Consider the following 57,671-nt stretch of genomic DNA (forward strand, 5'->3'; position numbering starts at 1 on the left):
CTTCATAATAAGATTCAGAACGGGAAGACAGGAACATATTTATTTCCTTTAAAAAGTGCCTGAATTTAGAAATATCAAAATAAAAATTTTTAAAACCTGTATAGGTTTATTAAAGTACGCCAATTTGGGGCACATCCCATTCATTTTAATAAATAGTAACTTAAAAATCGTATTTTTATAGGAAAAAGAGGCTGGTACCTTAACGATTTTCAATCGTTAAAGCGACAGCCCCTTTTGTTATCTAAGAGAGCGCGAGACGGGGATCGAACCCGCGACCCCCTCCTTGGCAAGGAGGTGCTCCACCACTGAGCCACTCGCGCATATTATATTGTGTTGTTCGTTTGGTTTCTCGCGAACACAAGTGATATAATACACGCAAAAGTTAAAAGTGTCAAGCACTTTTTTGAAAAAATTTCAAAAAAATTAAAATAATTACTTTGTTGAGAAGAAAGCGACAGTAATTCCACCAGGTCCAATATGTGTTCCGATTGTAGCTCCTACTTTTATTCTGGCCGGAACAGGAATCTTATTTTCCCATAAAGAGCTGCTGTCCTTAATGTATTTGTCGATAAGTTCTGTTGAACAGCCGGTGTAGCCAAGAAGGACAGGCATAGAATAATCAATTCCACCGTAGGTGTTGACCTGTTCAATTAAGAAGTTGTTGCCCTGCTTTGAGCCGCGGGCTTTACCTAATATGGCAACTTCACCATTATCAATTGCGATTACAGGTTTTATTTTTAATACATTTCCTAAGAAAGCGGCACTGCTTGATATTCTGCCACCTTTTTTAAGATATTCCAGAGTATCAAGAAGTGCTACAAGACGTATGCGTTTTTTGGCGGAGTTTAACTCATCAGCGATTGCTGTGGCTGACAATCCATCATTAATAAGTTTTAAAGCATATTCAATTAGAATCTGTTCGCCTACAGTTACATTTTCGCTGTCTATAATATATATTTTCCCCTGGCTGCCGGCGTGTTCGCTTTCATAATCCTCGGCGGCTATGCAGGCACTCTGGTAAGTTCCCGATAATTTAGAAGAAAGAGTTATCACTATAACGGCATCAGAATGGGTGAGTGCAGTTTCATAGGCAGAGGTAAATGCGAAAGGACTTACCTGGCTTGTCTTAGGGAGAGTGTCGCTTTCGATGAGTTTCATATAGAACTCATCTGCTGAGAGTGTGACACCATCTTCGAATTGTTCATCTCCAAATGATATAGTCATAGGAAGAACTGTGACCTGATTGTGTAAATTTCCTGGCATATCCGATGCTGAATCTGTTATAATTGTTATCTTAGAAGCTGAATTCATAAATAATCCTCATTTCTGCGTACCATTGCTGACAGGCAGGTGCTGGTACGCAAAGCCACAAGCCTGAAAATAGTATTGCAATACAGGAAGTGTGTAAAACCCCAAAATTGAACGTGAAAATAGTATTGCAATATGGTCTGTAAATATACAGCTTAGATACAATTTTCAATTAAATTATGATAATAGTATCAAATATTTTTGTAATCAAAATATAACAAACGGGATTATATAATATATTACTTTGTATGTCAAACTATAATTGATTTTCTGGTTGAATTACTGTATATTAATATTGTTGTTTATGCGGCATATAAGTGTATTGAAATAACTGGAATATTCTGGTTAAGATATGGTATATGCTTACGGAAAGATGAGGAATATTAATGGACATAAGGAAGAAATTTGCTAAATATGTGTCACAGAACATATTCGGTATGCTTGGAATATCGTGTTATGTTGTTGCAGACACATTTTTTATATCTAAATTCGCAGGGGCAGACGGAATTACAGTTCTTAATCTTGTACTTCCTGTATTTAATGTTATATTTGCTGTTGGCTCAATGATAGGTGTTGGTTCGGCGATAAGATTTAAGATATTAAGAGCCAAGAATGATGAGAGGGCAGATGATTATTTTTCAAATGCAATAATGTGTGCGTGCCTGTTAAGCATAGTATTTATACTTGTGGGCCTGTTTGCACCAGATAGGCTTTTAAGGCTTATGGGTGCAGATGATACAATTACGGCACTTGGAACCTGCTATACAAGGACATTTCTTATGTTTACTCCATTTTTTATGTGTAATTACATTGTAAGTGCATATGTAAGAAATGATAATGATCCCTCAAGGGCGATGATTGCGACACTTTGTGGAAGTCTTTTTAATATAGTGTTTGATTATATATTTATGTTTCCAATGAAGCTTGGGCTGTTAGGTGCTGCGATGGCTACTGCAGCTTCACCTGTATGCAGTATATTGGTGTGCCTGACACATTTTCTTGGTAAGAATAATACGGTTGTGTTTAAATGGCACTTTCCGTCTTTAAAAATGCTCTGGGAGTCGTGTATGCTTGGAACAGCCGCATTTATTGGTGAGATAGCATCGGCGGTTACTACAACTGTATTTAATATGCTGTTACTGTCAATCACAGGAAATATCGGTATTGCAGCATATGGAGTTGTTGCTAATTATGCTTATATTGGAACAGCTATATTTAATGGTATTGCCCAGGGAACACAGCCGCTTATTAGTGAATGTTACGGCAGGGGTGACAGAAAAGATGCTGAAAGGCTGTACAGAATGAGTGCTGCTACAGCGGTTGCACTTTTTGCAGTAATATATATAATTGTATTTAGATTTACAGACCAGCTTGTTGCACTGTTTAACAGTGAGGGTGTTGAGACACTTGCTGTATATGCACATAGCGGAATGATAATATATTTTGCAGGATTTTTATTTGCAGGATTTAATATAGTATCTGCCGGATATTTTAGTGCAGTGGAGTGTGCTAAAGAATCATTTGTGGTATCATTATTAAGAGGAATTGTGCTTATGCTTATTATGTCAATCAGCCTTTCAAAGCTGTTTGGAATGACAGGAGTATGGAGCAGTTTTCCAGCAACAGAATTAATAACGGCAGTTGTATGCGTAGTATTTCTTATACTAAAGAATAACAGAATGCGAAATCATAATAATATATAGTCGGAGGATATGATATGGTTAATCCAGCATCAATTATGAAAATAATGAACTTAAAGAATAAATTTGCCGCAAACCATCCAAAGTTTGTGTCATTTATTAATTACTGCCTCAATGGTGGAATTCAGGAGGGAACAGTTATAGAGATAACTGTGACAAAGCCAGGAGAACAGCCGGTAACTTCTAATATGAAGGTTATGCAGTCTGATATAGATATTGTTAATGAACTTAAGACTTTATCCAAATAAGGTTTATTAAGCATTTGCTGGGGGTGTATATATGGGAAATATAATGGATTATCTTGACTGGCGTGGGGATATAACATTTGAACAGTCACCTTTTAATGAGGTTGATAATGTTATTCTTGCACAGCTTGCATACGTTAATTTCAGGGATATTATACCATCACCTGAGGAGAAGAGAAGCATTACATTAAAAGAAGCATCGCAGATGTTTTTTGATATGTATACAGAAAATGAACTAAAGCAGGATAAATCATTTATTAGTGAAGCTCCATTTCTTATGAAAAAAGCGGCAGCTTCCAAAAGATTTGGAAATCTGATTTTATCTAATTATGTAGATACAGTAGATGAAACCTTGGAAAAGCAGTTCGGGGCATTTCACATAAGAATAAGCCCTAAGCATGCTTATGTTGTATTCAGGGGTACAGATGATACACTTGTCGGCTGGAAAGAGGATTTTAATATGAGCTTTATTATGCCTGTTCCGTCACAGGAGGCGGCGGTAGAGTATATTAATAGTACATGCCAGTACATAAGAGGAAGGCTTTATATAGGCGGACATTCCAAGGGTGGCAATCTTGCTATATATTCGGCTGTAAAATGCAGTGAGAGAGTAAGAAAAAAGATAGATTGTGTATACAATAATGATGGCCCTGGATTTGATGTGAATATGATAAAAAGTGCGAAATATCAGGCGATGTTACCGCTTATCAAAAGCATAGTCCCAGAGAATTCGATAGTAGGAATGTTACTTGAACACGATGAGGATTATATTATTGTTAAGAGTTCACAGAGCGGGCTTATGCAGCATGATGCAATGTCGTGGCAGGTGCTTGGTGCTTTTCTTGTAAAGGCTAAGAAATTAAGTGCACAGAGCAGAAGGCTTAATAAGGCATTAAGCAGCTGGATTAACAGCGTTGATAATGAACGCAGGGAGGAGTTCGTTGAAACTTTATTCGGACTTTTATATGCCAGCGGTGCTAAGAATTTGTCAGATGTGTCAGCAGACAGATTAAGAAGCACAAGGGAGGTTATACGTCAGTATGCCGGACTTGATAAGGACAGCAGAACACTTATTAAGAATATGCTTTTGTCGCTTACTGATAAGATAAGCAAGGCAAGATTTGAGAAATGATATTATAGAAATATTATAGAAGAAATGGAGATTAGATATGTCAGGAATTATTAATATTATACTTGGTGCAGTTGTACTATTTGTTGTAGTTGTATTGTTCCTGTGGGTTTCATCTAAGCACAAAGAGAGCGGACTTGGAGATACCTGTAGCGGCAATTGTTCTTCGTGCAGTGCCCATTGTTCAACTGGTTCTAAAGATAAGAAGTAAGAAAGAGAATAAATATGACTAATGAATTCAGGAAAAAGGCTGTCGAACTTGGAAAGCTAATGAATAGCAAGTCTAAATTATCTGTACCGCTTGTAAAATGTATTATTGAGTGTTTTGAGATAGTATTCAGTGAGCAGGATATAGATTATATGCTTCTTATGAAGGACGGATATTACAGCAGGGATGAGCTTAAAGAATTGTGGCAGCTTGACGGTGAGGCATTTGAGAAAGTATTTACAAGCATAAGGGACAAAGGCGGAATATGGGAGAGCAGGCAGGAAGGTGTCTATGATATAACGCCGATATTTCCGGGCTGGGTTGAGCTGTATGCCTCTGGACCGCTTAATGATAAGAGAAGACGGCTTCTTATTAAGTTTGCAGAATTTGAGGAACTTCTTATAAAGCTTAATATAGCACCTGTAAGAATGTATATGAACCGTGTCAATGAGCGCAATATGCAAAGAGAGCAGGGAAGAATGTCAACGCTTATACCTGACCCTGCCAATAATCTGAGTGCTAAAAAGAGAATTATTAAGATTAATAAAAATGTAGATGCTGTGCAGGCTGTGTATACAGAGGGTGAGGTTATGGATATTCTTAACAGGAATAAAGAACATATTGCTGTTATGAACTGTTTCTGCCGCACCAAAAAGATGCTTGAGAATGGAAAATGTGACTATGATATGCCGATTGAGTCGTGTATGGCGGTTGGAAGAATGGCTGTACAGCTTGAAAAAGCTGGCGTTGCAAGACACATTTCCATAGATGAATCCAGAAAGCTTATAGATACGCTTGAGAAAAAAGGCTGTATACATACATTATATCACTATGGCACATACTCAGGTAATGAAGAGATTGTGCTGTGCAACTGTTGTATAGACTGCTGTTTCTTATATGGAAGCTTCAGGGAGGGTGCTTTATCGCAGCTTATGATTAAGGCATTTTACAGACCACAGATAGTTGATAACGCGAAATGTACAGGCTGTAACAGGTGCGCCTGTTTCTGTCCGACCAATGCAACGTGGTATGATAAAGAGCGCGCAGAGCTTGTATATGATATAGACAGGTGCATAGGCTGTGGACAGTGTGTAACGCAGTGTCCGTCAGGTTACAGAAGTATGGTTAAAGATGAGAGAAACATTTTCGTAAAGACCAGAAAGAAGGTGGATTATGGTAGAAATCTATAAGACAGATAATAAGGTACTGCAAAAGCTTGATAATATAGAAGAAGGCTGCTGGGTTAATATGATTGACCCGACAAGCAGTGAATTATCCCTTGTATCAGGCTATTTTGAGATAGACTTAGCTGACCTTGCGACAGCACTTGATGAGGAAGAAAGTTCACGAATAAGTCTTGAAGACGGTTATACACTTATTCTTGTGGATATACCAACACCTGAGGTACGACACGAGAAAAAGATGTATACAACAATACCATTAGGTATCATATTAAAGAATGATGCAATAATAACGATATGCAGGGAAGATACACCCGTGCTTAACTATTTTGTGCGCAATAAGTTAAAAGAGTTCAGTACTAAGAAGAAAATGCGTTTTATATATGAAATGATGTTCCGCTCGGCTATGCTTTATCAGGCTTACTTACGTGGGATTGATAAGAAAAGAACTGAGATAGAAGAAAGAGTTGGCGATGATACACACGATACAGATATTATCGAGCTTCACGAATTAGAATCGACGCTTGTATACTTTGCTACATCTTTAAGGGCGAACAGCATTGTGCTTGAAAGATTGAGACGATACAAAAGACTTGAACAGTATCCGGAGGATATGGAACTGCTTGAAGATGTAACAGTCGAATACCAGCAGGCTATCGAGATGACGTCTATATACAGGGATATTATAGATGGTACAAGAGAGCTGTTGTCATCGGTTATTAATAACAGGCTTAATAATGTAATGAAAATTCTTACATCAATCACTATAGTTATGGCTATACCTACAATAATATCGGGAATATATGGAATGAATGTTGCCGGTGAGTGGATGCCTTTATCAGCAACCAGGTATGGATTTTATATAATTGTTGTAATAATATTTATTATATGTGTGTTTGTATTGTGGTTCCTTAAGAAGAAGAAAATGCTTTAAGGTGTTTAAGAAGATTTATTATATATAAAAAATATAATATACAATGGCAAAATTATATAATTTGTTTAATAAAAGCTGTGGAACAGTAATTATCTTTAAAAGTAGTCTTTATCCCGAAGTAGTCTTTATCCAAGAGTAATCTTTGCTTAAAAATAATCTTTTAAAGATAATGCTTGTCCACAGCTTTATAATTGCTAGTAATATTTGTTATTATACTTATATGCTTACTTGTAAACTTCCTGCCAGCGTGACACCATCTCCTCAGCTTCTGTCTTAGATGATACTTTTGTTACAATGACCCCGTCAAGATAAATCTCATATACCGGAAACTTCTTAGGACTGTCTCCGTGATACACCTCTACTCTGCTGAATTTCACACGCTCCATAATAAAAAACCTCCACATATTAAATTAATAATATATAATTGTTAAAACAAATTAACAATATGTTGTATTGTATCACATACATATTTAAAATAAAATACAAGATTTGCCATTGGTACTAAAGTACCAAAAAACAAATAAAATTGTTGCATATTTGTGCATTATAAATTATAATAATCGCAGGGTTATTTCGACAATTGAATTAAGGAGAAGGTTTAGATATGTATTCACAACAGAATGTTGGAATCGGGGATGACTATGTGACAGCACATAGACTGGACCGCCGGCTTGCGGTCATAGACAGATTTTATCTTACTAATGTAACGAACCGTGCCTTTAATGACTATTTTGGAAATACGTCATATGGCTGTCTTACGGAGTTCGTACATCCAGATGATAAAGAAAAGTTAATAGAGCTTATTGATTCGTTTGATGGAAGTCCTGTGGGTAAATGCTTTTTATTCAGGGACTATAAGGGGGAGTACAGACAGAATCTTATTAAGCTTTTGTCATTTGAGAATAATGATGCTCTGCGTAATATTGATATAGAGATGATCGATATAGATAGTGTTGTAGAGACTAATCGCAGGATATGTGACGATATCGCAATGGAAAGAGTAGTTATGGGACTCACAGGCGAGTATGTATTTGCGTATTCTGAGAAGACTGGGGATATTAAGATTGTAAGATATGAAGGCATTTCAAGAGAAGTAATAACTAGAATGCCTATTGATGAATGGGAAGCATATATGCTTGATGGCAGAATTCTTGAAGAGGACGTTGTTGAACTGAATAATCTGATAAGGTATATAAAGCTGTATACATCAGAGTTCAGTGTCAAGCTTACAACTAATATGAGAACATTTGGCAAAGCTATGGAAAAGGTTAAGTTCGTAGGAGCTGTATATACTAAGTATACAGGTGAGAATATGGTTATTGGAAGGATTATTCTTGCTGACGGAACTAACAGTATGGGTAATATTGTTGAGATTGCCGATGAACTTACTATGGATTCGCTTACCAAGGTGTATAATAAGAAGACTATAACAGAGTATGCACAGAAGCTTGTTAAGAAAGAGAAGATTAACAGGGTAAGCATAGTTATACTTGATGTTGATTATTTCAAGCAGGTTAATGACAGATATGGACATCTCTATGGAGATAAAGTACTTACAAGAGTAGCCAAGAAGCTTAAAGAGGTTGTTGGTGAAGATGGTGTTGTCGGACGTATAGGCGGAGATGAATTTATGATCGTCTTAAATGGAATTAATGACGATTATTCATTAAGAGGAATATTAAGAGCTATACGAACACAGGTTAAGTGGGAATTCAAGAATGATTATGAAAATTTTCAGGTCACGACATCAATAGGTGTTGCATTCAGTCCTAATAATGGACACGAATATGAAGAATTGTTTAAAAAGGCTGATTTCTGTCTTTATGTAGCAAAGGAAAAGGGCAGGGACAGGTATGTATTTTTCAGGGATGAGATACATAAAGAGTCTTATGAGAATTCTCTTAACCAGAAGGATAAGATATTTAATGACGGCAGGGAGATGCGCGAATTAAGATATCTTACAGACATTATGTTACAGTTTAACACAGACAGAAAGGGTGCTGTAAGCAATATGTTTGAACATATGATTCAGACTTACAAGGTGGACAGCATAAGCATTTATAAAGGTAAGGCTTTAAAGAGGTATTTGACATTTGGACAGCAGCTTGAGGATGCAGAGTATCTGCCATATGTTAATACAGATGGCTTTAATAAGCTTATGGGAGATAAGAATTATATATCAGCCGATTTTGTCAATAGAAATCTGGATGTAGCTCCTGAATTCGTTGAGGAGATGAAAAAGCGGCATATATGTTCAACAATTCAGTGTTTTATTGGTGGCAGGGATGATATAAAAGGTGTTCTTACAATAGATAAGACCAAAGAAGCTTCACAGTGGGCAGAATATGAGATAGAGTGTGCTGTGATAACATCAACTTTATTGTATACGATAATAAGTGATGAAGAGCAGAATTATGTTGCAGCAATGAATATTACTGATTAAAAACAGCCCCTAATTACTATTGGCATAAGTAATTAGGGGAATTTTATATATTGCAGTATATTGTATTTATATTGTATTAAATCCACAACATATTGTGTTTGTATTGACTTGAAGATATATGTGATGTAAAATTTAAACTGCGCTATACAAGAGAACTCTTGTGTAGCGCATTATATACGATTAGGGTAGATAAAGCCCCAATATGATATATTTTATTATTAATAAATATTACGCGTAATTTTATTTGTATACTAAATGTGAATAGAAATTTATTGTCAGGTAAAAAGGGAGGGTTTACTAATTATGAAGATAATCAAACGTAGTGGATCAGAAGTTACATTTGATATTAGTAAAATAATGGCAGCAGTTGCAAAGGCAAATAAGGAGGTTGTACATAGCGAAAGACTTTCTGATGAGCAGATTGAAACAATATCTGATAATGTCGAGAGCATCTGCCAGGAGATGAACAGATCACTTAATGTTGAAGAAATTCAGGATCTTGTTGAGAACCAGATTATGAATATGAGGGCATTTGCAGTAGCCAGAAAGTATATTACATACAGATATAAGAGAGCTCTTGTAAGAAAGTCTAACTCAACAGATGAGCAGATATTAAGTCTTTTAGAGTGCAATAATGAGGAAGTAAAGCAGGAGAATTCCAATAAGAATCCTACTGTTAATAGTGTACAGAGAGATTATATGGCAGGAGAGGTCAGCAAGGATATTACTAAAAGATTTCTTCTTCCAGCAGATATTGTAGATGCACACGAGCAGGGACTTATACATTTTCATGATGCAGATTATTTCGCACAGCATATGCACAACTGCTGTCTTGTAAACCTTGAAGATATGCTCCAGAACGGAACGGTTATAAGTGAAACAATGATTGAGAAGCCACACAGCTTTTCTACAGCCTGTAATATAGCTACACAGGCTATTGCACAGATTGCCAGCTCACAGTATGGCGGACAGAGCATTTCATTAGCACACCTTGCTCCATTTGTGCAGATAAGCAGGGAAAAGTTCATTAAGCAGGTTGCAGAGGAATTCAAGGCAACTGGAATTGATGCAGGAGAAGATAAGATTAAGGAAGTCGCAGAATTAAGAGTAAGAGATGAAATTAAACGTGGTGTACAGATGATTCAGTATCAGGTCATAACACTTATGACAACTAATGGACAGGCTCCATTTGTTACTGTATTTATGTATCTTGATGAGGTTCCGGAAGGACAGACAAGAGAAGACCTTGCCCTTGTAATAGAGGAAGTTCTTAAGCAGAGAATACAGGGTGTTAAGAACGAAAAGGGTGTATGGATTACACCAGCGTTTCCTAAGCTTATATATGTGCTAGAGGAAGATAATATAAGAGAAGATTCAAAGTATTGGAACCTTACACAGCTTGCCGCTAAATGTACAGCTAAGAGAATGGTTCCAGATTATATATCAGAAAAGATTATGAAGAAGCTTAAGGTTGATAAGTTTGGAGAAGGACATTGCTTCCCTTGTATGGGCTGTCGTTCTTTCCTGACACCTTATAATGACCCAGAGAATGATAATAAGCCTAAATATTATGGACGTTTTAATCAGGGTGTAGTTACACTTAATCTTGTAGATGTAGCATGTTCATCAGGTAAGGATATGGATAAATTCTGGAAAATCCTTGATGAAAGACTTGAGCTTTGTAAGAGAGCACTTATGTGCAGACATTATAGATTAAAAGGTACTCCATCAGATGTTGCACCAATTCTCTGGCAGAATGGTGCACTTGCAAGACTTAAGAAGGGCGAAACCATTGATAAGCTTCTTTACGGCGGATATTCTACTATTTCTTTAGGGTATGCTGGTCTGTGTGAATGTACTTACTATATGAAGGGTGTTACACATACGGATCCTAATGGTACAGAATTTGCATTAAAGCTTATGACATATTTAAGAGATACCTGCAACCGCTGGGCCAAGGAGACTAATATAGATTTCAGTCTTTACGGAACACCGCTTGAATCAACAACTTATAAGTTTGCTAAGAATCTTCAGAAAAGATTTGGCAAGATAAAAGGTGTTACGGATAAGAATTATATAACTAATAGTTACCATGTTCATGTAACAGAGAATATCAACGCATTTGACAAGCTGAAGTTCGAGGCTCAGTTCCAGGAGCTTTCACCAGGTGGTGCAATAAGTTATGTAGAAGTTCCGGATATGAATGACAATATACCAGCAGTTCTTTCTGTTATGCAGTTTATATATGACAATATTATGTATGCAGAGCTTAATACAAAGAGCGATTATTGTCAGGTATGCGGCTATACAGGACAGATACAGATTATAACTGATGATGATGGAAAGCTTATATGGGAATGTCCTAATTGTGGCAACCGTAATCAGGATAAGATGAATGTTGCAAGAAGAACATGCGGTTATATTGGAACACAGTTCTGGAATCAGGGACGTACACAGGAGATTAAGGAAAGAGTGCTTCATCTTTAATATTTAACAGTATATTAAAAGCCAGCCGGAATAATATCCGGCTGGCTTTTTGGTGTATTATTCATCAAATATACTAACGATTTCACCGTCCATAATTTTATTCATATTCTTAACGGCACAGAAATTACCGCACATAGAGCAGGTATCTTCTTTTTCTGGCTTGGCTTCCTGTCTGTAGCGTCTTGCTTTTTCTGGGTCTATGGCAGCATCAAATTGTGCATCCCAGTCAAGTACACGTCTTGCTTTATCCATCTTTAAATCCCAGTCGATTGCACCGGGAACACCTTTTGCAATATCAGCAGCGTGAGCTGCAATTCTTGCTGCAATAATTCCTTCTTTAACATCATTTAAGTCAGGAAGACGAAGATGTTCAGCAGGAGTTACATAGCAGAGGAAAGAAGCACCATATGTAGCAGCGATAGCACCACCGATAGCAGAAGTTATATGGTCATAGCCAGGTGCAATATCTGTAACAAGAGGTCCAAGTACATAGAAAGGAGCACCCTTGCATATGGTTTTTTGGATTTCCATATTAGCCTGAATCTGGTTGATTGGCATATGTCCAGGTCCTTCAATCATAACCTGAACGTCCTTTTCCCACGCACGTCTTGTAAGTTCACCTAGAGTAACAAGCTCCTCAATCTGTGATATATCAGAGGCATCCATAATACAGCCAGGCCTGCAGGCATCACCAAGACTCATAGTAACGTCATATTCACGGCATATATCAAGTACTTCGTCATAGTATTCAAAAAATGGATTTTCATTGCCTGTCATTTCCATCCACGCATAGATGATTGAACCGCCTCTTGATACAATGTTCATAAGACGTTTGTCGGCTCTGAATTTCTTAGCTGTAGCTTTGTTAATTCCACAATGGATAGTCATAAAGTCGACACCATCTTCAGCGTGCATTCTTACAATATCAAGCCATTCCTTAGCAGTAATTTCCTTAAGAGCCTTGTGATAATATACAACGGCATCATATATTGGAACAGTACCGATGATTGCTGGACATTCAGTAGTGAGCTTTCTTCTGAACTTCTGTGTGTCCCCAAATGAACTTAAATCCATTATGGCCTCAGCACCCATTTTTACTGCATTATTTACCTTATCAAGTTCCATATCAAGGTCAACACAGTCTCTTGAAGTACCAAGATTGACATTAATTTTAGTACGAAGCATAGAGCCTATTCCGTTAGGGTCAAGGCATTTGTGATTTTTGTTAGCTGGTATAATAACCTGTCCACAGGCTACGAGTTTTACAAGTTCATTAATATCCATGTGTTCTTTAGCTGCAACACATTCCATTTCTTTAGTGATAATGCCTTTTCTGGCGGCATCCATCTGTGTTGTGTATTCCATAAGTATCCTCCATTTCCACACATAATACAAAATAAAAATTCATAATAAGTATTGGTGCTTTCGTGTAATGTATTAATTAGGGAACTGACTGGAAGAATTAGGAAGATGAATATTTATACAGATTAAAAAATAGAACGTAACATAAAATTATAATATCTGCATTTAATTTAACATCATATATTTGATTAAAATGACTAGAGAATAATAATCTTCCTACGGTGGCATTATCCACATCAGGTATATGGGTCGGAACCGGATTCCCTCTCAGCCAGGCAAAAGCCTTCTGCTCCCCAGTTAATATCTTATGATTGATAGTATAACATCTGCCCGATAAAAGTCAATCTTATGTAAAGACTTTTATCGGGCAGGTTATAATAATATTATTGTTAGTCTGTTATAGACTGCTGCTGGCTTTCAGCTTCGCACTTTGCTTCTGTATTTCTTTCTGGCAGAATGTAAAGCATAAAATACATAAATGCCATAAGAACGATACCTCCGATAACATCATATACAGAGTGTTGTTTTAAGAATATTGTTGACAGGCATATAAGTATACATAATATAAGTGAAGCATTGACAATATATTTGTGCTCTTTAAGTGCCTTACACTTTGAAAGGGCAGTGTGGACGGCAATTGAATTATATACATGTATGCTTGGAAATACGTTGGTTGTCGTATCGGTAGCATAGAGTACAGCAACAAGCTTTCCAAATATATTATCAGGGATGTTATCAGGTCTTAATGTTAGACCATTAGGGTATATCATACATATAAACATAGATACCGACATACCGATAATAAGTGAAAGAGCAAATCTTATAAATTCTTTATTGTCTGCTTTCAGAACCATATATATGCATGAAGCAGCTATATAGACAAACCATAAAAGATAAGGGATTATAAATATCTCAAGGAAAGGTATATAGCTGTCGATTGTTCCGTTTAATATGTGAATTCCGGGATAATCCATAGTTATTTTATGCTCAAGATAAAAGAACCAGGGAAGATATATAAAAGCGTAAAGTGCAAAAAGCAGACGCCACCATATTTTTTTAAATGTTTTCATCATAACCTTCATTTCCAGCAGATAACCGCTATAATAAATAATATTAAAATGTTAGCATTGTTTCTAATCAAAAGCAATAGCAATTTGATTATGTGTTTACAAAGTTATAGATTTTTAATATAATATTTTGTTGTGATTTAATATTTAATAAAAAATTATTATAATAGTTAGAAAATGTTTGTAAAGTAAGTGATGGATTGGTATACAATTATGTTGTAGATGTCCGGATATATTAACGGCTGTCACTTAATTATATGATATGAATTGGAGAAAAATATGCTTAAATTAAGCCATATAAAAAAGAGCTATAAGAAGAATGAAGTTCTTACAGATATATCCTTTACATTTGAGGAGGGACAGATATATCCTATACTTGGTGGACCGGGAGCTGGAAGAACAACATTATTTGAGTGTATATGTGGAGATATATCTGTTGATGACGGAAGCATAGTTACAATTGATAAGTGTAAATATTTTTATGCGGCAAAGCAGAGTGTTCTTCCTGTATACATAACAGGTTATGAGTTTATAAGTATGCTTTGTGATATGGAGAGAGACGACCCTGAGCCAGAGGATATATTTGATAGAATTGGGTTCAGTGTTGCCAAGAGAGATGAGCTTATAGCGGATTATACATTTGAGGAGAAGAAGCTTTTACAGCTTGCCTGTATTCTTGTAATAAGACCTTATGTTGTGCTTTTTGATGAGCCACTTGATTATTGCAGTGAAGAATACATTAATAAGTTTATCGAAGTTATTAATACAATAAAAGAAGGCAGGATAATACTTATCTCAACAGGACTTCTAGAGATTTCCAAGAGGATAAGTGAGGATACGCTAGTCTTAAATAACGGAGAATTTAATCACATAGATAAAAAGACTATGGAAATTCCAGAGATAAGGAAGGCAGTTTTAGATATATTAGGGGAGACAGACAATGAGATTATTTAGGAAGCTGTTTGCTGAGAAGATTTTAAGGTTTTATGAGGGTACTAATGCAGGTATAAGATATATAAGTAATGCACCACTTATAGGCAGATGTGTTAAAGAGAATACATTTGCAGAGAATTCCAAGGCGAGATTATTTGTTGGAATTATGGCACAGTTATTTATGGTTTTATGGGAATTTATAAAGAAGTTTGCATATGTATTTATTCTTATATATATACCATATGTGCTTATAGGTCTTGAGTGTCCATTGATTAAGGCCAATCAGGAGCTTACAATTATATATATGTTTGTTATGCTTTCGGTTATATGCGGAAGTCTTTCTAACAACATATTATTTACTATAGGTGACAGGGATTACCTTATGATAAGAGTTATGTCAATAAGTCCATATATGAATTTTTTAGGAAAGCTTCTTTATAAGATGGTTACTGAATTCATATTTTATTTTATTATTCTTAATATATTCGGCGTTTCGTGGTTTCATTCGCTTATGCTCTGTATGCTTACGATATGCGTAAGACCTATAGGTGAGATGTTTGCGATTATGTCTTTTGATCATTTTATATGGGTATATGAGAATAGAAGTGTGTTTAATGGAACTGTTATGGCGGTATGTGTTTTACTTGCGTATGGTGTGCCATTTTTTGTAAGACGACTTTCCCATAACTGGCTCTATGCAGTACATCCTTTTGTGGTGCTGGTATTTTTCCTTGCAGGAGCTGGTGCAATGTATTTCTTATGGTGGTATAAGTATTACAGAAAGATTGTCAGAGAGGCTATGCATTTAAAACACGAGAGCTGATTAGGATGATGGAGAACGAATATGAAGAAAAAGAACAGAGAAAAGTTAAGATTGATTACATTAAGGGTATGTATAGGGATTCTTTGTGCTTTTGTTATAGCTGTATTCATACGTTCGTATTATTACAGAAGCAAGGAAAGTAATCTTGATATTAAGTCAAGGTATACTTTCACGGTGGATATAGATGCTTACGGGGATGTTATTGATGAGCAGTATCAGACAAGGGCAGCTACATATGATGATTCTAATGTCATAAATACGATGCCTGATGTATCACAGGTTAAGACAGAAACAGTGGCCAGGACGTGGCTTAATGAGTATGTTAATCAGTATATGAATGAGTATCTTCCGTATAATAAGTCAGTTAAGAGGATGACAATAGATGATATTAATGTATTGAATGAAGATGAACATACAGCGTTAATAAGTTTTTCGGTAATTCTTAAAAATGCTGCTTCTGATTATTTTCTTTCGTGGGACGGAGTTACTGATGATGACAGATTGAAATGTGAGTGGGTTGTATCTTACTATATTGATGCACATACTGACAACACTGCTACGGTGTATGTTACATCAGCATTAAGTCCGGAAGAATACGGAATAGCACAGTACAATGAGAAGGCAGCCCTGGCAGCAGATAGCGAGAACAAGACCAATGCTTCTACAGACCTGCTTGCAAGATATGTTATAAGAGATGATATATTGAGTGTAACTTATGATGATGGTGAGCATTATGCAACTGTTCCAGTAGATGTTGAAAATCTTATGTATGAAAGCGGAAGTACAAGCACGTTGAAGGATGGAAGTTATCTTATAACTACATCAAAGACTGCATTTTTATTTGGCGGCAGGATGGGAAGTTCTAAGAAAGTACCGGTAACTCTTATATATTCTGATGATAAAGGTGTTAACTGGACCAGCTGTGAACTTGATAATATATATAACGCAGAAGATTACTATGTTGATTTCTTTGATGAGAATAAGGGTGTTATTGTATGTGGTTATGCCAGGACTGATAATGAAAAGGAGTCTTACAGGATATACCAGACAGCTAATGGTGGCGAGACGTGGACAACAGTTGGAAGCGGTCCTGCTAATTATATATTAAAAGGTGTTATGTATGTGGACGAAAATGTTGGATTTTTCTGCTACAATTATGCAGAAGGAATGGACGGCAATCTTTATATGACTAAAGATGGCGGCAAGACATTTTCTAAAGTGACACTTCCAGAACAGGAGCTTGACAGTACAGCTAAGTCATCAACGGCTTCAAGCACGGTAGCAGATGATGAGTTAAAATGGAATGATGTATACAAGGAAGCGTTAGTTCCTACAGTTGATGATAAAGGTATTATAACTGTATATCTTACACAGGGTTCTGATGGAACTTATAATGATGGAAAGACGGCGGCTAAGTATCAGTCATCTGATAAAGGTGATACATGGGTGTTCGTAAGGCAGCTTGAGATTACGCAGAATAATAATAAGCATAATTGACTTTTTGCTTGAATTATTATTCATTATATGATAATATTTATAGAGTTTAAGAAAAAAAGACATTTTTGTGTCTTTTTTTTTGCGCAAAAGTCAATTGAAACTATATAAAGACTATTAACAGTTGTGGTTTGCGCACTATAATCAATTTAATATACGAAAGGGAATAGGTGGCATTCATGAAAGCATTTTTAATACTTGAAGATGGAACAGTATTTAAGGGAACAAGTATTGGTTCCACTCGCGAAGTCATTAGCGAAATAGTTTTTAATACTTCGATGACAGGATATCTGGAGGTGTTAACTGATCCTTCATATGCAGGACAGGCAGTTACAATGACATATCCTCTGATTGGCAACTATGGCATATGCTATAAAGATATGGAGTCTGAAAAAGCATGGCCAGATGGATTTATTGTGAGAGAATTATCAAGGATGCCAAGTAACTTCAGAAATGAAGCTCCTATACAGAAGTTCCTTTTAGATAATGATATACCAGGTATCTGTGGAATAGATACAAGAGCCCTTACTAAGATATTAAGAGAAAAGGGTACTATGAACGGAATGATTACAACTAACGAAAACTATAATCTTGATGAAGTACTTCCTAAGATTAAGGAATACAAGGTTGCGGGAGTTGTAAGAAAGGTTACATGCAAGGAAAAGTATGTACTTAACGGAGATGGACCAAGAGTTGCACTTATGGACTTTGGTGCTAAGAAGAATATTGCTAAGTCTCTTAATGACAGAGGCTGTGAGGTTACAGTATATCCAGCGTATACTAAGGCAGAGGAAATCTTAGCTTCTAATCCAGATGGTATTATGTTATCAAATGGTCCTGGAGATCCTAAGGAATGTGTAGAGATAATAGAAGAGATAAAGAAGCTTTATGCAAGCAATGTGCCTATATTTGCCATATGTCTTGGACATCAGCTTATGTCTCTTGCGACAGGTGCTGATACACACAGATTAAAGTATGGACACAGAGGTGCTAACCACCCAGTTAAGGATCTTGCTACTGGAAAGGTATATATATCAACACAGAATCATGGTTATGTTGTAGATGAAGCAACACTTAATCCAGAGGTTGCAGAACCAGCATTTGAAAATGTTAATGATAAGACTAATGAAGGTCTATCTTATAAGGGTAAGAATATATTTACTGTACAGTTCCATCCGGAAGCTTGTGCAGGACCACAGGATACAGCGTATCTTTTTGACAGATTTATGGATATGATGAAGAAGGAGGACTAAGACAATGCCAAAGAATCCTAATATAAAGAAGGTTTTAGTAATCGGTTCAGGTCCAATCGTAATCGGACAGGCAGCAGAATTTGACTATGCAGGTACACAGGCTTGCCGTTCTCTTAAGGAAGAGGGAATAGAAGTATGCCTCGTTAACTCTAACCCAGCGACTATCATGACAGATAAGGATATTGCTGATGAAGTATATATTGAACCTCTTACTGTAGAAGCATTAAAGCAGATTATATTAAAGGAAAAGCCAGACAGCATCTTACCTACACTTGGTGGACAGGCTGGTCTTAACCTTGCTATGGAGATAGCAGAGACAGGTTTCCTTGAAGAGAATAATGTACAGCTTATAGGTACAACTGCACTTACAATTAAGAAGGCAGAAGACAGACTTATGTTCAAGGAAACTATGGAAAAGATAGGTGAACCTTGTGCACCTTCATTAGTTGTTAATGATGTTCCATCTGGTGAAGCATTTGCAGCTAAGATTGGTTATCCGGTTGTTCTTCGTCCTGCTTACACACTTGGTGGAAGCGGCGGTGGTATCGCCCATAACGTAGAAGAATTAAGAGAGATTCTTGAGAATGGTTTAAGACTTTCAAGAGTTGGTGAAGTTCTTGTTGAAAGATGTATATCTGGCTGGAAGGAAATCGAATACGAAGTAATGCGTGACAGCAACGGAACATGCATAACTATATGTAATATGGAGAATATCGATCCTGTTGGTGTACATACGGGTGATAGTATCGTAGTTGCTCCTTCACAGACACTTTCAGATAAGGAATATCAGATGCTTAGAACATCTGCCCTTAACATTATAGATGAGCTTGGTATCACAGGTGGATGTAATGTACAGTATGCACTTCATCCAGACAGCTTTGAGTATTGCGTTATCGAGGTTAACCCTCGTGTAAGCCGTTCTTCAGCACTTGCTTCTAAGGCTACAGGTTATCCTATTGCCAAGGTTGCAGCTAAGATTGCACTTGGTTATACACTTGATGAGATTAAGAATGCAGTTACAGGAAAGACATATGCAAGCTTTGAGCCAGCACTTGACTACTGTGTAGTTAAGATACCTAGACTTCCATTTGATAAGTTTATCTCTGCAAAGAGAACACTTACAACACAGATGAAGGCTACTGGTGAGGTTATGAGTATATCTGATAACTTCGAGGGTGGTCTTATGAAGGCTATACGTTCACTTGAACAGCATGTTGACAGCCTTATGTCATACGATTTTACAGGACTTACAGATGAGGAACTTTTAGAAGATCTTGCTGTAGTTGATGACAGAAGAATCTGGAAGATAGCAGAAGGCTTAAGAAGAGGCATAGAGCCAGCAGTTATGCATGACATAACAAAGATTGACAGATGGTTTATAGATAAGCTTCAGATTATCGTTGAGATGGAGAATTCTTTAAAGAAAGGTCCTCTTACAGAAGAATTATTAAGAGAGGCTAAGAGAATTGAGTTCCCTGATAATGTTATTGGAGAACTTACAGGACATACAGAAAGAGAAATAAAAGAACTTCGTGATAAGTATGATATTCACGCAGCATTTAAGATGGTTGATACTTGTGCCGCTGAGTTCGCAGCCACAACTCCGTATTACTATTCAGTATATGGCAGTGAGAATGAAGCTGCAGAGACTAAGGATAAGAAGAAAGTTCTTGTACTTGGTTCAGGTCCAATAAGAATTGGACAGGGTATTGAATTCGATTTCTGTTCAGTACATTGTACATGGGCATTTAAGAAAGAGGGTTATGAGACAATTATTATCAATAATAACCCAGAAACAGTATCAACAGACTTTGATATTGCTGATAAGCTTTACTTTGAGCCACTTACAGAAGAAGATGTTGAAAGTATTGTAGAATTCGAGAAGCCGGATGGAGCTGTAGTTCAGTTTGGTGGACAGACAGCTATCAAGCTTACAGAAGCTCTTATGAAGATGGGTGTGCCAATTCTTGGAACTAAGGCAGAAGATGTAGATGCTGCTGAGGATAGAGAGTTATTTGATGAGATTCTTGAAAAGACACAGATTCCTAGAGCAAAAGGACAGACAGTATTCACTGTTGAGGAAGCCCTTAAAGCTGCTAATGAACTTGGTTATCCTGTTCTTGTACGTCCTTCATATGTACTTGGTGGACAAGGTATGCAGATTGCTGTATCTGATGAAGATGTAGTGGAATTTATGGGAATTATCAACAGAATTAAGCAGGATCACCCAATCCTTGTAGATAAGTACCTTATGGGTAAGGAAATTGAAGTGGATGCCGTATGCGATGGCGAAGATATTCTTATTCCTGGTATTATGGAACACATTGAAAGAGCTGGTATTCATTCTGGAGATAGTATTTCAGTATATCCAGCTAAGTCAATCTCTCCAAAGATAACTGAAATGATTGCTGATTACACAGGAAGACTTGCGAGAGCACTTCATGTAAAGGGTATGATTAATATCCAGTTTATTGTATACAACGATCAGGTATATGTAATTGAAGTAAATCCACGTTCAAGCCGTACAGTACCATATATCAGCAAGGTTACTGGTATTCCTATTGTTAAGCTTGCAACTAAGGTTATTACAGGAGCTAAGATAAGAGATTTAGGTTATGAGCCAGGTCTTCAGAAGGCTGCTGATTACTATGCAATCAAGATGCCAGTATTCTCGTTCGAGAAGATCAGAGGTGCTGATATAAGCCTTGGACCAGAAATGAAGTCTACAGGTGAGTGCCTTGGTATATCTAAGAGCTTTGATGAAGCACTTTACAAGGCATTTGAGGGAGCTGGAATAAGACTTCCAAAGCATAAGCAGATTATTATGACTCTTGCAGATAAGGATAAGCAGGACGGTATTGATATAGCACAGAGATTTGAAGCACTTGGATACAAGATATATGCTTCAAGAGGTACAGCTAAGGTTCTTAAAGAAAATGGCGTACACGCTATTCAGGTTAATAAGATTGGACAGGAAGCTCCAACACTCCTTGACCTTATATTAGAGCATAAGATTGATCTTGTTATTGATACACCAGAAAATGGTATTGAGAGAGCAAAGGATGGTTTCCTTATAAGAAGATATGCTATCGAGACAGGCGTTCACTGCCTTACAAGTCTTGATACAGCTCACGCACTTATCTCAAGTCTTGAGCATGCATTTAATAATCAGGAACTTTCAATAGTAGATATTGCTACAATTGATAACAGAGGTTAATTGAATTAATGCAAATAGTATAATTATGCAGAGTGATATAATGTTTATATAATACATTTTATAAGTAATATTATAGTCCTCCAGAAGCTAAGTAAGGCGAATGTGCCTTAAAAGCTTTTGGGGGACTTTTATAATCAGGGGGATTATGTTAAAATGCTTAATATGTCCTGAATAATATATTTGATAATCAGGGCAAAAAGGAGAATATATGAGATTATTGAATATAGGTGATAAGCTTATTAATCTAAAGAATAAATTGAAGTTAAAAAATGCAGTGTCAATAGCGGCAGCTGTTATGCTTGGTGTAACTTCACTTGCAGGCTGTGGCTTTGTGTCTAACCCGGTTGAATATATGAGCCAGGCAGATAATGAGAATGGTACGGTTAGCGATAACACTGATAAGATAACAGATAATAGTGGAAATAATGCGGGCGGTATGAAAGATAACAGCTCTGATGCCGGAAGTATTGTTAATGGCAGCGACAATAGTAATGGTAATAACCAGACCAGTGGTAAGCGAAAGGTTTGTATTGTTGGGACATATGGAAGTGTGAGCGAGCTTGTTAATACAGCAGATTATGAGGATAAAATAGATATTGAATTAATTCAGGAAAATAAAGATTTTGATGAAACAAAGGATTTAATATCATTGGCTTCTAAAGTCCAGGAAATATGTAGTGGTGATGCGGATATAGTTATCGTATCGGCGAGGAAAAGATTTGCAGACCAGATCAGATATTTTCTTACTTATACAATAGATACAGATAAGAGTATATATGTTGTTGAGGAAGATAATAACAATTATAAGACAGAAATAGCTGATATTGTTGATAATAAAGCGAATAAGGTTAATGATAGTGCAAAACATCATTTTGACGTGACAGGGATTAAGGATATGGGCTATGTCGGTATGGTTAATGATTATATAGGCAATGATGTGTATACAGCACAGAAAATAATGGCTTCATATGAGTCTGTAGTAGTAGTCAGCGATACTGCTGACGGAAGTCTGTCGCCAGCAATGACACAGCTTGTAAAAGATGTATCAGGTTATATTAAGGTAATTGTTGTTAATAATTCTGGCAGTGAATATGACTATGCGGCTGATGGTTTAAATGTCATCACAGCACAGACAATGACAAGCTGGCAGGCAAGAATAATGGCAATGTTATGTCTTACAGATAAGAATATAACTGACTGGCAGGAGTTCTTTAATTAATGGCAGTTGTGAAGCTGTAATGTGGCAGTGCAATTTGCAGATGCGGTATATTACATAATTCGTGCAGTTATATCAGGGCAGCTGAATTAAATAAAACAGAGTAAAGATTTTGTGAGTTGAATCATTAAATAAAGTTGAATTGATAATTGTACACAAATATGTTACTATTATACATATGATGCAATTCGGAAAGGGTATATATATTATGAATCAGACAAAAATACAGGACGTAATAAGACATATCAGCAAAGATGAAGACTACGGCGTAGATATGATGGAGAAGCTTTCTTTAGCTGATGCAGTAGAGGTTATGGCTGTTGTACTGCCATCTTTAAAGAAAAGAGCCAAGGAGATGGGCAATACTAACGATTTAGCATATTTTGGAAGAATTGAAGAGATATATGCAAAGGTTATAGCTGATAAATTAAGAAAAGAGGAACATTTATGGGTTGTATATTCAAGTACAACATCGTACCCATATATGGTAGACAGTGATTTATTTGTTCTTTTTAATCCTAAGAATTCTTCACTTATTGAGAAAAAGCTTAAGCTCAGTGGTTACGAGGTATCAGTTGGTGTTGAGAATAATGATGCGTTTGCTATGGAGTTATGCCATATGTATCGTAATGGATATAAGAATATAAGACTTACAGATGGCGACAAGCTTGAATATGTAATACCAAGAGAAGCATTTGGAACATATGATGAGTTCTTTAGGGATGATTATGTGACTAACCCAGGTTTACAGAATACAATGATTTCTTATTTTCAGGAGTTCAGAAAGAATACAGACAAAGATACAATAAAAGAGCTTCTTGATAAGAGAGAAAATGCTATGTTAAATGCTATGGTTAATTCTGAATATATGGTTCCATGTGTTAAGGAGGAGACAGAGGAAGAAGTATCTATAGCACATCATTTTATTGATGTTACAGACAGGGTTAAGCATAAGGAAGACGAGCAGGTTATAGCAATACCGGCATTTACAGATGGTTTTGAGATGGACAAATGCTATAAGGGACAGTATGAGAATATGCTCTATACATATAAGGAACTTGTTGAGGCTATAGACGAGCTTGGAGCTTCAGGAGCAATATTTAATCCACTTGGAATAAGTTATTATATTCCACTTGAAACACTTAAGAAAATAGAAAAAGATTTCAATAAATAGAATAATATGTAAGCCTGCTTGTATCGGGTTTTATGATTGTATCACAATTATGTGATATATTGTAAGATGTGATACTGGCAGGCTTTTTATGTAATAGGGAAATCTAATTAATTTAATTCATTATACATAAAAAGTCCTATATACAGGTTCGTACTGCAGTGCAAATATAGGCACCTATAATGAAAAATACTTATGTAAAAATACTTTTACAAAATTACTTTATGAAAGTGTTGGCAAATTACTTGTAATGATGTAAACTTAGATTAACTTAAGAAATATTATGTATGATTATGGAGGTAATGTTTATGTGGTTAGCTGATTTGGGCAATGGAAATTATAGGAATCCGATACTTTATGCAGATTATTCTGACCCTGATGCTATAAGAGTGGGAGAAGATTATTTTATGGTAGCATCAAGCTTTTCTAATTCGCCAGCACTTCCAATATTACATTCAAAAGATTTAGTGAATTGGAAGGTTGTTAATTATTGCTTGAAACACATTCCGGAATTCAGATATAACAATCCGCTGCACGGATGTGGTGTGTGGGCACCATCTATAAGATACCACGAGGGTACATATTATGTATGTTTTCCAATGCCAGATGAGGGAATATATATGACAACAACCAAAGATCCGTTTGGTGAATGGAGCGAGCCTGTTAATATAAGACCAGGTGCAGGCTGGATTGACCCTTGTCCATTCTGGGATGATGACGGTAATGCTTATCTTGTGGCAGGTGTTGCAAAGAGCAGAATTGGATATAAGAGTGTTCTTCATATAGTAAGAATGAGACCAGACGGTATGGGGATATTTGGAGATGAAGTAAAGATATTTGATGGTAATGAGAATGATCAGATAACAATAGAAGGACCTAAAATGTATAAACGTAACGGATATTATTATATATTTGCACCAGCAGGCGGTGTTAAGACCGGCTGGCAGACAATACTCCGTTCCAAAAATCCATTTGGACCATATGAATATAAGGTTGTATTAAGACAGGGTGACTCTCCAGTCAACGGACCTCATCAGGGTGCGTGGGTAGATACAATTACTGGTGAGGACTGGTTCTTACATTTTCAAGATGTGTATGCCGCAGGCAGAATAACACATTTACAGCCAATGCATTGGGAAAATGACTGGCCAATAATTGGTGTTAATAAAGAGGGCAATGATTACGGTGAACCAGTTATGCAGTATGTAAAACCCAATATTGGAAAGACAGCAGAGGAGTTTAAGGACACAGATAAATATCCAGTATGTGAGCCAGACACAACAGATGAATTTGATACCGACAAGATGATGTTACAGTGGCAGTGGAATTCTAATTATGATGACAGCTGGTATGTGACTAAGACAGATGCCTATGGAAAGAAAACACCAGACGGCTCATATATAAGACTTAATGCACTTGCATCAACACCTCTTAGACCAGTGAGCGATTACAGAAATCTTCTCTTACAGAAATGGCCTGCACCTGAATTTGAGTGTGTTACTAAAATGTGCGTGAATGGTCTTGAAAATGGAGACTATGCCGGAATTGTGTCATTAGGCGTGGAATATGGAGCAGTTGGAATTGTCAAGAATTTCGGGGAATATGCAATAAGGACAGTCAGAGGCACCCAGAGCTTTGATTGTGAGGCGGCATATTCTAAGGAAGATTTTAAGGACTATCCTATAGCTAAGGATACATTTGCTGATAAGGAAAAGACTGTATATTTAAGGTATACAGTTAAGAGAACAGGAACTAAGGATACCAAGGAAATGGCACTGGCTGTTAAAAATGTTCCTGTAGAAGAGGTGACTTTGGAGATAAGCTTTGATGGAAAGGCTTATGAGAAGCAGGTGAGCTTTACAGCAAAGGCAGGACGCTGGGTTGGCGTTAAGAATGGAATGTTTGTTAATCATAATAATGAGATTAAGAATGAGAATCAGGGGGATGGATTTGTGACGGTTGATTATATCAGATATAGATGTATAGACAACGGGCAATTGGATTAAATTAACATAAGCAACAAAGATATGCTTTCGCTGAGTGTCGCTATCAGCGGTACTAAAGTGCTAAAGTACATCACTTAAGTGCCGGCGGTTCTCCAACTTACAGGGACACATTGGGAGGATTGTTATGGAGTGTGTATTTTAGTAGTTGGAGATGTTTAATTAAATAGTTATGAAGAGTGTGTATTTTGCTGTAGTGGCGGAGTACACACTTTTTTGTGGGAAGGTTTGGAAGCTGACATTAGAATATTTATGAGAATTTTGCTTGCATTGGAGAGCAGGGTGGTATATAGTATCTTAAATGATAAATTTTATGAGATTTGAGTATAAATATTGCGATTTAAGGAAGTACTATGATGGTTAATTTAATAAGAAAGCAGTCGCCTGCAAGAATAATAGCGTTTGGGTTTATATTTGTGATTATAGCAGGGTCAGTGCTTTTGTCTTTGCCGTTTAGTGTTAGGGATGGTGTTGATTTAAAATACACGGATGCTTTGTATACATCAACGAGTGCAGTATGTGTAACGGGGCTTGTGGTGGTTGACTCATATGACACATTTACACCTGTGGGGCAATTTATACTAGGGGCACTTATTCAGATAGGTGGTCTTGGTGTGACAACTATGGGTGCCGGAATAATACTTGTTATGGGTAAAAAGGTAGATATAAAAGGACGTACTCTTTTAAAGGAAGCACTGAATATGGATACGGCAAAGGGGCTTGTAAGGCTTATACATAAGATATTTATTGTTACGCTTATATTTGAGGGGGCTGGTGCAATAGCAGGTTTTCTGGTGTTTATAAGAGATTATCCATTTTTTAGGGCATTGGGAATAAGCGTGTTTCATTCGGTAGCGGCGTTTAATAATTCTGGTTTTGATATTCTTGGAAATAACCAGAACCTTATTAATTACAGTGGTAATATAGCACTTAATATTATAACCTGTACGCTTGTATTTTTTGGAGGTATTGGCTTTTTTGTAATATGTGAATTGTGGGAAAAGAGATTTAAGTGGAAGAAATTCTCAATGCACACAAGGATTGTAATATCAGTGAGTATTGTGCTTATTATCGCTGGTGCTCTGCTTCTTAAGATTACAGAAAATATCTCGTGGATGGGAGCATTCTTTATGAGTGTATCAGCCAGAACGGCTGGATTTGCAACATATTCACTTGGGACATTTTCAAAATCGGGACTACTTGTGATTATAATACTTATGATTATAGGAGCTTCGCCGGGTTCTACAGGAGGTGGAATAAAGACAAGCACATTTTTTGTCCTCATACAGGGTGTTAAGTCGGCAGCAACTAATAAGTCGGAGAAAGCATTTCATTATGCAGTACCTAAGGAAGCGTTCAGAAAGGCTTCGGTTATTATGATACTTGCTATGTGTGTTGTGACCGTGGGAGCTTATCTTATGGGAATATTTGAGCCGGATATTGATTTTATTGATATATTATTTGAGGTCGCAAGTGCATTTGGAACGGCAGGGCTTTCAACAGGAATTACACAACAGATAGGAATTGCAGGAAAGTTGTTATCTATTGTTATTATGTACATAGGAAGACTTGGACCGCTTACGATTGCTACATTGTGGCATTTCTCTAAGGGAGAGAGGATTAATTATCCGGAGGGTAATATAACTATAGGGTGATGATTGTGAAATATATGTGGAGAGAGTATTGATGCACTGTTTTGGTGAATGTTGTTATTGAAACGAAACAGTTGTGAGGGCGGACTATATTGCAAGCTGGGTACTGTTGAAGCCGCCGGCACTTAGCGGCTGTATTTTAGCCGCTTAGTGTCCGCTGTGGTTTCAAGTAGCGAAAGCGTGCCCAGCGGTAATATAGTCCGCCCTCACAACGTCCGTTAGCCAACACCCAATCATCAATACACACCCAACAATAATACGTGAGTTCGGAGGTAATTATGTTTAAAACTAGAATATCAAATAAAAATACTACTTATGGAATTATAGGTTTAGGAAGATTTGGCGAGTCGCTTGCATTATCGCTTGCTAACAGCGGTGCTGAATTTATGGTTATAGACAAAGATGAGGAAAAGGTAAGAGAAATGCGCGATTATACGGAAAATGCCTATGTCGTGCAGACACTTGACAAGAAAAGCCTTAGCGCAACAGGAATACAGAATTGTGATGTTGCAGTTGTGTGTATAGGTGAACATATTGATACGTCAATTCTTACAACGCTTAATCTTGTCAGTATGGGAATAAAAAAGGTTATAGCGAAAGCAAGAGGTCTTGAACACGGAGAAATATTGGCTAAGCTTGGGGCAGAAGTTGTATATCCTGAGAAGGATATGGCAGAAAGACTTGCTAACCGTCTTATAGCTTCGCAGGTTATAGATGTCATTCAGCTTAGTGAGAAAATTAATATATCTAAGGTTATGCTTCCTGACAGGCTTGAGGGGAAAACAGTTGTGGATATTAATATGCGTAAGAAATTTAATGTTAATATAATTGCAATTGAGAATAATGGGGAAGTTATGCAGGTTGTAAATCCAGAGTATGTGTTTAGAAATGGGGATATATTGTATCTTTCAGGGAGTTCGGAAGGGCTTAATAAGTTTGGTGAGTGGATAGGCTAGACAGGACAGACAATTAGATTAAATCAACATAAGCAGCAAAGACACGCTTATGTTGATTTAATCCAGCCTGACACCTTACAGTGGTGCATCTTTGGCTGGTGCTGGTTAGCTAATAGAAGACATGGTCGCCTATTATTGTGCCGCCTTTATCGACAGTGCTGTCGTAGACGTGAAAGTACAGGGCAGCGATTGTTATATGACCATTAAGAACCTCATTAGCGGCTCTGGTACATTCAGCGTTAGCACCTCTGGCAAGGACAATTGCGAAACGTCCACTTGCGACAGGGCTGAACTGGGAAGGGGCGTAGAGTACGGATTGGATTGTGTTGCCAAATTTAGGACTGTTTACACGATTTACGATAACGCTTCCAACGGCAAGCTTGCCCTCATAAGGCTGGTTGGCAGCTTCACATTCTATCATAGCGGATACCATTGCAAGGTCGCTTGTATCATATGCTATAGGTGTATTATTAATGACTTCATCAACTGATGGGGTCATTTTTTTGATTTCTTCAAGCTGTCTTTGGATTTCTTCCTGACGGATACGTTCCTCGTATTCTAATGCAAGGGCTTCAGCTTTGGCAATATTTTCAGAGTTAGTATCTATTTTTGACTGCTTTGAAGCTATGAGCCTTTTAATATTATTAGACTCAGCTATTGACTGCTCTTTTAAAGACACAAGTTCTGTCATATTAGTCTGTAGACTTAGCTGGTTCTGGTTAAGCACAGCAATAAGAGAACTTAATTCTTCAAGCATTTTGCGGTCATATTGGGAAATGCGAGAAACATATTCGTTTCTTTGCAATAAATCAGCCATACTTGAAGAAGAAAGCAATACATCAAGAAAACTATAGTCGCTGTTCTCGTACATATATTGTATACGAAGCTTCATAGTATCGAACTGGTGTTGTTTCTCAATCTCCATATTGCTTATGTCTTCATTAAGGCTGTCAATCTGTTCCTGTGTATCAGCAATTCTGTCATTAATAGAGTTCAGCTTTTCACCAGCATTATCAAGCTCTGAATTAAGGTCGTTAAGTTCACTTGAGAGCTGCGACTGCTCATTTCTTAAGCGTTCAAGTTCTTTGTTATTATCATCATATTCTGTCTTGGTATCAGCAAGTGAATATACAGGTGATGTAACGGATATGAAAGTCAGGCAGACAATGAGTGCCAACGCTATGTATTTAGTTACTGCATTAAAATGTTTCAACTGCAAGTTATATCCTTTCTGATTCTATAAATTTGATGTCAGGAGTGGCTGAAAGTCAAAAGTCTTATCGTGCAGGCAAGAACAACTGTCAGACATTTTATACCTGATATCGTATTATTAATATTTTTTAGCTATAACACCAAAATCTTAATATAGTATAAAATGTGTCCACATAAATTGCAAGCAGCCACAACGGGTGTTATTATTAATTAGCATATCAAATTAATGGTAATGAGATGATGAGAGTTTTATCGTGGTATACTAAATTATAGAAAGAAAGAGGAATTATATGCTTGAATTAATTAATATTAAGAAAGATTATGAAACCGGTGATACAAAGGTTGCAGCTTTAAAGGGTATTAACTTAAGGTTCAGGGACTGCGAATTTGTATCAATACTCGGTCAGTCGGGCTGTGGTAAGACAACTATGCTTAATATTATCGGAGGACTTGATAAGTATACAAGTGGTGATTTAAGAATTAATGGTGTGTCTACTAAAGATTATAAGGACAGGGATTGGGATGCGTACAGGAATAATTCAATTGGTTTTGTATTCCAGAGCTATAATCTTATACCACACCAGACAGTTCTTTCTAATGTAGAGCTTGCACTTACATTATCAGGTGTATCAAAGGCAGAGAGAAGGAAAAGAGCAGTTGAGGCACTTGAGAAGGTAGGACTTGGTGAACAGATTCATAAGAAGCCTAACCAGATGTCAGGTGGACAAATGCAGAGAGTAGCCATAGCGAGAGCACTTGTCAATAATCCTGATATTCTTCTTGCAGATGAACCGACAGGTGCACTTGATACAGAGACAAGTGTACAGATTATGGAGCTTCTTAAGGAGATTTCCAAAGACAGGCTTATAATTATGGTTACGCATAACCCGGAACTTGCTATGAAATATTCAACAAGAATTGTAAGGCTTCTTGACGGAACTATTGTTGATGACACAGATCCATATACAGAGGAACAGCTTAAAAAAGACATAGCAGAGGGAACAGATAAGTCAGGCACAGCAACAGCCAATGGTTCAGCATATAATTCAGGCGTGTCAGGTCAGGGAACAAGTATATCTGTCTCAAAGACTCAAAGAAAGAAAAAGCCAAAGACCTCAATGTCATTTTTTACAGCATTATCTTTAAGTTTTAACAATCTGATGACGAAAAAGACAAGAACAATTCTTACAGCCTTTGCAGGAAGCATAGGAATTATCGGTATAGCACTCATTTTATCAATATCAAATGGTATCCAGTTATATATTGACAGGGTGCAGAGGGATACATTATCAAGTTATCCAATCCAGTTACAGTCAGAAACTGTAGATATAAGTAGTATGGTTTCAAGTATGACAGATAATGGCGGCAGTGGTGAAACACACGAGGATATGGATAAAATATATAGCAACAATATAATGTCTGATATGATGAATACTATGGTTGCAGAGGTTCAGAGCAACAACCTTAAGGAATTCAAGCATTATATAGAGAATGGTGGAAGCGATATAAAGGATTATGCGAGTGCCATAGAATATACTTATGATATTCCAGTTAATATATATAAGTCAGATACATCTGATAAGGTAACACAGCTTAACCCTAATACAATGTTTGATGCGATGTATGGCGGTTCTTCACAGAGCAGTATGAGTGGAATGAGCATGTACTCTAATTCAAGCGTATGGTCACAGTTATTTGATAATAAAGAGATACTTGAGTCGCAGTATACTGTACTTGCCGGACACTGGCCGGAAAGCTATAACGAGGTTGTGCTTGTTGTTAATGAGAACAATGAAATTGATGATTATACTTTGTATTCAATAGGACTTAAAGACCCTGACGAGATTACAGAGATGATTAAGGCTATGATGTCAGGAAAGAGCTATACTCTTGATAATGATGAAACAACTTACACATTTGACGAGATATTAAATACAACATTTAAGCTTATACTTCCAACTGATGTATATTCGTATAATGAAAGTAAGGAAATCTGGGAAGATAAGTCTGATAATGATATATTTATGAAAAATGTTGTCAACAACGGAACAGATATAAAGATTGCAGGAATTATTAAACCTTCAGAAGAAGCAGTAAGTACATCTTTAAGCCGTGGAATTGGTTATACAAAGGAACTTACAGAATATATTATCAATGGTGTTAATGACAGTGCTATAGCTAAGGCACAGCTTGCAGATGAGGATACAGATATATTCACAGGTGTTCCATTTGATAATAATAAAGATACACCTATAACAATGGATGATGTGCAGGCATATCTTGAGAGTCTTCCATCAGATGAGCAGGCACAGACAAGAATGTTCTTATCGACTATGACAGATGAGCAGATACTTGATATGTTCTCGCAGTCAGTTAAGGCACAGACAACTGATGCGACACTGGAAACTAATAAAAGCAAGCTTGGAATAACTGATTTGGACGATCCGTCAGGAATTAATATATATCCATCAGATTTTGACTCTAAGGAGCATATTCAGAACATAATATCAGATTATAATACAAGCCAGCAGAAAGATGGCAAGGATGAAAATGTTATCAACTACACAGACTATGTAGGAATAATAATGTCATCAGTAACAGTTATAATTAATGCTATTTCATATGTATTAATAGCATTTGTTGGAATATCACTTATCGTATCTTCAATAATGATAGGAATTATCACTTACATTTCAGTTCTTGAAAGAACTAAGGAGATTGGCATACTTAGAAGTATAGGAGCATCAAAGAAGGATATTTCAAGAATATTTAACGCAGAGACACTTATTGAAGGCTTTGTTGCAGGCGCACTTGGTATAATTGTCACACTTATTTTATGTGTGCCAGCTAATGCAATTATTAAAAATGTTACATCGATTGCGAATGTTGCACAGCTTCCTGTTGCAGGTGGAGTTATTCTTGTTATAATAAGTATGCTTCTTACGCTTATTGCAGGACTTATACCGGCACGACTTGCAGCAAAGAAAGACCCGGTAGTTGCATTGCGTTCGGAGTAGAAACGAGGATTAATATGAGATTTACATTAGATACACATACGCATACAATTGCAAGCGGACACGCATATAATACAATAGACGAGATGGCAGTATATGCTGCAGGACATGGGGTTACACATCTTGCAATAACAGACCACGCACCTAAGATGCCGGGAAGTGCAGGTGTATTATATTTTTCTAATATGGGAATAATTCCAAGAAAGAAATATGGCGTTAATATATATATGGGCTGTGAAGTTAATATTATGGATTATGACGGCAGAATAGACTTATCAGAGTATGGACTTAAGGGCTGTGATGTAGTTATAGCAAGCCTTCACATTCCGTGTATTAAGCCAGGAAGCATTGAACAGAATACTAAAGCTTTAATAAATGCTATGGATAATCCATATGTTAATATAATAGGACACCCTGATGATTCAAGATACCCGGTTGATTATGAACAGCTTGTAAGGGCAGCGGGGGAAAAGCACGTCTTATTAGAACTTAACAATACATCATTATCACCTACAGGACCAAGACAGGGAGCATATGATAATGATGTTACAATGCTTAAGCTTTGCAAAGAAGCCGGCGTATGTATATCTATTGGAAGTGATGCCCATATTAAAGAGTCAATATGTGATTTTGACAGGGCTTATAAGGTGATTGAGGAAGTAGGTTTCCCGAAGGAGCTGATTGTGAACAGTAATACAGAATTATATGAGTCATATATAGGAAAAAGACAGTAAAATTAATAAAATGTATTTACTGTAGGACTTTACTGTGTTAAACTGTACAATATATTATAAATGCAGATTAGCAAAAGTTGAGGGTTAATATGAACGATAAGTTAAAATCAAAAGAAGTTGAGCAATTATTTGAGGCTATATTAAGTCTTAATGATGTTAAAGAGTGCTATGATTTTTTTGAGGATGTATGCACAATTAATGAACTTTTATCTTTAGCTCAGAGATTTGAGGTAGCCAAAATGTTAAGAGAACAGAAGACATATCTTGAGATAGCGGAAAAGACAGGTGCTTCAACAGCTGCAATAAGCAGGGTCAACCGTTCGCTTAATTATGGCAATGATGGATATGACAGGGTATTTGAAAGACTTGGTATATTATCAGATAAGCAGTAAAGATGCTGATAAGATTATTATTATAAATTATGATTCCAGGAATAAGTTATTACTATAAGATGGATAATCTCCCTCTTGATATATGGTTTTTAATACTATATAATATGATACAAGTATTAAAAATGTAAAGTGATGTTTTTGTATACAGAGACATCATTTTGTATTTGATATATTTTATATTTAGATAATTACAGACGGGTTGTGATATATCATAGGAAGTATGTGGCTGTCTAAGTTATTATTGGTTAGGAGTGGAGTATTATGAACAAAGATAATCAGGAATTCGTTAATTCTTTATTACAAAGACTTGCGAAGCTTAATTATATTAAACCGGGCGATGTGCCTAATATAGATTTATATATGGATCAGGTCACAACATTTATGGACGAACATTTATCAGATGTCAAAAGGTATGAGGATGATAAAATTCTTACTAAGACTATGATTAACAATTATACTAAGAATGACCTGCTTCCACCTCCGGTAAAGAAAAAATATTCTAAAGAGCATATATATGTTCTTACTTTTATATATTATCTTAAGAATATTCTATCTATAAGCGATATTCAGAAGCTTTTAAATCCATTGACAGACAAATTCTTTAATAAAGAAGAACTTCCGGATCTGGAATATATATATAGTGAAATATACAATATGGAAAAGGCACAGATAGCAAGCCTTTCTAAAGATGTTGTTGAAAGAACGCAGGTTGCAAAGGAAGCATTCTTAGATGTGGAAAATGAGGAGGATAAGGATTTTCTTCAGTTATTCAGCCTTGTGGGACTTTTAAGCTTTGATGTATATATGAAGAAAAATATAATAGAAAGCCTCATAGATGATTATACTAACAAGGCAAATGTATTATCGTCTGGTAAGGGAAATGTCAAAGAAGACAAGAAGGAAGTTAAGAAAAGAACGAAAAATTGATAATATTTTATAAAGATTTCTGACAAGTATTGATAAATTAACGTGACTTTTAATTATCTATATAGTATAATTACCTTATTGGTTCTAAATATAAGGAATCATATAATATTGATTTGATATATGGGAGGATTTTATGGGTATTTTAACAAGATTTAAGGACATTATGAGCGCTAATATTAATGCACTTCTTGATAAGTGTGAAGATCCAGAGAAGATGATTGACCAGTATATGAGAAATCTTGAAAGTGATCTTGGCAAGGTTAAGGCTGAGACAGCATCTGTTATGGCAGAGGAGACAAGAGCTAAGAGAGAACTTGATGAGTGCACAGAGCAGATTAACAAGATGCAGGCATATGCAGAGAAAGCATTAAAGGCTGGTAATGAATCAGATGCCAGATCATTCCTTGAGAAGAAGCAGCAGCTTGCAACAACACAGGCAGCTTTAACACAGGCTTACAATGTGGCAGCAGATAATGCAGCTAAGATGCGTCAGATGCACGATAAGCTTGTTAAGGATATATCTTCACTTGAAGCAAGAAGAACTGCTATTAAGGCTACAGTAAAGGCAGCTAAGGCACAGGAAAGAATTAACAAGGTTGGTTCAAGTGTTGTGGGTGCAAGCAATAGTATGGATGCTTTCAATAAGATGGAAGCTAAGGCTAACAAGATGCTTGATGAAGCTAATGCTATGGCTGAACTTAATGCATCAGCAGAGGATTCTAATATTGATAATCTTGCAGCTAAGTATGATGCTGAGCCAGCTAATACTGCAGTTGATGATGAACTTGCTGCACTTAAGGCACAGATGGGAATTGAATAGAATTAATTGATAATTGGAGGACACCATGGGTTTATTTAAGAGTCAGTTATCTAATGTTGTAGAATGGGAAGAATACAAGGACGATTGTATATTCTGGAAGTGGACTAATAAAGAGATTAAGAAAGGCAGCCGTCTTATAATCCGTCCCGGACAGGATGCAATATTTCTTTACAATGGCAAGATAGAAGGAATATTTAAGGATGAAGGTGAATTCGATATAGAATCACAGATTATTCCATTTCTTTCAACACTTAAAGGCTTTAAATTCGGTTTTAACAGTGGTATGAGAGCGGAAGTTCTCTTTGTTAATACTAAGGAATTTAATGTCAACTGGGGAACTAAGAATCCTATAGCTATTCCAGCAGCTAACCTTCCAGGAGGTATGCCAATAAGAGCATTTGGCAATTTTGCATTTAAGGTAACTGATTATGTATGCTTAATTGATAAAGTTGCAGGCGTTAAGCAGATGTATGTTGTTAATGATGTTAAGGAAAGAGTTGTAGCAGTGTTAGACCAGCTTCTTATGAAGTGGATAACTAAGGAAGGCAAGGATATGTTCAACCTTCAGGCTAATGCTTTTGATATTTCATCAGGAATTAAAGACGACCTTGATATGCAGATGAGCAAGCTTGGAATTGAGATTACAGATTTTAATATAGCAAGCTTCTCTTATCCAGAAGAGATACAGAAGATGCAGAATAAGGCAGCTTCACAGTCTATGGTAGCAGATATGGGAAAGTACAGCCAGGTGGCTATGGCAGATAATATCGGCAAAGGTGGCAATAACATTGCTGGTGATATGATGAGCGTACAGATGGGTATGGCAATTGGACAACAGATGATGAAGAATGTTGATATGAATAATAGTTTAGAATCAGCGGGTACATACAAGTTCTGTCCTAATTGTGGGACACCTGCGAATGGTGCTAAGTTCTGCTCTAACTGTGGAACAAAGTTATCATAAATAGCAGTATAAATAGCAAAATGCCAGATAACATAATTAAGAATTATATTGTTATGCAATAAGGTTATATATAATGGGTTATATGTGGACTTAAGTCTGCATATAACCCATTTATGTTTCTTTATATATATGCTGCAATAGTTGGAATGACTGTTAATCTTGGACATATGTGGAGCATAGCAGAGACATTTAATGGACTTATGACTATACTTAATCTTATTGCCGTATTCTTGTTGTCAGTCGTTGTAATTAAGCTTGTAAAAGAGTATTTTAATGGGTGAGGTAACATTAAGGGAAGTAATAAAATGTGCTAAGAAAGGGAGAAGACTATGGATGATAAACATGTAATTAATTGTAATGATGTGCCTGAGATTGATATGACACGACAAGATGGCGGATTGGAACATAAGGCAGGTGTGTATACATATCAGATAAGGAGGAGCTGCCGCACGGATGGAGATTATACATATAACCACGCACCTATGCTTACTGCTTTTAATAACAGGCTTGTGCTTTCATATATAAGCGGTAAGCGTGATGAGCACGGTGCACCTGATGAAATCGTGTATACAACATCTAAAGACGGCTGTGTATGGGATAAGGAAAAGGTACTTTTTCCATATATGTTAGCGGACACAGATGGATATACAGGACCTGATAAAGAACTTCTTCCTAAGAAAGCACCGGCAATAGTGCATTTTAGAATGTGTTTTTATAAGGCTTCCAATGGAAAGCTTATTGCAACAACATTTTATGGCTTCTCACCAGACAGCCACAGAGCCCCTAATAATGGTTATGGTGCAGCACGTCTTGTAAGAGAAGTGTATAAAGATTACACATTGTCAGATATGTATATTATTAAATATAATGAGGCTGGTGGATTTAATGGGGACAACACAATATTTTATTCACCAGAGGGCAGTAATGAACAGCTTGATATTCCATATTATGTTCATTCTTCGGATAAAGAATTCGTTAAAGCCTGTGATGAGCTGCTCTCTAAGAAGCTTATACTTGAGCAGTGGTATGAGGAGGAGATGTATGATAAATCATATAAGACACACGGCAGGGCTGTTTCCCTTTATGAAGATGCCTATGGCAATATAGTAGGGCTTTGCAAGAAAGGTGAGGGGTATCTGTTTGATAAAGAGGGGAATGTTCTTATAGATGAGAAAATACCCTCTCTTATAACTAATACTGCTAAAGTATGGGGACAAAAGACACCTGATGGAAATTATATTATATGTTATAATCCAACAACGGATGGTTCTCACAGATGGCCTTTAGCAGTTATGGAAAGTAACGACGGCAGGGAATATTATAATATGAAAGCACTTATTCCAGAGATACCTCCTTATAAATATCAGGGTAATATTAAGAATCTTGGTGCACAATATATGCGTGGAATATGTTCATATAATGGAAATTTTGATAAAAATGTGTGGATAACCTATAGCTGTAATAAGGAAGATATATGGATAAGCAAGCTGACAAAAGATAATAAATATTCAATAATGAAACCTTTATGGTGTGATATTAACTATGAACATAATCCAAAACCATATTCAGACAGGGATAAATTCACCGATTATGATGATAAATATGAGATTATTGACCGCGATGCGTGTGCAAGAGCAATAATAGAATATTTTCCGCAGAATAAGGATATTATCAGATTACAAGTTGAAGTTGACAGAATGTCGGATGACAATGGCGTGAAAGTTCAGTTTGTTGGAAAAAATAATAAAATTATTCAAGAAGTAGTATGTATCAAAGGGAATACGCCAATTGAGGTAGATAACCGTTCAGGAGATATAAATAGTGTGATAATATACTCTAAAAATATATTGAAATTAAACACTATAGATGATGATGGAAGAGATTCAACCCTTTTTGATATGCCTGAGGCTGAAAGAAAAGATTATTATATACAATTTAAAGTATTGATATTTTGATTGTGAAATATGCACCTAGAGATAAAGAAAGGTAGATGATCTTATGATGAAAAAGTTACACCAACAGAATCTTATTATCATATGGTGTTCGGTAGTGGCATTAAGTCTTGTATCTGTATTCGGATATGGGATGACAGCAATGGCACTTAAAGGAAGTATGATAGTTATTGTGTCAGGAATTATTTCAACCATCGGGTATTTCCTCCCAATATCAGATTCCAGAAAAGCATTAATATTAGCACTGCCACCAGCAATAGGAACTTTGTTCTATTCGTGGGTATCAGGAGGAAATTCTATACCTTACATAGCAAATTTCGTATTACTTGCAATGACTGCAACATATTTTATTGAGAAAGTAATAATTTCGTTTGCAGTTCCATTTACAATTATTTCGGTTATATTCGGTATTGTTAGTCCACAGACTATAGCAGTATTGAATATACTGTTGCAGGAGTTGTATCAAGAATTCTATTGTTTGGAATAACTGCGTTGATACTTTATTTTGCAACTAAGAGAGGTGCTTCAGTTGTAAAAAGTACGGAAGAAGCACTTTATATTGTACAGCAGAATGCAAAGCTGGCTAATGACATAGCAGATGACCTTAGTGCTACGATTAACACAAGCAAGATCGCAGTTAATGAACTGGCAGACGGAAGCAGTAATGTTAATCAGGCGGCAAGACAGATGCAGCAGATAGTTGAAGAAGCTGCAAAGTCAACAGTAAATGTTATGGAAAAGGTTAATGCGGCAACAGAGGAAGCTGGAAATAATTATGAACTGGCTGGACAGCTTGATAATGGCTTTAACAATGTTAAAGAAGCTGTAGAAAAAGGTAATGAGGCTGTTGAAGAAGCTAAGAGTACGATTGCTTCTGTTAAGAGTACAGTAGGAGCAGCACATAAGACTACAAGTGAGCTTCTTACACAGATGAAGAAGATTACAGACATTCTTGGTGAGATTAATTCAATTGCGGCACAGACTAATCTGTTATCACTCAATGCGTCTATTGAAGCGGCAAGAGCAGGTGAACACGGAAAAGGTTTTGCTGTTGTTGCGGATGAAATCCGTGCATTATCAGAAGAGAGTGCAAAGTCCGCTGGAAATATACAGAATATACTAAAGTGGCTTACTGATACTACCAGACAGGTTGATGATGAGATTACACAAGGTACCAATGCGGCGGCGGAGAGTGTTGATACTATTGATGGACTTCTTGAATACTTTAAGAATATTAATAATGCCACAGAGCAGGCAAGTGATATTGTCAAAGAAGAGTATAGCATTATTGATAATATAAAGCAGAGCTTTGGAACTATACAGGAAGAAATGCAGACTTTGGTTGCAACATCAGAGGAGAATTCAGCAACAATCGAAGATATATCACAGACTATTGTTGCACAGAATAATTCGATTGGTAATATTCTTAGTGATATTGAGAATATTTCAGAAGTATCAGAAAAACTTCAGAAGCATTTTGAAATATAATATTGGGGTAACTTAATAAGGGAATTGTATTGAATTAATATAAATAGGGCTGCGACAACCCTGTTGAATAAAAGGCGTTTTATAGTACTGTGTAAGTGACAGCTATAAAACGCCTTGTCGATTATTATAATAAATGTATTACAAATTATTGCCGGATATATACAGTGTTGTATGAATATAATTATATTTATTTAACTACAGGAAGTCCTGCGTAATCAAGGAATTTCTGTAATTCGATATCCCAGAATTTCCATTCGTGTCCAAGTCCTTCAAGTTCATCATAGGTGTAATTGTAGAAATCATTATGTTCAAGGAAATAATCTCTTACAATATGGTTCATGTCAAGCCAGGGATCGAGACTTCCACAGGCGTGATATATATCAGGGGCAAGTGCCTTCTTATTATCAGCTATAAGCTTATCCGCAAGATATGTAAGGCAGTAATCTGTATTGTGGATATCTTTGTCACCGAATAATAATATGCGGTTTTTGGCTTTAGTACTGTTATCATTAACAAATACAGAATCGGCTTTATCACCAGCAGAAAAAGCACCAACCTTTGAGAAAGTTGAAGGATATTTGAGGGCTGAATGTAAACAGCCATAGCCTCCGTTGGAAAATCCAGACACATAATTATATTTTCTGTCATCAGAGATACACGCAAACATATTATGTATAGTAGATGGCAGTTCTTTGGCAACAAAGCTTTCGTACCTGTCGCCTATATTCATATTGACAAAGCAGGATTCAAATACTTCTGGCAGAACAGCCGCAAAATGGCGTTCGTTAACAGTATCCACCAAAGAAGTGTGATAGAGCCATTCCGTATGGTCACCACTTCCGCCGTGGTAAAGCCATACGCAGGGAAGCTTTTCATCATCGTTAATCTTATCAGGAAGAACGACAGTTACATCAATAGTTCTCCTTAACATCATAGAGAATAAGTTAATATTAATTACCGACATAATGACCTCCATTCTGCACCTTTTGCATTGTATATATAATCAATTGTATTTTTAATACATCTGTCCCAGTATTCCCAGTTGTGACCACCATCTGTTTCGTAATAAGACGTGTTAATTCCGGCGGCTGAAAGAGCATTATTAAATTCACAGCTCATATGTATTCTTGGGTCCTGCAATCCGCAGGTTATTACAAATTTGGTATCGTTATATTGAGTGTCAGAAGCCTTAAGCTTTTCGTTCTCCTTAGCATAGGCGTCAATAAGGCTGTATAAATCCAGCTTGTTATTGATAAGGTCATCACGGCTTCCGAATACAGGGAACATATCAATTCCCTGAGGATTATCGTAGCGTTCAAGTATATTAAGAAGACCTGAATATGAAAATGCGGTGTTATACATAGAAGGATTATTAAGTGCTGCATAAAATGCACCATATCCGCCCATTGACATACCGGCAATATAGCGGTCTTTAGGGTCGCGGCTTATGTTAAACCACTGTTCACACTGTGTTATAAGTTCCTTTACAGCATAAGTATAATAGTCCTTGCCGTGAATATTATTGATATAGAAACGGTTATTGCCAGATGGCATAACTACAGCAATATCAGTAGTATTTACATAATCTGCAATACGGGTGTTAAGTACCCAGCTTGAGTGGTCACCGCCTGCACCATGCAAAAGATACAGGACTTTATAATTCCCTCTTCCCTGAGGTATAAGGACATCAAGCATAATAGGCATATTGAGGGCAGAAGATTTGTAATTAATAGTTAAGTGAGCCATAATAATCTCCATTTCTGTGCATATTTTTGCACATATAAAGTTTGTGGCTGTGCACGTTTTTTGTGATAACAATTTTATGTCATATGTGCACAGGCACTAATCTTAAGGGTTAAAATATATTTTTACGCTGATAAGTAGCAGTCATTAATTATTCTTTAAAGTACTCAGCATAATTATCTTTTATAGAATTAATATTCTCAGTATATCTGTTTAAGTGACGTTTAGATATTTCACGGGCTTTATCAGTCTCCCTGTTCTCAATGGCAGCCACAAGTTCCTCATGGTCTGATAAAATATGGCCAACAGATATACATCTGAAACTAAGAATAGTAGTTCTGTCAAAATGTGGTGAGATATTATTCACTAATTCATACCAGTAATTCTTATTGCACATTTTATATAATGATTTGTGGAATTCTTTATCAAGCTGGAATATCTTTTCTTCGTCATTACGTTTCATATACATCTGCCATAAAGCGACATTTTCCCAGAGCATATTAATCTGCTCTTTGTTAAGAGTAGTACAGGCAAGAGCTGCAAGCTCAGCTTCCAGCACGCTTCTTAATTCCCTTACTTCCTCGACAATATTGGCATCAATCAATGATACATAAGCACCAATCTTAGGCTTGATTTCAATAAGACGTGTCTGTGAAAGTTCAAGCTCTGCCTCACGTATAGGGTTCTTGCTGACATTAAGAAGTTCGCTTATCTCGTCAGAGTCAAGCTGCTGTCCCGGTGTAAGATTGATGTGGACAATGTTATATACAAGTTGTCTTACAACATAATCTTTAGCAGATTCTTTAGGGAGTCTTTCATCAATTTTAAACATAGATGTAATTCCTTTCTTAAATCGTGATATATCTAAACGTGTTAAATATACGCGTTGATTTATGAATAGAGTATAGCATATATATTTCAAGATATTAAGCATTTTTAGGTATAAAACCTGTTACAAATATGTATTTCTTATCTGGTGCCTTGCCGATAATTCTAACAGCTTTTGTTGATACTTTGTCTTTAATTGTGTTATTTATATTGCTATAATACTACTATTGGATTTATAATTAAATTATATTAGCAGGATTTTAACAGACTTTCAAGGTTGAATATTCATAATAAATATAATATATAAAAGTGTAAATAGCAGGGAAGGATACAGATGATATATACAGTTAAGGATATTGAAGAACCGGATTTTGGCTGTGAGGGTCTTATGGATGGACAGCAGGTTATTGATAAGGTTACACTTATAGATGAGAAGGGAAATCTTCTATATATAGAAGCGGCAGATATGTATCTTTATGATAAGGGTATAGATGTCGGCGATAAAGTAATTATACAGGACAATCTGTTAGTTAAGGCTGGGCAGGAATAATAAAATAATACATAGAAAAGAGGAATATTATGGTTAAGGTTACATTAGGAAGTACAGGAATAACAGTTAATAAAAATGGATTTGGCGCACTGCCAATCCAGAGAATTAGTCATGAGGCATCTGCCCATTTGTTAAGAAAGGCATATGAGGCGGGGATAGATTTTTATGATACAGCAAGATTTTATACAGACAGCGAAGAAAAGATTGGTGAAGCTTTGTCAGATGTAAGAGATAATATTTACATTGCAACAAAGACAGCGGCACAGAATTCAGAGGATTTCTGGAAGGACCTTGCAACAAGCCTTAATAATTTAAAGACAGATTATATTGATATTTACCAGTTCCACAATCCATCATTCTGTCCAAAGCCGGGTGATGGAACAGGACTTTATGAAGCTATGCTTGAGGCAAAAGCACAGGGAAAGATAAGACATATAGGAATTACTAACCACAGGCTTAATGTTGCTATGGAGGCACTTGAGTCAGGACTTTATGAAACATTGCAGTTTCCATTTAACTATCTTGCAACAGAAAAAGAGCATAAGCTTGTTGAAGTCTGTCGTGAGAAAAATATCGGATTTATAGCAATGAAAGCACTTTCTGGAGGACTGATAACTAATTCCAAGGTTGCATATGCTTATCAGGCACAATACGATAATGTTCTTCCAATATGGGGTGTCCAGAGGGAAACAGAATTAGATGAGTTCATAAGTTACATAGATAACCCTCCAGTTCTTGATGAAGAGATTAAAGCGGTAATTGAAAATGATAAGAAAGAGCTTGCTGGCAACTTTTGCAGGGGATGTGGATATTGTATGCCAACGTGTCCAGCACATATAGAGATTAACAATTGTGCAAGAATGTCACTGCTTCTTAGACGTTCACCATCAGAGCTTCAGCTTACTAAGGAGGTGCAGGCTAAGATGAAGAAGATAGAGGATTGCATACATTGCGGAGCGTGCAGTGCTCATTGTCCATATGGGCTTGATACACCTAAGCTGCTGGAGGATAATTATAAGGATTATAAGGAAGTGCTGGCAGGAAAGCCATTATAATAAGAGTAAAAGAAGACGAAAGAGAAGAACTTAAGAAAATGCTGTGTTACTAAATAGTAAATGAATTTAATCAATAAAAATAAAGTAAAGCAAATAGAAAAAGGAAAGAGGCTGTCATATCAGATATTGTTCATATAATATATAAACTGTAAGTAATGACTAACAGATATATTGTATGGATTATGCCTGATGTGACAGCCTCTTTTCTTGTATGTCCGCTATCAGTAAGTATACTCGTGGTGAGGACAATAATAAAATGACTGTAACTGGCTCTTATTATTGTAAGTAACAGTATAGCAGTCAGCAGGTGCATTGTTGTAAGCTTCAAAAGCAATCTTCATATTCATTGTCTGGCTATGAGGCTTTTCACCGCTTTTATGTTCAGCACTTGTATTATCGCGTCCTATACCTTTAAGATTACTGATGGTCTGGACAGGGTACACTTTTGAATTGCTAATAACTCCATTTACTGCAATAATCCCTCCTTGGACCTTATTTCAAAATGTTACTTTTATATTATATATCGACAAAATATGACAGATTATAACATACAAATATAAAAAGATGTTCATACTTCTATTAAATTTTTTTAAAATTTTTAAAATTTATATTTTCTTTTGATATATTTTATTGACAGATTAAAGCTTAGCATTTATACTTGAAATAGTTTCCTAACGAACTAAATACTGCATAATATTTTAAGGAAGGTTAACAATGGATGCCTATGATTTAATTACATCAGGGTTGCAGCTTAGAAAGCTTCTTGCTAAAAGGGTTGAACCTATTATGGAAGAATATGGATTAAGACCAGTTGAACTGGATATTCTTGAATTCATCACCAAAGAGAATATCGACACAGCTAAAGAGATTATACACAGAATACATTTATCAAAGTCGCATATTTCTAAGTCGTTGGAACATTTATTAGAAAAGGGGCTTATTAATATGAAAGAAGACGAAGATGACCGCAGGGTAATGAGAATTACGCTGACAGAGGCTTCTTATAAGGTCATAGATAAAGTTAATGTTGCATATGAACAGTGCAGGCAGATACTTACGGAGGGGGTTTCAGAAGAGGAGTTGCAGGTATTTAGAAGAGTCATAAGACAGATGAATGACAATGTTAATGGTGAACTTGAGTAACTAAAGTTGTATATGTGCTGGACGTAGCACAGGTTTATGTTAGTTTGATAGGAAAGGAAGGCATATGATGGAAAGGTGGAACAAAACTATGGAGAATATTAATGATTATTCAAAGAAACAGGCTGATATGTGCATTGATAATGACAGCATTCCAAAGGCTTTATATACAGATTACGGAGTTAAGAAGGGTCTTAGAGATGAAAATGGACAGGGAGTTCTTACAGGACTTACTAATATATCAAGTGTAAGGGCATTTGATGTAATAGACGGAGAGAAAGTACCTTGTGATGGAGAACTTTTATATAGGGGTTATGATGTAACTAAACTTGTAAAAGGTGCTGGCGATAAGAGATTTATATTTGAGGAAAGTGCATATCTTTTATTATTTGGTGAACTGCCAGATGCCACACAGCTTGAAGAATTCAGACATATAATTGCTAACTGTATGGAGCTTCCGACTAACTTTACAAGAGATGTAATTATGAAAGCACCTTCAGCTGATATTATGAACTCAATGACAAGAAGTATTCTTACACTTGCATCTTACGATGACAGGAAAGATGATCTTAGCATAGAAAATGTATTAAGACAGAGCATACAGCTTATAAGTACATTTCCAATGCTTGCTGTATATGGTTACCACGCATACAATCATTATGAGAGAGATGATAGTATGTATATCCACAGACCAGATAAGGAATTATCACTTGCTGAGAATTTTTTAAGAATGTTAAGACCAGATATGAAATATACACCACTGGAAACACATGTACTTGATATTGCACTGCTTCTTCATATGGAACATGGTGGTGGTAATAATTCATCATTTACAACAAGAGTTGTTACTTCCTCAGGTTCAGATACATACTCAGCAATTGCAGCAGCTATGTCATCACTTAAGGGAAGAAAGCATGGTGGTGCTAATCTTATGGTTATGAATATGATGGAAGATATAAGGGCACATATTAAGGATTATCACGATGAAGAGGAAATAGAGCATTATCTTGATAAAATTCTTAATAAAGAAGCATTTGATAAGAAAGGTCTTATATATGGTATGGGTCACGCAGTATATTCATTATCAGACCCAAGAGAAAGAGTGTTCAAGGGATTTGTTGAGCAGCTTGCTAATGCAAAGGGAAGAGCTGAGGATATGGCATTGTACAATAATATAGAGAGGATTGCACCAATGCTTATTGCCAAGGAGAGAAAGATATTCAAGGGTGTAAGTCCTAATGTTGATTTCTATAGTGGATTTGTATACGATATGCTGGATATACCAAAGGAACTCTATACACCGCTTTTTGCAATAGCAAGAATTGTTGGCTGGAGTGCACACAGAATAGAAGAACTTGTTACAACTGACAAGATTATCCGTCCAGCATATAAGAGCCTTGTTACTAAGAGGGAATATGTTGACAGAAGCCACAGGGATTAATCATTATGAGCAGCACTTTGGTAATTATTAATAGCAGATAATAATATTGATAGTATAAGTCAGTATATGAAATTGCAATATTAAATAAAAATATCAGATAAAAGGAGGTTTTAAATATGCCAAAGGAACGAGAAGATAAACAGTTTAAGTCTTCTAGCGGAATATGTAATATCCACGCGGTTATATGGTATCCGGACAGTGACGTGTATAAGAAGCCTGTAGGTGTAATACAGATTGCACACGGAATGATAGACCATATTGAAAGGTTTGAAGAGATGGCAGAATACTTTACAGGCAAAGGCTTTGTAGTTGCAGGTAATGATCATTTAGGACACGGAGATTCAGTTAATAGTGATGAAGATCTGGGATATTTTGCCAAGGGTAATCATGGTGCAGACTTTTTAATTAAAGATATGCACAGGCTTACACTTATAATGAAGAAGAATTATCCAGACCTTCCATATGTTCTTATCGGTCATAGTATGGGTTCATATATGTCAAGAAAATATGCCAGCATATATGGAGATGAGCTTGACGGGGTTATATTCTTAGGAACAGGCAACCAGCCTAAGGCAGTTGTTGACAGCGGACTTAAGCTTGCACATATTGCGAAGCTTGTAAGGGGAGAAAGATATAGAAGTGAACTCCTTAATACGATTATGTTCGGTGCATATAATAAGAGAATTAAGGACAACAGGACAGCTAACGACTGGCTTACTAAGGATACTAAGATAGTTGATGAGTACCTAAGCGACCCTAAGTGTTCTTATAAGTTCACAGCCAATGCGTATATAGGATTTTTAAATGTTATTAAATATGATATTGATAAGAAGAATATAGCAAAGACACCGGATAAGCTTCCTGTATTATTTGCATCAGGACTTGAAGACCCGGTAGGAGATTATGGTAAGGGTGTAAAGAAGGCATTTAAAATGTATACTAAATATGTGGATAATGTTGAACTTTATCTTTATGAAGATGACAGACACGAACTTCACAGTGAAACAGACCGTGAGGATATATTCAGCGATTTATATGAATGGATTGAAGAAAATGTGTAATTGAATAGCTGTTTAATTGTATATAATATAATGAGTGCATTACAGTATTAAAATCATATTATATAGTAATGAAAGCTATATCACATAGTGATAAGAGAATGCAATATAATAATTAGAACTATATTGAAAGATATTAAAGCTACATTTTGGAGTATTAACTCTACATTTTGTTGACAAACAGGTTGCAGAGGGGTACAATACAACAAATTGTAGCTTTTTGCTTTATATCTTATTCTATAAAGCAGATAGTGATTGGAGATGATAATATTATGAAGGCTGACAGAACTATATATTATAGTTCATACACAGATGATGTTGTTAAAAGCCACAATCAGAGTTTTAAGTTAAAGACTAATTACGAATGGATAAATAACAGCTTATTATTTAAAATGGCTTCAATGGTTATATATGTATTGGCAATAGTTATAGGTTACATATGCTGTAAGTTATTTTTTAATATAAGCTACAAGAATAGAAAGCTTTTAAAGAAGTGTAAGAAAGATGGCTATTTTGTATATGCCAATCACACACAGCCTGTAGGAGATGTTGTAATACCAGCACTTGCGTGTGTAGGAAAGAGAGTATATGTAATAGTAAGCCAGGCCAATTATGGAATACCCGTTATAGGTAAGATACTTCCAGAGCTTGGTGCACTTCCTGTTCCGGATTCCATAAGCCAGTATAAGAAGTTTACAGAAGCGTATAAGAAGCACATTGAGCAGGGTCATCCTGTTATTATATATCCTGAGGCACACGTCTGGCCGTATTATACACAGATAAGACCATTTGAGAAGACGTCATTCCGTTTTCCAGCGGAGCTTAATAAACCGGTGTATGTGATGACGACAACATATACGCATAGACATTTTCTTAAGAACATTATAAAAAGACCAAAGGTCAATGTGTATATTGATGGACCGTTTTATCCAGACACAGGTGCAGGAATAAAGGATAACCAGAAGATGCTTCACGATAGGGTATATGAAGTTATGAAGTCGCGAAGTCATCTTAGCGATTATGAATATATAAGATATGAAAGAAAGAATGTTATGTAATAGCATTGCAGGATTACAGATATGAATATATTGTTTTGTGGAGATAAGAATATACAGAATGGGCTTCTTATAGCGGTTATATCATTATTGGAACACACCAAAGAAGACCTTGATGTATATGTATTAACGCTTAATATGTCTGTTAATGATAAGCATTATGAGCCGATAGATGGCAGACTTTCTGACTATTGTAATACAGAATTATCGAAGAAATATGATAACAGGCTTCGTATTAAATTTATTGATACGTCCGGTTTATTCAATAAAGAAGTGCCTCTTGCCAATATGTCGACAAGATTTACGCCATGCTGTATGTTAAGATTATTTGCAGATGAGATAGCAGAGCTTCCAGACAGGCTGTTGTATCTTGATACTGATATAATATGCAGAAAAGATTTTACAGAATTTTATTATCAGAATATGGAAAATGTAGAGATAGCTGGAGTTCTTGATTATTACGGAAGCTGGTTTTTTAGAAAGAACATTTTTAAAAGAGATTATCTTAACTCGGGAGTGCTTCTTATGAATATGGTACAGTTAAAGAAGACAGGACTTTTAAAGAAATGCCGTGAAATGTGTACTTCAAAGCAGATGTTTATGCCAGACCAGTCGGCACTTAACAAGCTATCGGTTAACAAGAAAATATGTGAAAGAAAATATAACGACCAGAGAAGACTTCACAGTGATACAGTATTCCAGCATTTTACAACACATTTTAAGTTCTTTCCTTATGTCAGGACAGAAACAGTGAAGCCGTGGCAGACAGAAGAAGTATTTGGGGTGCTGAAAATCCCAAGAGAAGAATACGAGGTATTGTTTAATAAATACAAAAATGCTTTGGCAGAGCTTGGCAGCTATGAAATATAATTATTATTTATGAGTATTTGTACAGATTAATGAAATTAAAATATGTAAATAAAAATATTAAAATAATTAAAATAATAAAGATAATTGGAATGGAGAATTAATATGATTAACAAGAATGAGATAATACCAATATTTTTTACAATTGATAATGCATATGCACCATATCTGCATGTTGCATTAATATCACTTATTGAAAATGCTTCAAAGGACAGAAACTACAAGATAATAGTAGTTTACCAGGAGCTTAATGAGGAGAATAGAAATAATCTTGCTGAACTGGTTAAGGATCATCCTAATTTTGAGATGGAATTTAAGTATATGAAGCAGAGCCTTGATATGATAACAGACAGAATTGAGAACAGACTTCGTTCAGATTATTTCACAATGACAATATATTTCAGAATATTTATTCCAGATATGTATCCGGAATATGATAAGGCTATATATATAGACAGTGATATAGTTGTTCCTGGCGATATATCAGAGCTTTATGATACAGATATGCACGGCAATCTTATAGGAGTGTGCAAAGATAGTTCGGTTAATGATGCTCCTGAACTGCAAAGATATATGACAGAATCTCTTGGTTTAAAGCTTGGTGATTACTTTAATTCAGGTATGCTTCTTATGAATATGAAGGCTTTAAGAGAGGCTAAGCTTGCAGAGCATTTCTTATATCTTCTTAATAAGTATCATTTTGACTGTATTGCACCAGATCAGGATTATCTTAATTCTATGTGCTATGGTAAGATAGAATATCTTGAATCTTGCTGGGATGCAATGCCTAACAGAAACAAGCCTGAGAATCCATCACCTAAGATAATTCATTATAATTTATTTGATAAGCCTTGGTGTTATGACGGAATTCAGTACGAGAATTATTTCTGGGATTATGCTAAACGTTCTGTTTATTTTGAAGACATTGTTAAGAGCAAAGAGAATTATTCAGATGAACAGAAGGCAGAAGATAAAGAGCATATGGCTGATCTTTTCAGAAGAGCAGGAGCTAATGCAGATACAGAAGTAACATTTAGAAAAGTGCTTGAAAGTGGAGAAAAGATAAGATTATGATAATAGGTGGAAGCAAGAAGGAAGTTGTTGCTAATATTAAAAATGCGGCAGATAACGGAAGGTTTAATGACAAAGTAGAAATCGGCGATCCGGAACTTGACAGTACAAGAAGAAAAAAGCTTCTTGGCAAATATGTAAAACAGCGTAATGAAATTCCATATCATTACAGGAACTGGCTTGCAAGAAGAATTGTTGATTTTATAACTTTTGGCGTTAATGCTAATACAAAGGTTGTAGGTGCAGAGAAGATTAAACATATTAAATCAGGAGCTATTATAACAAGTAATCATTTTAATCCTGTTGATACAACGATTATAAGATATGGAATTAAGAAGGCAAGAAGATACAGAATGTTTATCGTAAGTCAGGATACTAACTTTGCAATGAAAGGTTTTCTTGGTTTTCTTATGAGATATGCAGATGAAATTCCAGTCAGCAAAGATAAGGATTATATGGAAAGACATTTTTATAGAACACTTAATAACCTTCTTGTTAATAAGAAAGAGTATATTCTTATATATCCAGAGCAGGAAATGTGGTTTAATTACAGAAAGCCTCGTCCACCAAAGAGGGGGGCATACTTTTATGCAGCCAAGTTTAATGTTCCGATTATATCGTGCTTTGTTGAGATGAAAGATATGGATAAGGATGATACAGAGGAATTTAAAAGAGTTAAGTATGTTCTTCACATATTAGACCCTATATATCCAGACCCGGAAAAGAATGAGCGTGATAACAGCTTTGATATGATGAAAAAAGATTATGAGCAGAAGAAAGCAGCTTATGAGCAAATATATAAAAGGCCTCTTGATTATGCTTTTAGTGACAGTGATATCGCGGGCTGGAAAGGGACAACAGAATAGCAGAGGCAATTTTGTACTGTGACTTTAATAGTCCTTGTACAGGAAAATAACAGAAAAAAGAATATTAAAAGTAAAGTGTGTATCTTACAGGCAGCTATAATTGGGTAGTTATCTGACGGATACACATTTTTTGTGTAATAGTGAATTCTGATAGAATTCATTTTAAAATTAAAATGCCTTAAATGAGAAAAATTATCCTTGCAAAATACCCACAGGGGGTATATATTATAGATGATGATATTAACACAGTAATATAGCAGGCGAAAGGAGTGGTTGAATGGCAGAAGATAAACAATGCTGTTGTGGCAGCAAGATGAAAGAAAGAAGTGATTCAGAGAAGAAGCTTCTTCTTAACAGATTAAAAAGGATAGAAGGCCAGATAAGAGGAATATACGGTATGGTTGAGAATGATGCCTACTGTATAGATATTCTTAATCAGGCACTTGCCGCTAACGCGGCGCTTACTGCATTTGATAAAGCATTACTTTCTAATCATATTAAGACCTGCGTAGTTGATGACATAAAGAATGGTGATGATGAGGTAGTTGATGAACTTATTATGACAATGCAGAAGTTTATGAAGTAAGAAAAGAGGTATATATGGGAACAGCGATAATAATTGTAGTATTAGTTATTATAGTAATATTTGCAGTAAAAAGCGGCATAAAGCACGGCAAAGGAGAAGGCGGCTGCTGTGGCAGCGGTGGAACAATGAAAGAGGACAAGAAAGTGCTTGCAGGTGACATAATTGCAACTAAGCTTGTAACAATTGAGGGTATGCACTGCGATAACTGCAAGAACAGCATAGAACATCAGATTAACAGAATAGATGGAGCGGCCTGTGAAGTTAATTTAAAGAAAAAGACAGCTGCAATACAGCTTGATAAGCCTGTTGATGATGATTTAATAAGAAGAACTATAGAAAGATTAGATTTTAAGGTAGTAGATATTAAGACAATATAATTAATGTGCTTAACAGATTAAGGGAGGAGATGATACATTTTGAAACAATACAATGTTACAGGGATGACCTGTGCCGCGTGTCAGGCAAGAGTTGAGAAAGCTGTATCCAAGGTTCCTGGTGTAACTAGCTGTTCAGTCAGTCTGCTCACTAATTCAATGGGCGTTGAGGGTGCAGCCGCAGACGAGCAGATAATAAAGGCAGTAACCGATGCAGGATATGGTGCAAGCATAAGAGGTTCAGAAAGTTCAGGTAGTAAAAGTGAAGGCAATCAAACAATAGCAGGACTTGAGGAATCGCTTAAAGATACAACAACACCTAAGCTTGCCAAAAGACTTGTGGCATCGCTTGTATTTCTGCTTATACTTATGTATTTCAGTATGGGACATATGATGTGGGGCTGGCCGCTTCCAGGTGTACTTGAGAATAACCATATAGCTATGGGACTTATACAGATGCTTCTTACAATAATAATTATGGTTATTAACCAGAGATTTTTTATAAGTGGTTTTAAAAGTATGCTTCACGGCTCACCTAATATGGATACGCTTGTAGCACTTGGCTCTGGTGCAGCATTTGTATACAGCACATATGCCTTATTTGCGATGACTGATGCACAGGTGCGTATGGATATGGATGGTGTAATGCATTATATGCACGAATTCTATTTTGAGTCAGCGGCAATGATTCTTACACTTATAACAATAGGTAAAATGCTTGAGGCCCATTCAAAAGGAAAGACAACAGATGCACTTAAAAGCCTTATGAAGCTTGCGGCGACAACAGCGACAGTAGTTATTGATGGTAATGAACAGGTTGTTCCGGTAGAACAGGTTCACAAAGGGGATACATTTGTTGTAAAACCAGGAGAGAATATTCCTGTTGATGGTGAGATTATAGAGGGTATGAGTGCGGTTAATGAGTCAGCCCTCACAGGAGAGAGTATCCCGGTCGATAAAAATGTCGGTGACAGTGTATCAGCGGCAACTCTTAACACATCAGGTTATATAAAATGTGTTGCAACAAGAGTAGGTGAGGATACAACTTTATCAAAAATTATACAGATGGTAAGTGATGCGGCGGCAACTAAAGCACCTATTGCAAAGATAGCAGATAAGGTATCAGGAGTATTTGTGCCTGTAGTAATAGGAATCGCAGCAGTTACTATTATAGTGTGGCTGTTAGCCGGACAGAGTGCTGGATTTGCACTTGCAAGAGGAATATCGGTGCTTGTTATAAGCTGTCCTTGTGCACTTGGACTAGCAACGCCAGTTGCTATTATGGTTGGTAATGGTGTTGGTGCTAAGAATGGTATAATGTTTAAGACAGCCATTTCACTTGAACAGACTGGTAAAATGCAGATTGCTGCCCTTGATAAGACAGGTACAATAACAGCTGGTGAACCGGTAGTTACTGATGTTGTAAGTGCAGATGGAATTACTGACGACAAGCTTATATCAATAGCGAAGCTGTTAGAGGCAAGAAGTGAGCATCCACTTGCTAAAGCTGTTGTGAATTACGATTATACAGCAAAGCAGAATGATTATTCAGATATTATATCAATAGATGTATCAAATGCAGTTGCAGGAAATGGGCTTGAAGCCAGTGCACAGTATATTAAAGCATTTGAGGCGGACAGTGCAGATATTTCTGATAAAATCAGCTTATACGGCGGTAATGCAGATTATATAAGCAAAAAGGCAACAATACCACAAGAATATATAAAAAAATCCTACGAGCTTTCAGGCGATGGAAAGACACCTATGTTCTTTGCAACAGATAAAGAATTCTTAGGAATTATCGCTGTTGCCGATACAATAAAAGAGGACAGTCCTAAAGCCATAAAGGAATTAAAGGATATGGGTCTTTATGTTGTAATGATAACAGGTGATAATGAAAGAAGTGCCAATGCGATAGGAAAGATAGCAGGTGTTAATGAGGTTATTGCAGGAGTTCTTCCGGACGGTAAGGAAAAGGAAATACAGCGTCTTAAGAAGTATGGCAAAGTAATAATGGTTGGTGATGGAATTAATGATGCACCAGCATTGACATCAGCAGATATAGGTATTGCGATTGGTGCAGGAACAGACGTGGCGATTGATGCAGCAGATGTTGTTATTATGAAGAACTGCTTAAGTGATGTTGCGGCGGCTATCAGGCTCAGCCACAGGACGATAAGAAATATCCACGAGAACCTGTTCTGGGCATTCATATACAATATAATAGGAATTCCACTTGCAGCAGGTGTGTGGATACATCTGACTGGCTGGGAGATGAATCCTATGTTTGGTGCGGCGGCGATGAGCCTTTCAAGCTTCTGTGTTGTGACTAATGCTTTAAGGCTTAATCTTGTAAAGATATATGACACAGCAAGAGATGAGGTATACAAAAAGAAAGCTGCCAGAAAGGGTCTTATTGTTAAGACAACAGACAATACTGATAATAGCCCTGTGAATAATATTACATCACAGGATATTAATAATAAAAGAAAAGAGGATAATAAAATGACAAAGACAATGAATATTGAAGGTATGATGTGTGGACACTGTGAGGCAAGAGTAAAGAAGGCATTAGAGTCAGTTGACGGTGTAAGCGGGGCAGTTGTAAGCCACGAGAAGAATGAGGCTGTCGTGACACTTGCAAAGGAAGTTGATGATGAGGTACTTAAGAAGGCTGTGGAGGAGCAGGATTATAAGGTGATAGCGATAAATTAATTGAGGTTGTGAGGATTAAGAACGGGAGGTTGTGAGTGAGGATTGGGGAAGCTTATAGTTACAACGAAGACACGTTTGCACTGAGTGTCGCTCGCAGCGGTACTAAGTCGCCAGCCAGGGCTGCCGACTAAGGACCGGCGGCTCCCCATCGTCTTCTTATGCAACTATAAGCTTCCCCAATCTGATTTACGTTCTTGAAGTGATTTGCTTAGGAATTAATTTATTGATGAGGGACACTAACAGGGGGAGAAGAGGGTATCAGGGATTTTGGTAGATATTGACTTTTCTGTTTTTGATTGGTTTCTTGAAGATTTTGGATAATAACTGACGCTCGCCCAGACTTATGTCTGGGCATTGCTGGTTGTTGGGGGAGTATATGTTGATTGGTGGGGTGTGATGATTTTTTGGCTGGTATGTTGTTGACTGGGGTTTTGAAGATTTTGGATAGTAGTGACGCTCGCCCAGACTTATGTCTGGGCATTGCTGGTTGCTGGGGGAGTTTATACTGGTTGTTGAGAGGGGTGTGTTGTTTGGTTGTGAGGGAATGTTTTTGCTGGAGTTGGGGGATTAGATGGGAAAGTTTAAAAAAGGGTTAGGAAACATATATTAAGTGTGCTATACTGTATCTACTTAGTAAATATATTTGATTACAGGAGGACAAAAGATATGCTTTCTAATGATGCTAATATACTGAAAATTAAACATGAAATATTATATCAGGTTGCAAAGCTTGCTTATGCTGGACAGCTTGAAGAGAAGAAGGAGGAGCTTCCATATGAGCTGCTTCCGGGACCTCAGGCGAAGTACAGATGTTGCGTATACAAAGAGCGTGAAGTTGTAAGACAACGTATAAGACTTGCAGAAGGAAAGTGTCCATCAGAAACACCTAAGACAGGTAAGGATAATGTGGTTCAGGTTATAGAAGCGGCATGTGCTGACTGTCCACTTTCACATTATATAGTTACAGATAATTGTAGAAAATGTATGGCTAAAGCCTGTCAGCAGGCGTGTAAGTTTGGGGCTGTATCTATGGGGCGCGACAGAGCTTATATTGACCCTGACAAATGTAAAGAATGTGGTCAGTGTGCTAAAGCCTGTCCATATAATGCTATTGCAGATTTGATTAGACCTTGTAAGAAAATCTGTCCGGTAGGTGCAATTACTATGGACGAAAATGGTATATGTGAGATAGATGACAGTAAATGTATTAAATGTGGACATTGCATACACGCCTGTCCATTCGGTGCTATTGGTTCTAAGACAGATATAGTTGATGTTATTAAGGCAATTACATCAGGTAAAAAGGTTGTCGCTATGGTAGCACCGGCAATTGAAGGTTCATTTGGTGCAGATATTACAATGGACAGTATAAGAACAGCCTGCAAGAAAGTTGGATTTTCTGATATGGTAGAGGTTGCCCTTGGTGGTGATATGACAGCCGGTGCAGAAGCAAAGGAATGGCTTGAAGCTAATAAAGAGGGCAAAAAGATGACAACATCGTGCTGTCCTGCATTTGTTAATATGATAAAGAAACACTATCCTGAATTAACAGACAATATATCGACAACTGTATCACCTATGTGTGCGGTTTCAAGAATGTTAAAGTCTAAGGATAAGGACACAGTAACGGTATTTATCGGACCTTGTATTGCAAAGAAAGATGAAAGACGTAACAAGGACTTAGAAGGAAATGCTGATTATGTTCTTACAGTAGGTGAGTACAGAGCAATGCTTAGAGCTAAGGACGTTAAGATTGAGGCTGAAGCTAACAGCAGCCAGCAGGCAAGTGTATATGGCAAGAGATTTGGTAATGGTGGTGGAGTTGCTGCCGCTGTAGTAGAATGTATGAAGGAGTTAGGTGAAGACCCATCTAAGTTCACTATAGAAAAATGTTCAGGTGGAGCAGAATGTAAGAAAGCACTTACGCTATTAAAAATGGACAGACTTCAAGCTGACTTTGTTGAAGGAATGGCGTGCGAAGGAGGCTGTGTAGGCGGACCTAGCCATCATCGTTCAAGCAAGAATGAAATGCTTGTA

50 protein-coding genes, 1 tRNA gene and 1 riboswitch (1 of these 52 running past the window's edge) are annotated in these 57,671 nt (G+C 36.5%); of the genes, 41 read left to right on the forward strand and 10 right to left on the reverse strand.

The window, feature by feature from the left end:
• Window positions 1-248 precede the first annotated feature (248 nt).
• Both C7390_RS05055 and C7390_RS05060 read right to left on the reverse strand, forming a co-directional pair.
• Window positions 249-320 (reverse strand) — tRNA-Gly (locus C7390_RS05055).
• A gap of 112 nt (window positions 321-432) precedes the next feature.
• On the reverse strand, window positions 433-1,311 hold the full coding sequence (locus C7390_RS05060; RefSeq protein WP_022502534.1) for a DegV family protein: 879 nt from the start codon (window positions 1,309-1,311) through the stop codon (window positions 433-435).
• Window positions 1,312-1,694: 383 nt separating this feature from the next.
• Here C7390_RS05060 and C7390_RS05065 point away from each other — a divergent pair, with 383 nt between their 5' ends.
• Genes C7390_RS05065 through C7390_RS05090 form a run of 6 tightly spaced genes read left to right on the forward strand, consistent with a single transcriptional unit; the run spans window position 1,695 to window position 6,705 of the window.
• Window positions 1,695-3,011, forward strand: a complete 1,317-nt coding sequence (locus C7390_RS05065) for an MATE family efflux transporter (RefSeq protein WP_116443728.1) — start codon at window positions 1,695-1,697, stop codon at window positions 3,009-3,011.
• A gap of 14 nt (window positions 3,012-3,025) precedes the next feature.
• Window positions 3,026-3,256: a hypothetical protein gene (locus tag C7390_RS05070; protein WP_022502536.1), complete on the forward strand. Its 231-nt coding sequence runs from the start codon at window positions 3,026-3,028 to the stop codon at window positions 3,254-3,256.
• A 31-nt stretch (window positions 3,257-3,287) separates the two neighbouring features.
• Complete coding sequence (locus C7390_RS05075; RefSeq protein ID WP_116443729.1) at window positions 3,288-4,385, forward strand: DUF2974 domain-containing protein; 1,098 nt, start codon at window positions 3,288-3,290, stop codon at window positions 4,383-4,385.
• A gap of 37 nt (window positions 4,386-4,422) precedes the next feature.
• Window positions 4,423-4,593 carry a FeoB-associated Cys-rich membrane protein gene (locus C7390_RS05080; RefSeq protein ID WP_022502538.1) on the forward strand — a complete coding sequence of 57 codons (171 nt, stop codon included), beginning with the start codon at window positions 4,423-4,425 and terminating at the stop codon, window positions 4,591-4,593.
• Window positions 4,594-4,607: 14 nt separating this feature from the next.
• Window positions 4,608-5,780: a 4Fe-4S dicluster domain-containing protein gene (locus tag C7390_RS05085; RefSeq protein WP_116443730.1), complete on the forward strand. Its 1,173-nt coding sequence runs from the start codon at window positions 4,608-4,610 to the stop codon at window positions 5,778-5,780.
• Window positions 5,764-6,705 (forward strand): magnesium transporter CorA family protein, encoded by a 942-nt coding sequence (locus C7390_RS05090; RefSeq protein WP_022502540.1) that lies wholly within the window; start codon window positions 5,764-5,766, stop codon window positions 6,703-6,705. The genes C7390_RS05085 and C7390_RS05090 overlap by 17 nt, the downstream gene beginning before the upstream one ends.
• A 224-nt stretch (window positions 6,706-6,929) precedes the next feature.
• Here the strand turns inward: C7390_RS05090 and C7390_RS13635 are convergent, their stop codons facing one another.
• The gene (locus C7390_RS13635; protein ID WP_022502541.1) at window positions 6,930-7,091 is read right to left on the reverse strand and encodes a hypothetical protein; all 162 of its coding nucleotides are present in this window, start codon (window positions 7,089-7,091) and stop codon (window positions 6,930-6,932) included.
• Between the two features lie 218 nt (window positions 7,092-7,309).
• Here C7390_RS13635 and C7390_RS05095 point away from each other — a divergent pair, with 218 nt between their 5' ends.
• Together C7390_RS05095 and nrdD are read left to right on the forward strand one after the other, a co-directional pair.
• A complete protein-coding gene (locus tag C7390_RS05095; RefSeq protein WP_116443731.1) occupies window positions 7,310-9,148 on the forward strand; it encodes a GGDEF domain-containing protein in 1,839 nt (612 codons plus the stop codon).
• A 303-nt stretch (window positions 9,149-9,451) separates the two neighbouring features.
• On the forward strand, window positions 9,452-11,635 hold the full coding sequence (nrdD, locus tag C7390_RS05100; protein ID WP_055174053.1) for an anaerobic ribonucleoside-triphosphate reductase: 2,184 nt from the start codon (window positions 9,452-9,454) through the stop codon (window positions 11,633-11,635).
• 57 nt (window positions 11,636-11,692) lie between these two features.
• Here the strand turns inward: nrdD and thiC are convergent, their stop codons facing one another.
• Window positions 11,693-13,000 (reverse strand): phosphomethylpyrimidine synthase ThiC, encoded by a 1,308-nt coding sequence (thiC, locus tag C7390_RS05105; RefSeq protein ID WP_055174054.1) that lies wholly within the window; start codon window positions 12,998-13,000, stop codon window positions 11,693-11,695.
• A 193-nt stretch (window positions 13,001-13,193) separates the two neighbouring features.
• A riboswitch (TPP riboswitch) is annotated at window positions 13,194-13,303 on the reverse strand.
• A gap of 83 nt (window positions 13,304-13,386) precedes the next feature.
• A complete protein-coding gene (locus C7390_RS05110) occupies window positions 13,387-14,070 on the reverse strand; it encodes a phosphatase PAP2 family protein (RefSeq protein WP_022502544.1) in 684 nt (227 codons plus the stop codon).
• Between the two features lie 273 nt (window positions 14,071-14,343).
• Between C7390_RS05110 and C7390_RS05115 the strand changes: the two genes are divergently transcribed.
• From C7390_RS05115 to C7390_RS05160, 10 genes are all read left to right on the forward strand, one after another.
• Complete coding sequence (locus tag C7390_RS05115) at window positions 14,344-15,018, forward strand: ATP-binding cassette domain-containing protein (RefSeq protein WP_022502545.1); 675 nt, start codon at window positions 14,344-14,346, stop codon at window positions 15,016-15,018.
• Window positions 15,005-15,820, forward strand: a complete 816-nt coding sequence (locus tag C7390_RS05120; RefSeq protein WP_055174055.1) for a hypothetical protein — start codon at window positions 15,005-15,007, stop codon at window positions 15,818-15,820. Before C7390_RS05115 ends, C7390_RS05120 begins: the two co-directional genes overlap by 14 nt.
• Window positions 15,821-15,841: 21 nt before the next feature.
• Window positions 15,842-17,317, forward strand: a complete 1,476-nt coding sequence (locus C7390_RS05125) for a WD40/YVTN/BNR-like repeat-containing protein (protein ID WP_055174056.1) — start codon at window positions 15,842-15,844, stop codon at window positions 17,315-17,317.
• 176 nt (window positions 17,318-17,493) lie between these two features.
• Entirely contained in the window at window positions 17,494-18,567 is a 1,074-nt protein-coding gene (locus tag C7390_RS05130) for a carbamoyl phosphate synthase small subunit (RefSeq protein ID WP_022205620.1), read from the forward strand.
• Window positions 18,568-18,571: 4 nt separating this feature from the next.
• The gene (gene carB / locus C7390_RS05135; protein WP_055174057.1) at window positions 18,572-21,784 is read left to right on the forward strand and encodes a carbamoyl-phosphate synthase large subunit; all 3,213 of its coding nucleotides are present in this window, start codon (window positions 18,572-18,574) and stop codon (window positions 21,782-21,784) included.
• A gap of 208 nt (window positions 21,785-21,992) precedes the next feature.
• The gene (locus C7390_RS05140; RefSeq protein WP_055174058.1) at window positions 21,993-23,003 is read left to right on the forward strand and encodes a hypothetical protein; all 1,011 of its coding nucleotides are present in this window, start codon (window positions 21,993-21,995) and stop codon (window positions 23,001-23,003) included.
• 205 nt (window positions 23,004-23,208) lie between these two features.
• A complete protein-coding gene (locus C7390_RS05145) occupies window positions 23,209-24,174 on the forward strand; it encodes an SseB family protein (RefSeq protein WP_055174059.1) in 966 nt (321 codons plus the stop codon).
• A 305-nt stretch (window positions 24,175-24,479) separates the two neighbouring features.
• Window positions 24,480-26,177, forward strand: coding sequence for a glycoside hydrolase family 43 protein (locus C7390_RS05150; RefSeq protein ID WP_116443732.1), 1,698 nt, complete (start codon window positions 24,480-24,482; stop codon window positions 26,175-26,177).
• 350 nt (window positions 26,178-26,527) lie between these two features.
• Window positions 26,528-27,829 carry a TrkH family potassium uptake protein gene (locus C7390_RS05155; RefSeq protein ID WP_082421511.1) on the forward strand — a complete coding sequence of 434 codons (1,302 nt, stop codon included), beginning with the start codon at window positions 26,528-26,530 and terminating at the stop codon, window positions 27,827-27,829.
• A 275-nt stretch (window positions 27,830-28,104) separates the two neighbouring features.
• Window positions 28,105-28,782, forward strand: coding sequence for a potassium channel family protein (locus C7390_RS05160; RefSeq protein WP_055174061.1), 678 nt, complete (start codon window positions 28,105-28,107; stop codon window positions 28,780-28,782).
• A gap of 109 nt (window positions 28,783-28,891) precedes the next feature.
• Here C7390_RS05160 and C7390_RS05165 read toward each other — a convergent pair whose 3' ends face one another.
• Window positions 28,892-29,995, reverse strand: coding sequence for a cell wall hydrolase (locus tag C7390_RS05165; RefSeq protein ID WP_147581222.1), 1,104 nt, complete (start codon window positions 29,993-29,995; stop codon window positions 28,892-28,894).
• Window positions 29,996-30,284: 289 nt separating this feature from the next.
• Here C7390_RS05165 and C7390_RS05170 point away from each other — a divergent pair, with 289 nt between their 5' ends.
• The 10 genes from C7390_RS05170 (at window position 30,285) to C7390_RS05215 (ending at window position 40,285) form a co-directional block, all read left to right on the forward strand.
• On the forward strand, window positions 30,285-33,011 hold the full coding sequence (locus C7390_RS05170; protein ID WP_116443733.1) for an ABC transporter ATP-binding protein/permease: 2,727 nt from the start codon (window positions 30,285-30,287) through the stop codon (window positions 33,009-33,011).
• 14 nt (window positions 33,012-33,025) lie between these two features.
• Window positions 33,026-33,742, forward strand: coding sequence for a phosphatase (locus C7390_RS05175; RefSeq protein WP_055306182.1), 717 nt, complete (start codon window positions 33,026-33,028; stop codon window positions 33,740-33,742).
• Between the two features lie 89 nt (window positions 33,743-33,831).
• Window positions 33,832-34,134, forward strand: a complete 303-nt coding sequence (locus C7390_RS05180) for a YerC/YecD family TrpR-related protein (RefSeq protein ID WP_116443734.1) — start codon at window positions 33,832-33,834, stop codon at window positions 34,132-34,134.
• Window positions 34,135-34,395: 261 nt separating this feature from the next.
• Window positions 34,396-35,061 (forward strand): DUF1836 domain-containing protein, encoded by a 666-nt coding sequence (locus tag C7390_RS05185; protein WP_055174065.1) that lies wholly within the window; start codon window positions 34,396-34,398, stop codon window positions 35,059-35,061.
• A 133-nt stretch (window positions 35,062-35,194) separates the two neighbouring features.
• On the forward strand, window positions 35,195-35,881 hold the full coding sequence (locus C7390_RS05190; protein ID WP_022502559.1) for a PspA/IM30 family protein: 687 nt from the start codon (window positions 35,195-35,197) through the stop codon (window positions 35,879-35,881).
• Between the two features lie 25 nt (window positions 35,882-35,906).
• Window positions 35,907-36,845, forward strand: coding sequence for an SPFH domain-containing protein (locus C7390_RS05195; protein ID WP_022502560.1), 939 nt, complete (start codon window positions 35,907-35,909; stop codon window positions 36,843-36,845).
• Window positions 36,846-36,958: 113 nt separating this feature from the next.
• Window positions 36,959-37,126: an alanine:cation symporter family protein gene (locus C7390_RS05200; protein WP_318295573.1), complete on the forward strand. Its 168-nt coding sequence runs from the start codon at window positions 36,959-36,961 to the stop codon at window positions 37,124-37,126.
• 48 nt (window positions 37,127-37,174) lie between these two features.
• A complete protein-coding gene (locus C7390_RS05205; protein WP_116443735.1) occupies window positions 37,175-38,800 on the forward strand; it encodes a hypothetical protein in 1,626 nt (541 codons plus the stop codon).
• A gap of 43 nt (window positions 38,801-38,843) precedes the next feature.
• The gene (locus C7390_RS05210) at window positions 38,844-39,284 is read left to right on the forward strand and encodes a hypothetical protein (RefSeq protein ID WP_116443736.1); all 441 of its coding nucleotides are present in this window, start codon (window positions 38,844-38,846) and stop codon (window positions 39,282-39,284) included.
• Window positions 39,285-39,289: 5 nt separating this feature from the next.
• Window positions 39,290-40,285 carry a methyl-accepting chemotaxis protein gene (locus C7390_RS05215; RefSeq protein ID WP_318295574.1) on the forward strand — a complete coding sequence of 332 codons (996 nt, stop codon included), beginning with the start codon at window positions 39,290-39,292 and terminating at the stop codon, window positions 40,283-40,285.
• 187 nt (window positions 40,286-40,472) lie between these two features.
• Here C7390_RS05215 and C7390_RS05220 read toward each other — a convergent pair whose 3' ends face one another.
• From C7390_RS05220 to C7390_RS05230, 3 genes are all read right to left on the reverse strand, one after another.
• Complete coding sequence (locus tag C7390_RS05220; protein ID WP_022502564.1) at window positions 40,473-41,249, reverse strand: alpha/beta hydrolase; 777 nt, start codon at window positions 41,247-41,249, stop codon at window positions 40,473-40,475.
• A complete protein-coding gene (locus C7390_RS05225) occupies window positions 41,240-42,031 on the reverse strand; it encodes an alpha/beta hydrolase (RefSeq protein WP_055174069.1) in 792 nt (263 codons plus the stop codon). The genes C7390_RS05220 and C7390_RS05225 overlap by 10 nt, the downstream gene beginning before the upstream one ends.
• Window positions 42,032-42,179: 148 nt before the next feature.
• Complete coding sequence (locus tag C7390_RS05230) at window positions 42,180-42,860, reverse strand: GntR family transcriptional regulator (RefSeq protein WP_022502566.1); 681 nt, start codon at window positions 42,858-42,860, stop codon at window positions 42,180-42,182.
• Between the two features lie 330 nt (window positions 42,861-43,190).
• Between C7390_RS05230 and C7390_RS05235 the strand changes: the two genes are divergently transcribed.
• Together C7390_RS05235 and C7390_RS05240 are read left to right on the forward strand one after the other, a co-directional pair.
• Window positions 43,191-43,406 (forward strand): hypothetical protein, encoded by a 216-nt coding sequence (locus C7390_RS05235; RefSeq protein ID WP_022502567.1) that lies wholly within the window; start codon window positions 43,191-43,193, stop codon window positions 43,404-43,406.
• Between the two features lie 29 nt (window positions 43,407-43,435).
• Window positions 43,436-44,461: an aldo/keto reductase gene (locus tag C7390_RS05240; RefSeq protein ID WP_116443738.1), complete on the forward strand. Its 1,026-nt coding sequence runs from the start codon at window positions 43,436-43,438 to the stop codon at window positions 44,459-44,461.
• 221 nt (window positions 44,462-44,682) lie between these two features.
• Here C7390_RS05240 and C7390_RS05245 read toward each other — a convergent pair whose 3' ends face one another.
• Entirely contained in the window at window positions 44,683-44,904 is a 222-nt protein-coding gene (locus C7390_RS05245) for a hypothetical protein (RefSeq protein WP_055174070.1), read from the reverse strand.
• Window positions 44,905-45,175: 271 nt separating this feature from the next.
• Between C7390_RS05245 and C7390_RS05250 the strand changes: the two genes are divergently transcribed.
• From C7390_RS05250 to C7390_RS05300, 11 genes are all read left to right on the forward strand, one after another.
• The gene (locus C7390_RS05250) at window positions 45,176-45,604 is read left to right on the forward strand and encodes a MarR family winged helix-turn-helix transcriptional regulator (protein ID WP_022502569.1); all 429 of its coding nucleotides are present in this window, start codon (window positions 45,176-45,178) and stop codon (window positions 45,602-45,604) included.
• Window positions 45,605-45,692: 88 nt separating this feature from the next.
• Window positions 45,693-47,042 (forward strand): citrate/2-methylcitrate synthase, encoded by a 1,350-nt coding sequence (locus C7390_RS05255; protein ID WP_022502570.1) that lies wholly within the window; start codon window positions 45,693-45,695, stop codon window positions 47,040-47,042.
• 116 nt (window positions 47,043-47,158) lie between these two features.
• The gene (locus C7390_RS05260; protein WP_022502571.1) at window positions 47,159-48,103 is read left to right on the forward strand and encodes an alpha/beta hydrolase; all 945 of its coding nucleotides are present in this window, start codon (window positions 47,159-47,161) and stop codon (window positions 48,101-48,103) included.
• A 269-nt stretch (window positions 48,104-48,372) separates the two neighbouring features.
• A complete protein-coding gene (locus C7390_RS05265; RefSeq protein ID WP_055174071.1) occupies window positions 48,373-49,158 on the forward strand; it encodes a lysophospholipid acyltransferase family protein in 786 nt (261 codons plus the stop codon).
• Window positions 49,159-49,179: 21 nt separating this feature from the next.
• The gene (locus C7390_RS05270) at window positions 49,180-50,025 is read left to right on the forward strand and encodes a glycosyltransferase (protein WP_022502573.1); all 846 of its coding nucleotides are present in this window, start codon (window positions 49,180-49,182) and stop codon (window positions 50,023-50,025) included.
• A gap of 102 nt (window positions 50,026-50,127) precedes the next feature.
• The gene (locus C7390_RS05275; protein ID WP_116443739.1) at window positions 50,128-51,096 is read left to right on the forward strand and encodes a glycosyltransferase family 8 protein; all 969 of its coding nucleotides are present in this window, start codon (window positions 50,128-50,130) and stop codon (window positions 51,094-51,096) included.
• On the forward strand, window positions 51,093-51,959 hold the full coding sequence (locus C7390_RS05280; RefSeq protein ID WP_022502575.1) for a lysophospholipid acyltransferase family protein: 867 nt from the start codon (window positions 51,093-51,095) through the stop codon (window positions 51,957-51,959). The genes C7390_RS05275 and C7390_RS05280 overlap by 4 nt, the downstream gene beginning before the upstream one ends.
• 277 nt (window positions 51,960-52,236) lie before the next feature.
• Entirely contained in the window at window positions 52,237-52,545 is a 309-nt protein-coding gene (locus C7390_RS05285; protein ID WP_022502576.1) for a metal-sensing transcriptional repressor, read from the forward strand.
• A gap of 14 nt (window positions 52,546-52,559) precedes the next feature.
• The gene (locus C7390_RS05290) at window positions 52,560-52,922 is read left to right on the forward strand and encodes a heavy-metal-associated domain-containing protein (RefSeq protein WP_022502577.1); all 363 of its coding nucleotides are present in this window, start codon (window positions 52,560-52,562) and stop codon (window positions 52,920-52,922) included.
• Between the two features lie 39 nt (window positions 52,923-52,961).
• Window positions 52,962-55,634: a heavy metal translocating P-type ATPase gene (locus C7390_RS05295; RefSeq protein WP_116443740.1), complete on the forward strand. Its 2,673-nt coding sequence runs from the start codon at window positions 52,962-52,964 to the stop codon at window positions 55,632-55,634.
• Window positions 55,635-56,300: 666 nt separating this feature from the next.
• Window positions 56,301-57,671 carry the 5' portion of a 4Fe-4S dicluster domain-containing protein gene (locus C7390_RS05300; protein ID WP_055174073.1) on the forward strand. It continues 102 nt past the right edge of the window, so only the first 1,371 of its 1,473 coding nucleotides appear in the window; the start codon lies at window positions 56,301-56,303; its stop codon lies beyond the right edge, outside the window.

The sequence above is a fragment of the Bacteroides galacturonicus genome (genome assembly GCF_003096855.1).
GTDB classification, from domain to species: Bacteria; Bacillota; Clostridia; order Lachnospirales; family Lachnospiraceae; genus Lachnospira; species Lachnospira rogosae.

Coding starts and splice junctions, on each gene's coding strand:
- C7390_RS05280 (WP_022502575.1), top strand. CDS start 51,093: ATGATAATAGGTGGAAGCAAGAAGGAAGTTGTTGCTAATATTAAAAAT.
- C7390_RS05145 (WP_055174059.1), top strand. CDS start 23,209: ATGAATCAGACAAAAATACAGGACGTAATAAGACATATCAGCAAAGAT.
- C7390_RS05160 (WP_055174061.1), top strand. CDS start 28,105: ATGTTTAAAACTAGAATATCAAATAAAAATACTACTTATGGAATTATA.
- carB (WP_055174057.1), top strand. CDS start 18,572: ATGCCAAAGAATCCTAATATAAAGAAGGTTTTAGTAATCGGTTCAGGT.
- C7390_RS05060 (WP_022502534.1), bottom strand. CDS start 1,311: ATGAATTCAGCTTCTAAGATAACAATTATAACAGATTCAGCATCGGAT.
- C7390_RS05085 (WP_116443730.1), top strand. CDS start 4,608: ATGACTAATGAATTCAGGAAAAAGGCTGTCGAACTTGGAAAGCTAATG.
- C7390_RS05225 (WP_055174069.1), bottom strand. CDS start 42,031: ATGGCTCACTTAACTATTAATTACAAATCTTCTGCCCTCAATATGCCT.
- C7390_RS05110 (WP_022502544.1), bottom strand. CDS start 14,070: ATGATGAAAACATTTAAAAAAATATGGTGGCGTCTGCTTTTTGCACTT.
- C7390_RS05185 (WP_055174065.1), top strand. CDS start 34,396: ATGAACAAAGATAATCAGGAATTCGTTAATTCTTTATTACAAAGACTT.
- C7390_RS05190 (WP_022502559.1), top strand. CDS start 35,195: ATGGGTATTTTAACAAGATTTAAGGACATTATGAGCGCTAATATTAAT.
- C7390_RS05210 (WP_116443736.1), top strand. CDS start 38,844: ATGATGAAAAAGTTACACCAACAGAATCTTATTATCATATGGTGTTCG.
- C7390_RS05205 (WP_116443735.1), top strand. CDS start 37,175: ATGGATGATAAACATGTAATTAATTGTAATGATGTGCCTGAGATTGAT.
- C7390_RS05120 (WP_055174055.1), top strand. CDS start 15,005: ATGAGATTATTTAGGAAGCTGTTTGCTGAGAAGATTTTAAGGTTTTAT.
- C7390_RS05265 (WP_055174071.1), top strand. CDS start 48,373: ATGAAGGCTGACAGAACTATATATTATAGTTCATACACAGATGATGTT.
- C7390_RS05260 (WP_022502571.1), top strand. CDS start 47,159: ATGCCAAAGGAACGAGAAGATAAACAGTTTAAGTCTTCTAGCGGAATA.
- C7390_RS05090 (WP_022502540.1), top strand. CDS start 5,764: ATGGTAGAAATCTATAAGACAGATAATAAGGTACTGCAAAAGCTTGAT.
- C7390_RS05230 (WP_022502566.1), bottom strand. CDS start 42,860: ATGTTTAAAATTGATGAAAGACTCCCTAAAGAATCTGCTAAAGATTAT.
- C7390_RS05065 (WP_116443728.1), top strand. CDS start 1,695: ATGGACATAAGGAAGAAATTTGCTAAATATGTGTCACAGAACATATTC.
- C7390_RS05285 (WP_022502576.1), top strand. CDS start 52,237: ATGGCAGAAGATAAACAATGCTGTTGTGGCAGCAAGATGAAAGAAAGA.
- C7390_RS05150 (WP_116443732.1), top strand. CDS start 24,480: ATGTGGTTAGCTGATTTGGGCAATGGAAATTATAGGAATCCGATACTT.
- C7390_RS05075 (WP_116443729.1), top strand. CDS start 3,288: ATGGGAAATATAATGGATTATCTTGACTGGCGTGGGGATATAACATTT.
- C7390_RS05220 (WP_022502564.1), bottom strand. CDS start 41,249: ATGTCGGTAATTAATATTAACTTATTCTCTATGATGTTAAGGAGAACT.
- C7390_RS05180 (WP_116443734.1), top strand. CDS start 33,832: ATGAACGATAAGTTAAAATCAAAAGAAGTTGAGCAATTATTTGAGGCT.
- C7390_RS05080 (WP_022502538.1), top strand. CDS start 4,423: ATGTCAGGAATTATTAATATTATACTTGGTGCAGTTGTACTATTTGTT.
- C7390_RS05270 (WP_022502573.1), top strand. CDS start 49,180: ATGAATATATTGTTTTGTGGAGATAAGAATATACAGAATGGGCTTCTT.
- C7390_RS05170 (WP_116443733.1), top strand. CDS start 30,285: ATGCTTGAATTAATTAATATTAAGAAAGATTATGAAACCGGTGATACA.
- C7390_RS05235 (WP_022502567.1), top strand. CDS start 43,191: ATGATATATACAGTTAAGGATATTGAAGAACCGGATTTTGGCTGTGAG.
- C7390_RS05115 (WP_022502545.1), top strand. CDS start 14,344: ATGCTTAAATTAAGCCATATAAAAAAGAGCTATAAGAAGAATGAAGTT.
- C7390_RS05250 (WP_022502569.1), top strand. CDS start 45,176: ATGGATGCCTATGATTTAATTACATCAGGGTTGCAGCTTAGAAAGCTT.
- C7390_RS05255 (WP_022502570.1), top strand. CDS start 45,693: ATGGAGAATATTAATGATTATTCAAAGAAACAGGCTGATATGTGCATT.
- C7390_RS05140 (WP_055174058.1), top strand. CDS start 21,993: ATGAGATTATTGAATATAGGTGATAAGCTTATTAATCTAAAGAATAAA.
- C7390_RS05200 (WP_318295573.1), top strand. CDS start 36,959: ATGTTTCTTTATATATATGCTGCAATAGTTGGAATGACTGTTAATCTT.
- C7390_RS05095 (WP_116443731.1), top strand. CDS start 7,310: ATGTATTCACAACAGAATGTTGGAATCGGGGATGACTATGTGACAGCA.
- C7390_RS05125 (WP_055174056.1), top strand. CDS start 15,842: ATGAAGAAAAAGAACAGAGAAAAGTTAAGATTGATTACATTAAGGGTA.
- C7390_RS05240 (WP_116443738.1), top strand. CDS start 43,436: ATGGTTAAGGTTACATTAGGAAGTACAGGAATAACAGTTAATAAAAAT.
- C7390_RS05195 (WP_022502560.1), top strand. CDS start 35,907: ATGGGTTTATTTAAGAGTCAGTTATCTAATGTTGTAGAATGGGAAGAA.
- C7390_RS05290 (WP_022502577.1), top strand. CDS start 52,560: ATGGGAACAGCGATAATAATTGTAGTATTAGTTATTATAGTAATATTT.
- C7390_RS05070 (WP_022502536.1), top strand. CDS start 3,026: ATGGTTAATCCAGCATCAATTATGAAAATAATGAACTTAAAGAATAAA.
- C7390_RS05175 (WP_055306182.1), top strand. CDS start 33,026: ATGAGATTTACATTAGATACACATACGCATACAATTGCAAGCGGACAC.
- nrdD (WP_055174053.1), top strand. CDS start 9,452: ATGAAGATAATCAAACGTAGTGGATCAGAAGTTACATTTGATATTAGT.
- thiC (WP_055174054.1), bottom strand. CDS start 13,000: ATGGAATACACAACACAGATGGATGCCGCCAGAAAAGGCATTATCACT.
- C7390_RS05155 (WP_082421511.1), top strand. CDS start 26,528: ATGATGGTTAATTTAATAAGAAAGCAGTCGCCTGCAAGAATAATAGCG.
- C7390_RS05130 (WP_022205620.1), top strand. CDS start 17,494: ATGAAAGCATTTTTAATACTTGAAGATGGAACAGTATTTAAGGGAACA.
- C7390_RS13635 (WP_022502541.1), bottom strand. CDS start 7,091: ATGGAGCGTGTGAAATTCAGCAGAGTAGAGGTGTATCACGGAGACAGT.
- C7390_RS05275 (WP_116443739.1), top strand. CDS start 50,128: ATGATTAACAAGAATGAGATAATACCAATATTTTTTACAATTGATAAT.